Here is a 57671-nt window from a genome sequence, read left to right on the forward strand (position 1 = left end):
CAAAAATTTGCCGAGTACCAGACCCAGGACGATGCCCAGGGTCACCGAACTCCAGAGCATTTCGCCACTGATCTGGGAAAAGTCCACGCCGGCATTGGCTAAGGCGAAGATGGGCAGCACGCCAAAGGTTACCCAGGGACCAATGCTGTGCTCTAGGCGCTGCTGTGGCGAGATCATTTCGCGACTGTGATGCCGCAGTTCCTCGGCGAGATGACTGAGCTTGGGATTAACCAAGGGATCGAAAGTCTTTTCGCTGGCTAAAAGTTCAGTCAGGTTTTGTTCTTGTTCTTCCAGGGTGCTGCGCAGCTGCGCCGGGCTTACGCAACCGCGTGCCGGCAGGGTCATGGCCAACAGAATCCCGGCCACGGCAGCATGTACCCCGGAAACCAGCAAGAAATACCAGAGCAATATACCTAGCAAGATATAGGGCAGGGGGCGGCGAATGCCGCCCTGATTGAGCAGCACCAACAGGATGAAAACGGCGCCCGCCGACGCTAATGCCCACCAGTCAATGTGGGCGGTATAAAAAACGGCAATGACAAGCACCGCGCCGAGGTCATCGGCAATGGCTAGCGCAGTCAGAAAAATGATGAGATTGCGTGGCACGCGCCAGGCGAGAAGCACCAAAATGCCGATGGCAAAGGCGATATCCGTGGCCATGGGGATGCCCCAACCAGCGTGGGCTTCGCCTATGCCATTGAGCGCCGAGTAGAGCAACGCGGGCACCAGCATTCCGCCAATGGCAGCGACAATGGGCAGGATCGCATCGCTGAACTTTGCCAACTCGCCAACCAAAAGTTCCCGCTTGAGCTCCAGCCCAACGACAAAGAAAAAAATGGCCATCAGGGCGTCGTTGACCCAGTCCTGCAAATCATGATCCAAGCTCCAGCCTGCAAAGTGCAGGCTAAAGTGCTGGTGCCAGAAATGCTGATAGGCATCGTGCAAGGCAGAGTTGCTCAAGATCAAGGTCAAGACGGTGACGCCGATGAGCACCAATCCCCCAGCTGTCGCCCGGCGAAGGAATTGCTCGAACGGCGACAGTACCTTGCCGAATAGGATTTCGAGGGGGTAGAGGCGCTCCTGCGGGAAGCGTGATGGATTCTCAGGTTCCACAGACGAACTCTGCCAGCCTGTCTAGCGCAGGGCATCCAGACGCCGGCGCTGCTCGGCTAACTCTTGCAGCGCGTTAGTCAGTTCCTGCACGCGTGCTTCCTCCTTGGCGACGACCTCGGCAGGTGCGCGCTCGCGAAAGCTGGGCTGCGCCAGGCGCTTTTGTACCTTGTCCTGCTCGCCTTGGAGGCGCGCCTCTTCCTTGCTGAGGCGTTGGTACTCGGCATCAACGTCGATAAGGCCGGCCAGCGGCACCAAAATGCGCAATTCCCCCAGCAGTTGCAGGGCTGCGGGTGGGCCCTCAGCTTTCGCCGCCAACCACTCTACCTCGCCCATCCGCGCCAGGCTGCGCAGCCAGACCGAGAGGCGCTCCAGACGCTCCCGGTCGCTGTCTTTGCCCCCCTGCAAGAGCACGGGCAGCTCGCGGCTGGGGGCGATATCCATCTCGCCACGAACAGAACGTAGGGCGCCCACGAAAGCCATCAGCCAAGCGAGGTCAGCATCGGCTTCCTGATCGACGCGTTGCAGGTCGGCTACCGGATAGGCCGTCAGCGCAATGGTTTTACCCTCTTTACCGAGTCGCTCGGCCACGCGCTGCCAAAGAGTCTCGGTGAGGAAGGGCATAAACGGATGCGCCAAACGCAAAGCCGCTTCTAGGACCGCCAGCAGGGTATAGCGGCTGCCGCGGATTTCCGCCGCAGAAAAGCTAGATTCCGGGCGCAACACGGTCTTGCTGAGTTCGATGTACCAGTCGCAGTAGTCGTTCCAGAAAAACTGATAGAGGGCATGGGCGGCGTCGGCAAAGCGATATTGCTCAATGGCATCATTGACGCTCGCCTCCGCTTCTTGCAGCCGGCCAATGATCCAGCGCTCCGGCGGCAACAACTCACGCGCGCCGTGCAGATCGGCATCTTCGGGGATTTGCATCAGGGCAAAACGGGCGGCATTCCAGATCTTGTTGCAGAAGTTGCGGTTGCCTTCCACGCGCTTCAAATCAAAGCGCAAGTCGCGTCCTTGGGTGGCAATGCTGGCAAAGCTGAAGCGCAGGGCATCGGTACCGAAGGCAGGGATACCGTTGGGGAAGTCCTTGCGCGTCGCCTTGGTGATCTTCTCCGCCATCTGCGGTTGCATCAGCCCCTGGGTGCGTTTGGCGACCAGCGCCTCGCCATCGATGCCGTCGATAAGATCTATGGGATCAAGGACGTTGCCCTTGGACTTGCTCATTTTCTGCCCCTCGCCATCGAGGATCAGGCCATGCACATAGACCTCGCGGAAAGGTACTTGCCCGGTAAAGTGCTGCCCCATCATGATCATCCGGGCGACCCAGAAAAAGATGATGTCGAAGCCGGTGACCAGGACGGAGGTGGGATAAAACTCGCGCAGATCTGGCGTCTGCTCTGGCCAGCCGAGGGTGGTGAAGGGCCACAGGGCCGAACTGAACCAGGTGTCCAGCACGTCAGCATCACGCTCCAAAACCACGGGCATGCCATAGTGCGCGGCGGCGGCGTGCTGTGCTTCTTCCTCCGTCCGGGTGACGAAAATATTGCCATCCGGGCCATACCAGGCGGGGATCTGATGCCCCCACCAGAGCTGCCGGGAGATGCACCAGTCCTCAATGCGCTCCATCCAGTCGTAGTAGGTGCGCGTCCAGTTTTCCGGTACAAAGCGAATCTTGCCCGCGCGCACAACCTCGGTGGCAGCCTCGGCCAATGGTCCTACGCGCACATACCACTGGTCGGTCAGGTACGGTTCGATAACGGCTTGGGAGCGATCCCCACGCGGGATCATTAGGCGATGCTCATCCGTCTGTACCAGGCTGCCTTCGACCTCCAGCAGAGCCAGAAGACGCTTGCGCGAGGCATAGCGATCCAAGCCACGCAGCTCTTCTGGGATCTGCGTGTCGCCGATACTGCCGCTCACCACCTCGATTTCGTCACGAATGCGCGCATCAGAGGTGAAGATGTTTAGCAGCGGCAGGTGGTGCCGTTGTCCGACCTGATAGTCATTGAAATCATGGGCCGGGGTGATCTTTACACAGCCGGAGCCGAATTCCACCTCGACATAGTCGTCGGCAATGATGGGGATTTCCCGACCCGTAATGGGCAGGCGTAGAGTCTTGCCGATCAGTGCCTGGTAGCGCTCATCTTCTGGATGTACGGCTACCGCCACATCGCCGAGCAGGGTCTCGGGACGGGTAGTGGCGACAACTAGACTGCCGGAGCCGTCAGTCAGGGTGTAGCGAATGTGCCAGAGCTTGCCCCCTTCCTCGCTGCTGACCACTTCTAGGTCGGAGACGGCGGTTTGCAGCACCGGATCCCAATTGACCAAGCGCTTACCGCGGTAGATCAGGCCTTCCTCGTGCAGGCGCACGAAAACCTCAGTGACGGCATGGGAAAGCCCCTCGTCGAGGGTGAAGCGCTCCCGCGACCAGTCACAGGAGGCGCCTAAGCGGCGCATCTGGCGGCTGATATGTCCTCCGGATTCTTCCTTCCACTGCCAGACCTTTTCCAGAAAGGCGCTACGCCCAAGTTGGTGACGCTTCTCGCCTTGTGCCTCCAGCCGACGCTCCACCAGCATTTGTGTGGCGATACCCGCATGATCAGTGCCGGGCTGCCAGAGAGTCTGTTTGCCCTGCATCCGCGCCCGGCGGGTGAGGATGTCCATGAGGGTATCCTGAAAGGCATGCCCCATGTGCAAGGTACCGGTTACGTTCGGCGGTGGCAGCATGATGCAGTAGGTGCTGTTTCCCCCTTGCGGATGAAAGACCCTCTGGTCCTCCCACAACTGGTAACAAGCGCTTTCTATTTCGGCCGGCGCAAAAGGGCGGTCGAGGGAGTCAGTCATTGGGACTTCCTTACGAATTTGATGGTTGACGGGCATCATCGGCGAGGCCTGGAGTCAGTGCTTCATCCAGCCCCTCATGTAGAACTCGTTGTAGGATTTCCGGTAATACGGTCTGAATTTCTCGTGATACCGTTTCGCGCAGGCGAATGCCTTCCAGCGCAAGGCTACGCATTACCGCCAAGCTCACCTGCTCTTTCCAGGTTTTTTGCAAGTGTTGAGTGATTTTCTCTTCTAGTTCTGCGAGTACCCGGCGTTCGACCTCATGGAATAGAAGTGTTTCGAATTGACGGAGAAAGTCGCCATCAAAGATCGACGGGCTTGGACTACTGGCGTCGTCATTCGCCACGCTCTCCCCTCGTGTTTCCTGCGCCGGTTCCGCGGCTTCGCTGAGAGGGGTGCTGGCAAGCTCGCTCGGTGCGACAGCAGTAATATCGTGATTTTCTATGGATACATGTTCTTCGGAGCTCGTAGCCGCAGGTTGTAAGTCCTTTAGCGCCGAGTTTTCTTCGGCTGGGGGAGTAGAGGCGGGCACTTCCACCGCTGGCTCGGTAATGGGGCTCGATTGGACCGGCTCCTCTTCTGGTATCTGGCTTGCCGTTGCTTCTTCTGCGGGATAATGGAAGGACAGCTTGCGAATTCTTTCGAGAGCCTTGGCCAGCTCTGTTTCCTCCATACTTTCCTCAGCCTCTGTCGGGCTGATCTCGCTGGTGGGTGTGGCATGCAGCGAGTCTGGCTGGGCTGCAAGCGCAGCCGGCGTTTCTTCCGTGGCGTCTACCTCTTCTTCGTACGCAGTTTTTTCTGTTTTCTGCATCGTGCGTCGCCAGAGGGGCGGAGGTAAGCCCTCGCGAACGAGATCTTGTAACAATAATGGCTCGGTCCCTGCGGGAAACTCTTCTTCGTCCAATATCGGTTCGCGACGATCATGTACGGTCATGCATTTTCTCCCTCAAATTTCCAGTGAGAACAACTGGATACTGAACCCTGCTCGTTTGCATTGACGATAACGCTCGCGAGCTGGCTCGCGCTCCCCTTCGGCAGAAGGAATAAAGTCGATGAGACGACCTGTGCTGTCAAGTGTTGGGAGCTCATTCGGCCATTCGATGAGTATCAAGGCACGGGCGTCCGCACGTCTCTGCCGAGGATCATGGAATAGATACACGGGCTCATTGGCGACTTGCCCGTGGGGCAGGAACGTTCCCGCATGGAAGGTCCAGAGCAGGTCGTCATAGGCGCCTACTACCTCTGCATCCGCTGCCAGTACGTCTACCTTTCCCAGCACTTGCCAGGCCTTTGCGATGACCCGACAGATGGCACGTCGACTTTCTAGCACGGTCAGCGGAACGGCTGGAAGTTGGTAGAAATTGGCCGTGCCGGACATCGACAGGTTTCAATCTGCCTTGGCGCGTTGGCGCAAGAAATGCACCAACAAGGGAACCGGACGCCCGGTTGCCCCTTTGTGCTCGCCGCTTTGCCAGGCCACGCCAGCAATGTCCAGGTGTGCCCAGCGGTACTCTTCGGTAAAGCGTGACAGGAAACAGGCGGCGGTGATGGTGCCTGCTGGACGCCCACCCACGTTGCTCAAGTCAGCAAAGGGGCTCTTGAGCTGTTCCTGATATTCCTCAAAGAGGGGCAGCTCCCAGGCACGATCCTGACTGCTTCGTCCGGCATGCAGCAATTCCATTACCAAGCCCTCGTGATTGCCAAGCACCGCTGCTGTCTGGTGCCCAAGCGCTATGATGCAGGCGCCGGTAAGGGTGGCCATGTCGATGACGACGTCGGGGTTGAAACGCTTGGCGTAGCTGAGCGCATCGGCAAGGATGAGGCGACCTTCGGCATCGGTATTGATGATTTCGACGGTAAGACCAGCCATGCTGCGATGGATGTCGCCAGGTTTAGTGGCTTGGCCATCGGGCAGGTTTTCCGACGCCGGCACGATGGCGGTAACATTGAGAGGCAAAGCGAGGTCCGCCGCCGCCTGGATGGCGGCGAGGGCAGCGGCGCCACCACACATGTCATATTTCATTTCGTCCATTTTGTCGGCGGGTTTCAGGGAGATACCGCCGGCATCGAAAGTGAGACCCTTGCCCACGAGAACGATAGGAGCGGCATCCGCCGCGCCGCCGCGGTAGTGTAAGACGATCAACCGAGGTTCCTGCCGTGATCCCTGGGCAACACCCAGCAGGAGATGCATGCCGAGTTCTTCCATTTCTGTCGGCCCGAGAATCTCCGTTTCGATTCCGCGCGCCTGCGCCATCTGGGTGGCCTGTTCTGCCAGCCAGCTTGGGGTGCAGATGTTGCCGGGTTGATTGGCGAGATCCCGGGCCCAATCGCTGGCGCGCGAAATAGCGATTGCGGAGGATAAGGCCTGCTGCATTTCCGCCTCCGCTTCGGCCGCGAGCTTCTCGTGGACGAGGACGTTGATTTTCTCCAGGCTATGCCGCGGGTGTTTGGCAGGCTCTTTGTGTTGGTCAAATCGATACTGTGCATCCAGGATGCCGCGCAACCAGAGCTCCGTCGCTGCCGCAGAACTACGATGCGCAACGGCGACGTCCGCCAAGGCAAGATGCAGGTTCGTCAATTGGGCTCGGGCGACGGTTTGCCCAAGCGCGCGCGCGGCCTTCTGCAGTTTGCCCTCGGCGAGTTTTTCACCTGCCCCGACACCGACCAGCAGCAAGCGCTCGGCGGCCAGGCCGGGTACAGCATAAAGAAGCTGACATTGTCCCGGCTCCGCCGTAAAATCGCCATGGGCGAGGAATCGGCTGAGGAAGCCGTCGCTGAGTTCATCAATTTTTTTGGCGTTCGCGGGCAGCCGGCCTTTTTCGTGACAGGCAAGCACCAAGCAAGCGCATGGCTCCGATAGGGTGACGTTCTGCTGCAAAGAGATTTCCACGGTCTGCCTCCAGTTACTACACGATTCGATAATCCCTGTAGGGTACACCAGGGATATGCCTACAGGCCAACGCAACGAGGATGATCATGACATTGCTGAGGCCTTTCCTGTGGCCGCGTGAGCGGATAACTGCACACATTCTGCGCTCGGTGTTGAGCTATTTCGTTATTGCTTGTGCGGTGGTGTTGGCATTGTTGGCGATTGGTCAATTGAGCCAGATCCTGCAACAAGTGGCCTCGGGGCAGCTCCCGCTGCATGTGGTCTTGCAGTTGCTAGGTCTGAGTATCCCCACTCTTTTAGTAACTGTTTTGCCTCTGGCACTCTTTTTCGCCGTCTATCTAGTCTTTGCCAATCTCTACCGCCATAACGAGATGATGGCCATCCATGGCGCCGGTATTGGTTTGCGGAAGTTATTCCTGGGATTGCTGCCAAGTGTTTTTATCCTCGTTCTTCTGGAAGCGGGGCTTGCCCTATGGTGGGCGCCCGCGTCACAACAGCATTTGCAGGATGAGAGTGCGCGCCTCGCTGCCGCTGCCGCACAAGCGCTGATTCAGCCCGGTAGTTTTGCCCATATCCCCGACGGGCGGGTGATCTACGTGGGGCAGGGAGCCGGCGCCAAAGATCGTTATCACGAAATCTTTATCGACCTTTCGCGCACCGGCGCCCCAGATTATGCAACGGCGGCCTTTGGCGAGATCCAAATTGACAAAAAGGCCGGCGTTTCGTTGCTGCTTATTGATGGCCAGCGCTATCTCGGTCAACCTGGGCAAGCTGGATACAAAATTTGGAGCTTTGCCCGCTACCGCGTGGACTTAGCGGCTCCGCAGCAGGGAGGGATTGCGACTTCCTGGAGCGCAATGTCTTTACCGCAGTTGTTCGCGCGGCTCGGGCCGCCGAATGAACACGCGCATGCCCTGGCGGAGCTGGAGTGGCGTGCTTTCTGGCCGTTGTTCATTCCTATTGTTGTACTCTTGGCCATCCCGCTTGCCTACGCCGAGCCGCGCCGTCCGGGGCGGGCCGGAGGGGTCCTGATTGGGATCTTGCTGCTTTTGGGTGCGAACAATCTCTTGGTGGCCTTGAAAGAGAACCTGATTCAAGAAAAGATCCTGCCGGTGCCGGGGCTGTTCTGGACCTGGATCTTGTTGGCAGTTTTGGCTTTCTATTTGTTTTACCGGCGACAGGCCGATTTGCCGATTCTTCCTACCTGGATGCGCGGGGTGTTGCCATGAAGCGAGCCGATGCGTTGCTGTTTCGCGGCATGTTCTTTTACAGCGGCTTAGTGTTGATCGTGCTGCTTGCGATGGTCTTTGTTGCGCAGCTGATTGCCAAGGCCTCTGGGCCAGGCCATGGACATTGGACGACCGGGCTATTGTTCCGCTATGTCGCCTTGCAAATGCCAGAGACGGCATACACCGTGATCCCTTTGGCCTTGCTCATTGGTGCCTTGATCTGGATCGGTATGTTGAATAGCCATTCTGAGATTACGGCCTTGCGTATGGCGGGTTGGTCTCTTGGTCGTCTACAGCGGCCCCTGCTGGGAGTGGGTCTGCTGGCGGCGCTCTCCATGTTTGTTTTGGGCCAATGGATTGTGCCCTATAGTTCCCTTGCGTCGGAGTTGCTCTGGGCCAATGCGGGCACCCACAGCTTTCAGGAGCTTGGTAATGGCGGCCTGTGGTTGCGACAGGGACCGATGCTCATCCGTATCCAATTGGTAGGCAGCAACGGTACCCAGTTACGACAGATACGAATCTATTATCCGCAGGCTGGAATGGTGGGCATCGCAAAACAGGTTGACGCACAGGCTGCTACCTATCAAAACGGACACTGGATCTTGCGGGACTTGCGTGAATACCAGTTGGGCGATCACGCAGTACAGATTTCTACCGCTGCGCAACAGAATTGGTCAGTGCATTTGCAGCCCGAAACACTGCGTAGTTTTGCGCATCACACCCGCACCATGACGCTGCAATCACTATGGCGCAACGATCGCGATTTGCAAGGCGGCGTACTGGCGATGAACCGCTTTGCATTGGCATTCTGGCAAAGGATTACCTACCCTTGGGTGGGGTTGATCATGATCTGCTTGGTAGTGCCGATGGTCATCCGCAACCCCCGCGCGGGCGGGGCGTATTATTGGATCGCCGCTGGTTTAGCTCTCGGGATCTCGTTTCACTTCTTGACGCAAATGTCTGGGTTCATCAGTGTCGCTGGCGGCATTCCGCCTTCGCTTGCCACCCTGACCCCCATGGCGCTGTATGCCGCGCTGGCCTGGTTTCTCTATAAGCGGCACATCTGACTGTGAGTTGAGAGTAGAATAGCGTTGCCCTTGCCTCATTGAGCATTGTTGCAGCAAACTACAAGCTATGATTCGGACTCTTGAGGCACAACCGTGAATGAGTCAGCACTAGTTGTAGCGTTGCAGGAGTTTTCTAACTGGCGCAATGAGTTGGCGGCGCTGGTCGAGCAGATCTCTGCCTTTTCGCATCGCCTCGATTTATTACCGAGCGGTACAATGCTCCGTTTGGAAATATTGGCGCGAGAAATTCGTGAAGAGCGAGTTGTTATCTCTTTCTATGGTGAGTTTGCGCGGGGAAAGTCTGAGTTAATAAATGCCCTGTTTTTTTATAACCAGAAATACCGCTTTCTACCATCTGGCGTCGGACAAACAACCATGTGTCCAGTGGAAGTCTGTGCTGCAAGTGACGCCAGTATCGATTTTTTACCCATGCAGTCAAGTAGCATGCACCGTAATATTCAAGATCTGAAGAAAATGCCGGAACACTGGCAGCGCATGCCGATTGCTCTTGTCGATATGGAGAAAACGCAAGCCACACTGCGCCAAATTCAGGAGACTCAGTGTGTCCCTCTCGCAGAAGCGCGGCGCTTCGGCCTCTGTCCGCCATTAGATAGCACGCGCCCCCAACTAACCCATTGCCCTTCCTGTGGCGAAGGCCGAGTAAAAATTTCACGTTGGCGCTACGCATTGTTACGTTTGCCACACCCTTTGTTATCTGCGGGTTTGGTAGTCATTGATACGCCTGGACTAAACTCTTTGGGTAGCGAGGCTGATTTAGGTTTAGATGCAACCAGAGGTGCAGATGCATCCATCTTTGTTTTGGCGGCAGACACCGGAGTTACGCAAAGCGATTTGCAAATTTGGGAACAATCACTGGCAATACATAGCCGTCGGCGTCAGTTGGTAGTACTGAACAAATGTGATCTACTTTACGATGAGATCGAATCGGCGGAGTCGCGCGCGGAGAAGATGTTGGCGCAGCGGAATACCAGCGCCAGTCGATTGCAAGTGAACTTCAACCAGGTGGTGGCGATTTCTGCTCGTGAGGCATTGATTGGTCGGCTTCGGCAGCAAGAGGATCGGGTTCGTGAGAGTGGCATCGAAGACTTAGAGAATGGTATCGGAAACATTCTTATTCCGGAAAAACGTAAAGAGATTGCAAATAGTACAAAATCTATTCTGCAAAGGGTGATAATTGATCAGCGTTTTGTTTTGGAAGAGCAGCTTCAATCGGTTGGCGCGGATATGGAGAGCATGCGTAGATTAGAAGCGCAAGCAGGAGATCAAGTGCTTTCCCTGATTGATAGGCAAAGAAAAATCATTGATAATCTTGCATTAGACAGAGATCAATTTTTTCGTCTGCAAGGTGATTTAAATGCGCAGGAAAAGCGCCAACTATTGGATCCTCTCTCCCTGGAGGGGCTTGACGAGCTTGTAGAGCGTGCAAAAAATGACATGCTTGCTGTGTGGACGACGTTCGGTATTTATGAGAGCTTTGGAAAGTTTTTTGCCGATACGATCTCCGGGTTCGACGAAGCGCTCGCGCGTGCAAACAGGCTGTCAGATAAAATGATGAGTTCCTATAGAGCGTTAGAGCAGGTTTATGCGCTTCCTAAACTGGATACTTTGCCCTATATTCTGTTGCCAAGAAGAGCTGAGCTTCTCGCTTTGTCTGATTATTACGAACGTTTTGGAAAACGCCTGGAAATTGCTGCCTACCCTCAGGGTGTTGTGGTTCGTAAGGCCTTTTTCAATTTAGCGAAACAGGTCCGTAACTTCGTTCTCGAAACTCGGCGCGATCTGTTGGGTTGGGTCGAGGAAACTTTTGACCTGATGAATGCTCATCTACAGCGCTGCAGTGCTCAGGCGCAGGAAAAATTGATTGCCCTCACCGCTATCGCGGAGTCGTCGGCCAGCATTCAGCAAAGAATTGAAGACCTGCGTTTGCGAGAGGCCCGCATCAATTATGAAATGGATGAATTGGCCTCTCTGCAGAATGAGCTTGATCAGTACTTTCAATCCATTCCAGACATTCCAGGTGCTGCGTGATGATCTGTTTCTCTGCCGATCATGATTTTTTCTGTCTCAGTGTATCTTCATCAAATGCCCGATCCAGGTTTTGCGACAACTGCAATACCTGACGGAAAAGTTGCGGGTCGGCATCATCCGCTTGGCTGCGTAGCCGTAGCTGCGCCAAACCGGAAAAACTATCCGCTCGGGTTACTTCCGATGCGACGCTAGTGCATTTGTTGCTCTTGTAGGTACTCGCCAGTACTTCGCTGGCAAGCGGGTCGTGCAGAGTTCCAGCTTCTGCTGCGCGCACAGCGCTAGCCACATCCTGGCCGTGGAGCAGGGAAAAATTCACATGGCTCTCCAGAAATTCGATTAGTTCGGCATAGGTCATCGGTACACTCCTGCTAGTTGGGGCGCATGCCACTGTTGAGAGATACCCGACAGCTCTCGGCAACGCGCTGAAAATAATACTGTAGATCCAAGGGAAGGGTAACGCCGTCGAGTAGGCGGAGAAGCTGGAAATCGGCACAGAGAACCAGATCAATGAGCGACAGGCGGCCCAGGTAGAAACGCTGTTTAGCCAACAAGTTGGCCAATGTGCTGAGACGCCCGCGTTGGGCAAGCTGTTGGTAGCCGCCATAACGGTCGTTGGCCAGGGCTTCCAGGCTCTGGGCAAAACGGCGCTCAGATTCCTGGCGAAAGTATTGCAGATCTTCCGGGTCATCAGAGATTTCGGAAAACGCAGGTTGCACCGGCACCAGCAGGCGTTGTAGCAACGAATCAAGGCCTTGTCGCCACTGGCAGAATGCCTGCCAATCGTCTGTGGTGATAATGCCAGCGTATAGAGATTCTCCGCCCAGCATTGCATCCAGCTCGGGGAGGTCGCTCAACTCCCCACCCCAGTTGCGGTCAGCGGTTTGCAAAATGGGCAGTCGTGCATGTCCCAAATCAAACGCGGTCTCCAGATCTTGCAGTGGCCGAGCTTCTTGCCGGTAGTCGAGTGCCTTGGCGCCAAGGAGCAGACGTAGACGCAGTGCCTGGGGATCGGACCAGTGAAAATACAAAATCGGCTCAAACAAGCTCGACACGCTCCAATACAGCGGTCCACTGTGCCTCGGTAATAGGCAAAATAGACAGGCGGTTGCCCTTACGTATCAGTGGGCTGTCAGAAAATACCGACATCCGGCGCAATTCGTCCAGGGAGACTACCGAAGTAAGGCGTCCGCGAAAACCGACATCCACTAGATCCCAACGGGGAGTCTCCGCTTTGGAATTTGGGTCGTAATACTTGCAACTCGAATCAAACTGCGTGGGATCGGGATGCGCGGAGGTCCGCACATCGGCTACCCCCACGATTCCCGGAATCAGGACGCGAGAGTGGTAAATAAAAACACCATCTCCGGGGGTCATTGAACGCATAAAATTGCGTGCCTGATAATTGCGAATTCCATCCCAGGGCTCTTGGCCGCGCTCGGCTAGATCATCAAGAGAAAAGGCCTCTGGTTCGGTTTTCATCAACCAATAGGCCATCGATTATGCCTCCAATTCGATGGTCTGCCCCAGACGCCGCTGCAGAATTTTGCCCAAATATGCCGGCAAAGTCTGACCCGAGCGGGCATCCACCCAAGCGCCGCTGGCATCTTGATCAAAACGTGCCGGCCCGTCGCTGCAGGCTAGCCAGATCTGTTCAACCACTGCTTGCCGATTGAGGATGATTTCGCTGTCATCAGGCAAACGCAGGGAGAGTACGCTGTCGATGAGATCGGCTTCGACATCTGGAGCCTGGGCTTCGATCTGGTCGAGCAGCCCCTGTAAACACTCTTCCACTGCTGCGGCAAAACTCTGCGTCATCCGTTGTCTCCTCTATTGGCGCCATGATCGCTTTCTCGGCTCTGCGGGGCAAGTGCTTGCTGCTATCGAGCGCAACCAGATACGCTGCTCCTTGCGCAAGATAGCGCGGCTGCTGCCATGTAGCATGAGCCCGCTTCCCTCTGGCTGGGGCTGTAGGTGGCCGCGGGCAAGGAGGTGGCGGAAGACCTGCTGCCAGTCCCGAGCCGGCAAGCGCCGCCCAATGCCAAAGACCTGCAGGCGATGATGTTGTGCCTGGCGTACACGCGGCGTGTCGCGGCCGATGAGGATGTCGATAAGGTGTTGCACGCCGCAGCGCTGGCCACTGCGGTAGGCTGCGGAAAGGGCCATTTGCGCGGCTTCGCTGGCATCCCAGAGTGGCGGTGGTTGTAGGCAATTGTCGCAGTTGCCGCAAGGTTTACTGAGGGTTTCGCCAAAATAGCCGAGGAGCTTCTGCCGGCGGCAGCCGACTTCTTCCGTTAGATCGAGCATGGCCTGCAGTCGTTCTTCCTCGACGCGCTGTTGTTCGCTGCTGGCGCCGGATTGTTGAATCATCTGTCGCAACCAGAGGAGGTCTTGCAGGCCATAGTGCAACCACGCCTCCGCCGACTTACCGTCGCGTCCGGCGCGACCCGTCTCCTGATAATAGGCCTCAATACTCTTTGGTAGATTGAGATGGGCGACAAAACGTACATCGGGCTTGTCGATGCCCATTCCAAACGCAATGGTGGCGACCATGATCTGCGTTTTGCCGTTGAGGAAGTCCCTCTGGTGGACGCTGCGCTGCCCGGCAGGAAGACCCGCATGATAGGGCTGCGCGCGATACCCCAAACTCTGCAGCCAGCTAGCGGTTTCCTCGACCTTGCGGCGCGACAGACAATAGATGATTCCGGCGCCACGGCGACCGCGTAGGAACTCCTGCAAGGCTTCGCGCCCATTGCCTCCTTGTTGCATCTGGTAGCGAATGTTGGGGCGGTCGAAGGACTGCACGAAGACTTCGGCATCACCCAGCGCGAGAGATTCTTGAATTTCCGCACGACTGGACAGATCGGCGGTGGCGGTGAGGGCAATGCGCGGCACCTTGGGGAAGAGGGCGCGTAAGCGGCCAAGTTGACGATATTCTGGGCGAAAATGATGCCCCCATTGGGCTACACAGTGGGCTTCATCGATGGCAAAGAGGCTGATGCGCAGCTCCCGCAACAGGCGCAACATACGTTCTTGCAGCAGACGCTCGGGGGCACAGTAGAGGATCCGCAGTTCTCCCGCCCGCAAGGTATTTTCAAGGTCGTCTTGTTCCACTATCCCGGAATGCAGGGCGGCCGCGGCGATACCCCGCTGGCGCAGGGCCTGAATTTGATCTTCCATCAAGGCGATGAGCGGTGAGATGACGACTGCGGTGCCCGGCAGCGCCAGGGCAGGGATTTGGTAGCAGAGAGACTTGCCGCCCCCGGTGGGCATCAGCACCAGGGCGTCGCCACCGCCGAGCAGCCGCGCAATGATGGCGTCCTGTGGCGGACGGAATTCTGCGTAGCCAAAGACCTCTCGGAGAATTCGCCGCGCTTGCGCCAGCTCAGGGGATGAAGCGTGTGTCATCTGCAACGCGGACGAGATTGGCAGCGGCTAACAGGGTACAACTGCTCGCCCAAATGAGTGCAGGGAAGAGAAGTGCCAAGAAAATGAGGGTAAGTATGCCGGTAAAAGCTGGACTATGGGTGGCATTTCCAGCACTGATCAGAGCAGCGGCTGCGGCGAAAATGCTGACAAGGAGGAAAGCGATAGCAGCCAATACCAGCCCTACCAAGAGTGGGAAAAACAGCCAGCCCAGCCGATCGCCAAGCAAGCGTGTGGCACTGTGCAAAGAGTCGCGCGCGCTCATGCCGTAGGCTGCGTACAGTGCATACGCATACTGAAAAAAGGTGCCGATGAAATAGGAAATGACGATGGTGAGCCAAAAACTAGGGCTTTGTAGGATCGCCAGGGCTGCAGCGGGGTCTGTATGACCTTGCAGCGCGAGATAGCCAGAGGACTGCAGTAAAAGAACGTTGATAATGGCGGGTGGCAGGGCCAGGAGCCATGCTTCGCGCTCGCGCAGGCTCCAAAAGGGCGCTAGTGCCTCATAAGGGCGGCTAGTGCTAGCCAGGGCGATGGCGCGAAAAAAGCCAATCAGTAAGACGTTAGTCCAAAGACTTTCCAATATCGTCCAGAGCAAACGCAAAGTGGCAATCTGCTCTGTGGCAACACTGAGGAGGGCAAAACCGAATACGGCGACCAGAGCGAGGAGCAGCAAATTCAGTGCAAGACGCCAGAAATGGGTACGCAGGATCTGCCCGGCACCGGAAAATACCTGGCCGACACTTAGGCGGGCGGCACTGTAGAGAGGTTCAGGCATGGGGGAGGCGCTCCAGTTTCTTGCTTGCTGATGGGGTTGCAACCCCGGAAAAGCCGTCACAGTTGACCTGCACTATGGCGGCAGGAGTCTGATCGATGCGTGCCGCAGTGAGTTGGCGCCCCCAAACGCAGCCGCTATCCAGGGCGAGTAGGCGGTCATTGACCAGTAAACCTTGGGTGGCCCAGTGACCGCAAACAAGTGCACCCTCCTTCTGCCGGGCAAAAAAGCGCTGATGCCAGGGGAGATAACTGGCATCCGGGGCATCATTCGTCCATGCGTAGAGGCCGTCATCCCGCACCCAGCGCGCGCGCGTAAAGACTGCGACACGAAAGCGCTGGGCGTCTTCTTCGTTGCGGCAGTCGCGCCAGCGCTGGGGTGCCTCACTTTCCCACAGACGCCGCAGGAAACGCTTCCAGTTCTTACCGCGCAGGGCGCGCTGTATCTCTTCTGCATGCCCATCCGCATCGGCCAGGTTCCACTCGGCATCCAGGGCGGCGTGGACCATGCTCCAGGGCAGTTGTCCATCGCGATAAAAGAACGGCTGTTCGCGCAGCCAATGGAAGTAGTCATTGGCCTTGCTGTCAGCAAGGAGTGCAGCCAGGGTATCGCTCTTCTTGGCCTTGGCCACTGCGGCCCAGCGGCTGATGGCATACAGGTCATGGTTGCCGAGGACCAAACGAATTCTGTCCTGTTGTTCATAGGCCCAGGCGAGGGTCGCGTGGCTCTGCGGGCCGCGGTTGATCAGGTCGCCGGCAAACCATAAAGAATGATAGGGCTCTACGCGAGACAACAGCTCTCCGAGCGCAGTAAAACATCCCTGCACATCGCCAATTGCATAGGTCCCAGCCTGCTCGCTGGCAAAATCGCTACTCAAAAACTGATCACCTGATCGCTGGTTTTCATGCTGCGGACAAGAGTCGCCATATTGCCAATCTTTACGCCAGGGAGGAAGGGGTCGGTGTTGTCACTGGGGAGGGCAACGGCATGGAGTTCACCGCCAAGCTCTTTGATTTCTTCGAGCAAATCGTGATGAGCCGGGTGCGAAATACAAGCCTCTTTACGCAGAACGGCAACCGCCTCCTCCAAAAAGAAAACTTTGACTTCAATGTCATCTGCAAGCGCGGCGATGGCAGTGCGCAGGGCATGAAGCACGGGAGCGCCTTCACTACCTGCGGCAGCGCGGATTAAAACCGTCCAATGCATGGTGTCGTCTCGTTGCATCGCTGCGATTCTCCATCTCGAGGTGGACGACGAACTGATTGCGTTGCCACGCCATTTCTTTGAGTGTAGCAGAGATTCTGCAGGCGTATGGGCGGCGTGGCGATTTTCCGCCAAGATGGGTACACTTGCTGCAATTTTTATCGCAATCACAAAGGGCAATACGCATGGTAGATATGGCAGAGCAAGAACCGATTTTCATGATCGAGCGGATTTACATCAAAGATCTCTCCTTCGAATCACCCAATGCACCGCAAAGCTTTACGCTGGCCGAGGCCCCTTCCGTGGACGTCGGCTTGAACACGGAAACCCATGAAGTACCAGGGTCACCTGATTTGATTGAGGTGGTATTGACGGTGACGGTCAATGCCAAGAGTTCCGACAGTACGTATTTTGCCGTAGAAGTTCAGCAAGGCGGGCTTTTCCGCTTGCAGAATATTCCCGCGGAGCATCAGCCGGTGCTTCTGGCAGTGCATTGTCCTACCATTCTCTTCCCCTATGCGCGCGAGGCAGTGGCAGACTTGGTCGGGCGCGGCGGTTTCCAGCCCCTGCATCTGCATCCGGTGAACTTCGAGGCGCTCTATCAGCAGGCGCAACTTGAGCAAACCCAGCACACCACTCAGTAAGAAGAGATGGTAGTACGAACGGTGCTTGGGGCCGGCCATTGGGGCACGGCCCTCGCCGTTACCTTGGCGCGCCGCGGTGACAAGGTGCGCTTGTGGGGACGATCACTCCCAGATTTGGCGCGCAGTGCAGAATCTATTCTGCCATTTTTCCCCCAGGTGCTGTGGCCACCGACGCTGACCTTGACCTGCGATTGGGAAGAAGCCCTGCGCGGCAGCCAAGAGTTGGTAATTGCCATTCCCAGCCACGGGGTGCGGGACTCCCTGCGACTTCTACGGCAATCGCTCCCGCACAGCGTTCCCATTACTTTGGCGAGCAAAGGTCTGGAGCGCGACAGTCAAGCACGTCTTGATGAAGTCGTTGCCGAGGAAATTCCGCAGTGGCCTTGGGGAGTGCTATCTGGTCCTAGTTTTGCCAGCGACCTTGCCTATGGCAGGCCCCTGGCAATGACTTTGGCTAGCCACTCCGCACACTATCTGGATACACAGGTCCCGGCATGGCGTTCTGAGCAGTTGCGTATCTATCCCAGTTCTGATGTCGCTGGCGTCTGTTTGGCCGGCGCCATCAAGAACGTATTGGCTATCGCCGCCGGTATCTCTGATGGGTTGGGTCATGGCGATAGCGCCCGCGCCGCCTTGATTACCCGTGGTTTGGCGGAGCTCCTTCGGTTGGGCGTGGCCTTGGGCGGTCAGGCCGACACCTTTTTTGGGCTTGCTGGTGCTGGCGATCTGATTCTCACCGCGAGTAGTGATCTCTCACGCAATCGGCGCCTGGGTCTTGGCATCGGTGCTGGCAAGCCGCCAGCCCAGGTGCTGCAAGAACTCGGTGAAGAAGTAGAGGGATGGCGCAGCAGTTTTGCCCTGTATCATCTCGCCCAAGCACGGCACATTGAGATGCCTATCGTGCGCGAAGTATACCGTGTCTTGTATGAAGGTCGTTCTGCGGAGGAAGCGTCCCGCGCCCTGATGCAGCGCGTGCAGACGGAGGCCAACTAAGTTTGGCTATGTTGCGCCTACCCGGTGGTACCGATCTGTCGCGGCGCATCCCCTTCGCGCCCTTTCGTACCATTGGCATTCTCTTGGTGCAATTCGTCGTATTTGCTTTGTTACTGCTGGGTGTTCTGCTGGTGCATACCAATCAGGACCTGGCGAAGCTGAAAACCTATACCGCGAATATGATTCGCATCGCGCAAATCAATCACAATTGCAGCCTCGCATGGCGCCAGCACGGCGCAAGCGCAGCAATGCAGGTATTGGCCGTGAATCTGCAGCAGCTGCCCGTAACCTTTGCTGCAGAAGGGGGCGGAGAGCAGCTCCAAGAGCTGCGAGCACTTGCCGCGCAGGGCAATCCAGCAGACCTGCCGCAGGTCTTTGCCGATCTCAGTGCCTGGAACCTTGCCGCCCACCTGCATGGGCGCGGTCTGGTACTCGCTGCTGGGCATGATTCCCGCTACACCCTCATCGGCTCAGTGATTGCGCTGGTTGCCTTCATGATTTTCGTCATTGTCACTCTGATCTTTTTTCGCACCCGTATTCTGAGTCCTTTACGCCGGTTGCAAGAGGCGATGTATTCCCTCGAGTTGGGTGCCTTTCAACGGGTAGGTGAAGGGCATGCCGACCCGGGAATCGTCCCCTTGCTGCGCTATTACAATCAGATGGTAGGGCGACTGGAGGAATTGGAGCGGCAACGGCGACAATATTTGCAGGATTTGCAACAGGAAGTGCACGAGGCAGCGAGTACTCTGATGGCGCAGCAGGCAGCCATGACCCGTTCCGAGCGCATGGCTGCTGTAGGTGAGGCCGCCGCCGCCTTTGCGCATGAACTGCGCAATCCCCTCGCCGGACTGCAGGTCGGCTGTGCCAATATCCGCCGCGAAATCGACGATACCGAGCTGGATGCCCGACTGGCGTTAATGGAGGAAGAACTGCGGCGCGTAAGTCGCCTGCTCGACCAGCAGTTGCGCGGCGCGCGACAGGCGCGGGAGACCGGGCAATGGGTGCGCCCCGGCGAGGTCGCGGAGGCGTTGTTGAATCTGATCCGGTATCAACTGCCTCCAGAAATCCTCTTGCACCTCAACGTTGCCGCCGATTTGGGCTCGTGCATGCTACCTGTAGATCAATTTCGTCAGGCATTGCTCAATTTGGTGCTCAACGCGCGACAGGCGCTCGATGAACAAGCGGGAGATATCTTGGTGGAACTGTGGCGCGGCAAGGACGGTCGTATACGTCTAGTGGTGGCCGATAGTGGTCCAGGTTTTCCGGCCACCCTGTTGCGCGATGGCATTCGCCCATTTGCCAGCGCCCGCGAACAAGGCACCGGCCTAGGCTTGGCAATGGTGCGCCGCTTTGTGCGCAGCCTGGGTGGTGGCGTGCAACTTGCCAATCGACCACAGGGTGGCGCTGAGGTTACCCTGAGTATTCCGTGTCCTGCCCAAATAGAGGAGTCCTCGCGTGGCTGATCCCCTGTTGATCATCGAAGACGAGATCTTCCTCGGGCGGGAGATGCGTCGTTACTTTGAGAAGGAGGGATGGCAGGTATTCTGGGCCGAGCGTCTGGCGGATGCCGAACAGCTCCTTGCCGATGACCTCAATCCCATGGTCACCCTGGCCGACCTCAATCTGCCTGATGGCAACAGCCTCGATTTGCTCGAACGCTCGCGTGAGCGGGGTCTGCAGGGCGAGTGGATTTTTCTGACCGCCTACGGCAGTGTGCCGGATTCGGTACGCGCATTACGCCTGGGTGCCTATGATTTTCTTGAAAAACCCTGTGAGATGGAGCGCCTGGCAATGGTGGTGCGCTCTGCCGGGCGGGCGGCGCGAGCGCAACGACGGGTTGCGGACGATACCAGCCAACACGGCCGGCGCTACAGTGCTTCGGCCTTTTTGGGCACCAGTTCGGCGGCACAACGGGTGCGTGAGATTTTGCAGCGCTTGGCCCAGGTCCCTTACAGTGGCCTGATCATCTCTGGGGAAACCGGCACCGGCAAGGGCCTCGCAGCGCGCATCCTGCATTACAGCGGATTGCGACGCGAAGGGCCGATGGTGGAAATCAATTGTGCCGCCTTGCCCCGCGAACTCCTTGAGTCCGAACTCTTTGGCTATGAGGCCGGGGCATTCACCGGTGCCACGTCGCGCCATCGCGGCCTGGTGGAGCAAGCGAATGGGGGTAGTCTCTTTCTTGATGAAATTTCCGAGATGGACCTTGATCTACAGGCCAAGCTGCTCAAGGTGATCGAGGATCGTAGCCTGCGACGCTTGGGGGCGGATCGCAGTATTCAGGTTGATGTGCGTTTTCTCGCCGCCAGTAATCGAGACCTCGATGCGCTGGTCGCAGGCGGGCGTTTCCGCGCCGATCTCTACCATCGTCTCAGTGTCGTGCGCCTGGCTCTGCCCGTGCTGCGCGAGCGCAAGGAAGACCTACATGAATTGGTGCCGCATTTTGTGGCGGAGTTCAATGCCCATGCGGGTAAGCGGGTGCGTCACATCAGTCCGGCGGTGTGGTCGGCGCTGGAAGACTACGATTGGCCAGGAAACGTACGGGAGCTGCGCAACGTAGTCGAACGCGGTGTACTTTTTTCGGAAGGAGAGGATTTGCCCCTGGAGTGGCTACAATTGCCGGGCATGACCAGCATGGCTTCCTGCCCAGCATCTGGTACTTGTCCCCTGGACGATCGGCAACAGGTTATCTTGCCCATTGACGGTAGCATGGACCTGGATACGATGGAGCGAGAAATCCTGGCTCGGGTGTTGCAGTCCACCGATCACAATGTCACCCAAGCGGCACGCATCCTGGGCACTACACGGGAAACATTGCGCTATCGTATCCGCAAATATGGCCTAGCCAACGAGGAAATCTGAGCCTTGCCGCGTTTCGGAACTTGCGCACACGGCTGCTGGCGTTTACAGTCCCGCCTTAATTCCTTCGGCATGGACGTAGAATGACCGATAATATTGCCCCGGAGCAGGCCCCAGGAATCATCGATCGGGACGCCGCCCTGTGCTATCAAACGGCGAGCCTGCAGCGCGTCTCGCGTACCTTTGCCTTGACCATTCCGCGCCTGCCTACAGGCTTGCAGGAAGCGGTCGGCAATGGCTATTTGCTCTGCCGCATCGCTGATACCATCGAAGACGATCCGCTGCTCAGTTGGGAGGCCAAGGCGCATTGGCAACGGGTCTTCCTCGCGGTACTGCGCAAGGAAAGGCCCGCTGCAGAGTTTGCCAGCGGCTTTGGCGCGGTGATGGCGGCGGAAATGCCCGAGGGCGAACACGATCTTATTGCCCATAGCGCGGCGGTGGTGTCGTTGACCCATTCCTTTAATGCTGTGCAGCAAAATGCCCTGACTCGGTGTGTCGAGATCATGGGCGCGGGGATGGCGGACTTTCAGCGTCGCGCCTCACGTGCTGGACTCCGTGACCAGGCGGATATGGACCACTACTGTTATGTGGTGGCTGGCGTCGTCGGGGAAATGCTCACCACGCTGTTTGTGGAGGAGGAGCCGCGCATGCTTGCTGGCACTGTCGATCTCCCCGCCTTGGCCGTGTCGTTTGGACAAGGTCTGCAGATGACCAATATCCTGAAAGATCTGTGGACGGATTGGGAGCGCGGCGTGCTGTGGTTGCCACAGGACCGCATCCGTGCCCATGGGCTTACACCAGAACAATTGCATCCCGCTATGGACCACCCCGGTTTTGCTGCTTTGCTCGCAGAAATGTTGGCGTTGGCAGCGCAACACCTGCGTAACGCCCTGACCTTTACGCTGCAAATCCCGGCAGAGCAGACGGGGATGCGGGATTTCTGTCTCTGGGCCATTGCTATGGCCGTCCTTACGCTACGGCGTATTGCCGAGAATCCTGGATTTCGTAGTGGCGACGAGGTCAAAATCAGTCGCGACAGTGTCCGCAACATCGTCATGCTTTCTCGCCTGTTGCACCGTTTTGATCCCTTGCTCGACCTCGCATTCCGTGTCGCTATCAAACCATTGCCCAAGGAGCGGTCATGCTGATGCCGACGACACGGTATGGCGTTGCCAGCAGCGTGTACACGCCATTGCAGGAGACGATCGCGGCCGCTCTGGCCGCGTTGCGGCAGCGGCAGGCGGAAGACGGACACTGGTGCTTTGAATTTGAGGCAGATTGCACGATCCCCGCTGAGTATATTTTGCTGATGCACTATATGGACGATATTGACGTCCTGCTACAGAGCAAAATTGCCGTGTATTTACGTCGGCACCAAGCTGAGCATGGTGGTTGGGCCTTGTACCACGGCGGTCAATTCGACATGAGTGCCTCGGTAAAGGTCTACTACGCCTTGAAGCTTGCCGGCGATTCCCCCGCGGCCGGACATATGCGCCGTGCGCGGGCGGCTATCTTGGCGCATGGTGGCGCCGAGCGCGCCAATGTCTTCACGCGCATTACCCTGGCGCTTTTTCGCCAAGTACCATGGCGCGCAGTTCCGTTTATCCCGGTGGAAATGCTCCTCTTGCCGCGCTGGTTCCCTATGCATATCAACAAGGTGGCATCTTGGTCGCGTACGGTCATGGTGCCCTTGTTCATCCTCTGCAGTCTCAAGGCGCAGGCGAAAAACCCTTCTGGCATTGGCATCGCGGAGCTCTTTTGCCAGCCGCCATTCGAAATTCATGATTATTTCGCTTGTGCGCGCAAGGGTATTGTTGCCCGTGTTTTTCTCGCCATGGATCGCTTGGGGCGAGCGCTGGAACCATTCCTACCCGGCGCCTTGCGCCGCCTTGCCATCCGTCGTGCGGAGGCGTGGTTTATTGCACGTTTGAATGGGGTGCATGGAGTGAACGGGATTTTCCCCGCCATGGTCAACGCCCACGAAGCCCTGGCGCTGCTCGGCTATGCCGACGACCATCCCTATCGCCAGCAAACGCGTCAGGCATTGCAAAATTTGCTCATTGAGAGAGGCGAAGAAGCGTACTGCCAACCCTGTGTTTCACCGATTTGGGATACCTGCTGGGCGTTGCGCGCCTTGCTCGAAATCACGCCGGAACCGGAAAACGATGCCCTGGCAGCTATGCGCTGGCTGCTGGAACGGCAGATTACCGATGCCCCCGGAGACTGGCAGGAGAGCCGCCCGGATCTGCCAGGTGGTGGCTGGGCCTTTCAGTATGAAAATTCCTACTATCCAGACTTGGATGATACCGCGGCAGTGGCCTGGACCCTACATTTGGCCGGTCGCTCCGAGGATCGCCAGGCGCTGGAGCGAGCTGCGGACTGGCTGGTGGGCATGCAGTCGCGTGATGGTGGCTTTGGCGCCTACGATGTCGACAATACCCACTATTATCTCAATGAAATCCCGTTTGCCGATCACAAGGCATTGCTAGATCCGCCTACGGCAGACGTCAGTGCCCGGGTGCTGACCTTTCTGGCTGCACTGAATCGTCCGCAGGATCGCCCGGCTATCCAGCGCCTCGTGCGCTATCTGCTCAATCAGCAAGAAAAAAACGGTTCCTGGTTTGGGCGCTGGGGGAGCAATTACATCTACGGTACCTGGTCGGTGCTGATCAGTTTTGCCGAACTGTGCGACACGGCTCTGCAGCCAGCCATGGATCGTGCCACGGCATGGCTCAGTAGTGTGCAGCAGGCAGATGGCGGCTGGGGGGAAAGCAACGACTCCTACCTTGACCCCGGTCTGGCGGGGCAGGGGCAATCGTCGACTGCAGCGCATACGGCTTGGGCTTGCCTAGCGTTGATGGCCGCCGGTGACCGCGACAGTGACGCCCTGCGGCGCGGCATCCAATGGCTGCAAGAACATCAGGGCGAAGACGGCGAGTGGCATGATCCCTGGTTTAATGCTCCGGGTTTTCCGCGCGTCTTTTACATCACCTATCACGGTTACAAACTCTATTTCCCGTTATGGGCCCTCAGCCGATATCAGAACCTGCACCCCAGCGCCTAGGTCTGGTTGTTGCCTTGGCGGTCGAGGCCAAAGCGCTCGGGCTGCATGCCGCGCGTACTGGGGTAGTGCAGGATTATGGGGCTGGCCACCTCGCCGTTCTGTCTGGGATGGGATCGGAGGCCGCGATCCAGGCCGGCAGGATGTTGCTGGCAGCGGGGGCGGATGTGCTGCTGAGCGTCGGCACCGCAGGTGCCCTGCATGCCGACTTGCAGGCCGGCGATCTTTGCATCCCCGAGCAAATTTTATGGCAGGAAGGCGCTTATCCCGTCGACGTTGCTTGGGCTAGCGGATTTTCTGCCCGTTATCCGCAGGCGCGGCGAGGGAATTTGTTGTCGGTGGACCGAGTACTGGTCGATCCGCAAACAAAGGCTCTGCATGCGCAAGCAGCGCTGGCGGTAGATATGGAAAGTGGGGCGCTTGCCGCCCTGGCGGTGGCGCAGGGACGTCCATTTTTTGCCTTGCGCGTGATTGTCGACAGTGCAGATAGCGGACTGCCAGACGCTGTACGCTACGGTGTCGATGCCCTGGGTAGGCCGCGCTTGCCTGCATTTTTGTGGCAGCTCTTGGCCCGCCCGCAGGATCTGCCGCAGCTGATCAAACTGGGGCGCCAGATGCAAAAGGCAGAAGCGACTTTGCGCCATTTGCGTAGCGAATTAGAAAGGGGGGGGTCTCCATGCGAGCACTGATTACTGGCGCCTCAGGTTTTGTGGGTAGCGCCGTCCTGCGGCGCTTGGTGCTAGAGGGCGTGCCCGTGCGAGTCCTCGCGCGCCCAGGCGCGGACGACAGCGCATGGAAAGAGCTCCCCGATGTTGAGCGCATTGAGGGCGATCTTTGTGACGCAGGCAGTCTGCAGCAGGCGGTGGCTGGCTGCCGCTGGGTCTTTCATGTAGCCGCGGATTATCGGCTCTGGGTGCCCGATCCAGAGTCCATGTATCGCGCTAATGTCGACGGGACCGAGGCGTTGATGCGTGCCGCCATTGCCGCCGGGGTTGAGCGCATCGTCTATACCAGCAGTGTGGCGGTGTTAGGGTTTCGCGCCGACGGGCAGCCCAGTGATGAAGAGACACTGTCGACTCTGGAAGACGTGATCGGCCATTACAAACGCAGCAAGTTTCTCGCCGAGGCGCGGGTGCATGCCTTGTGCCACGAGGAGGGGGCGCCCATTGTTATCGTCAACCCCTCAACCCCTATCGGACCAGAGGACCGTAAGCCAACCCCGACGGGGCGCATGGTGCTTGAAGCAGCGGCAGGACGCATGCCCGCCTACGTCGATACCGGCCTCAACGTTGTGCATGTGGACGATGTAGCGATGGGGCACTGGCTTGCCCTGCAGTACGGTAAAGCCGGAGAACGCTATATTCTCGGTGGGGATAATCTATCGCTGCAGGCTATCCTCACCCGTATCAGTGGTCTGACGGGGCGGCCCTCGCCGCGCCTGCGACTGCCCCGGCGTCTGCTCTACCCCATTGCCTGGGGATCCGAGGCTTGGGTGCGTTGGCGCGGTAAGGGTATTCCGCTGGTCAGCATGGATGAGCTGCGTATGGCGGCGCATCGTATGTATTTCGATTCGCGCAAGGCGGAGCAGCAACTGGGGTACACTCATCGCCCCGCCGAGGAAGCCCTGCGCGACGCCGTCGCCTGGTTTTCTGCAAACCAGTACTATTGAGCCCGTGCTGATTGCCGCCTATTTTTTTGCCACACTGGCCGGACTTTCCTGTATCTATTGGGCCCTCGCCTGGTGGCGGGTGGAGGCATGGCGGCCGCAGTTGCCCGAGGATTCTTGTCCCGGCTTACTGGCAGACGGTCCCGGCGTCAGTATCCTGAAACCCCTGCACGGTGTTGAGGCGGAGCTGGATAAAAATCTGCAGAGTTTTTTGGCGCAGAACTATCCCCGTTACGAGATGATTTGTGGTGTGCAAGACCCCGCCGATCCCGTTCTGCCTCTGCTCGCGCAATTGCCCGCCCAGACCAATCTGCATATCCTGCAGCATGACTGTTCTCTTGGCAGTAATCCCAAGGTCAACAATCTGGCAGGTATGCTGGCACAAGCGCAATATCCGGTTTTGTTGTTAGCGGATGCGGATATTCGCGTGGGGCCCGATTATTTGGCGTGTCTGGTCGGAGAGCTCAACCAGCCGCAGGTAGGAATCGTGAGTTGTCTGTATCGCGCGCGACCCGTTTCGAGTTTTTGGTCGCAAGTTTTGGCCGTACAAATTCAAGAACATTTTTTACCATCAGTGCGCCTTGCCTCTGCGCTCGGTCCTAACATCTACTGCGGCGGTGCCAGTATCGCCCTGCGTCAGGAGCAGCTTGAGGCGCTGGGCGGATTCGCTGCCCTCCGCAATGCGCTGGCGGATGATTATGCCTTGGGCGCTGCTGTGCGTGGCTTGGGATATCGTAGCGTGCTTAGCGACTATGTCGTGGAGACTCTGGTGGCGGAAGAGAGCTTTATCAGTTTCTACGCGCACGCCTCCCGTTGGGCGCGTACCACACGGGCCGTACAGCCCTGGGGACATGCCTTTTCGTTTTTGACCTACCCTTTGCCCCTGTCCTTGCTTGCTGCGTTGTTTTGGGAGGGGTGGACTTGGCTGGGGGTGGTGCTGGTCCTGTGCTTGCGCCTCGTGTACCATTGGCGGATTGTGCGTAGGCTGCGATCACCGTTGCCTGCGAAAGCGGTGTGGATAGCAGACATCCTGGGGCTGTGGATCTGGGCGCACGCGCAAATTTCTGGCAAGGTGCGCTGGCGTGGCCGCAAATTTTCCATTGACGCCCATGGACAAATGCACGACGGAGTAGAACGATGACGATGAAAACCTTGTTCCTGCAGGCACCCTCCTTCGAAGGTTTTGATGGCGGTGCCGGCTCTCGCTATCAGGCCAAGCGTGAAATTCGCTCTTTCTGGTTCCCTACTTGGTTGGCCCAGCCCGCTGCAATGATTCCCGGCAGTCGCCTGCTTGATGCACCACCTGGCGACATCACGGTGGAAGAGACCCTGCGCGTTGCCGCCGGCTACGAACTTTGCATCATGCACACCAGCACGCCCTCCTTCCCCTCCGACATTCGCATGGCAGAGATGCTCAAGGCGCATTATCCGAAGATGGTGATTGGCTTGGTGGGTGCCAAGGTGGCGGTGGAGCCCGAGGAGTCCTTGCAGGCATCGCCGGCTATCGACTTTGTGGCGCGCGAGGAATTTGACTATACCCTGAAGGAGATCGCCGAGGGGCGCCCGTTTGCCGAGGTGGATGGCATCAATTACCGCGATGCTAATGGCCTGCTGGTGCGTACCCCCGACCGTGCGATGATTGAAGATATGGATGCCTTGCCGTTTGTTTCGGAGGTCTACAAGCGCGACCTGCATATTGAAGACTACTTCATTGGCTACTTAAAGCATCCGTATATTTCCTTCTACACCGGGCGTGGTTGTCGCTCGCAGTGTACCTTCTGTCTTTGGCCGCAGACCGTGGGCGGGCACCGTTACCGCACCCGCAGCGCTGCCAGTGTCATCGAAGAGGTGAAATATATCCAGAAGGCCTTCCCTCAGGTGCAGGAAATCTTCTTTGACGACGACACCTTCACCGACGACCGTCCCCGCGCCGAGGAGATCGCCCGTGGCTTGGGCAAGTTGGGAGTTACCTGGTCCTGCAACGCCAAGGCCAATGTCCCCTACGAAACTCTCAAGGTGCTGCACGAAAACGGCTTGCGCTTGCTGTTGGTAGGCTATGAGTCCGGTAATCAGCAGATTCTCAACAACATCAAGAAGGGACTGAAAGTCGAGGCAGCGCGGAAATTTACAGCCGATTGCCACAAGCTGGGTATCGTGATCCATGGCACTTTCATCCTCGGTTTGCCGGGCGAAACCAAAGAAACCATCCAGCAGACCATCCAGTTTGCCAAGGAGATCAATCCGCATACCATCCAGGTCTCTCTTGCGGCACCTTACCCGGGCACCTATCTCTACAATCAGGCAAAAGAGCAGGGCTGGCTCACGGAAGAGGACGAGGCGCACCTGGTCAACGATCGTGGCGTGCAGATCAGCCCCATGAGTTATCCGCACCTCAATCACACGGAAATCTTCGATTCTGTCGAGGTTATGTACAAGAAATTCTACTTCCGTGCCGGCAAGATCGCCGAAATTACCGGCGAGATGTTGCGTAGTTCGCAGATGATGAAGCGCCGCCTACGTGAGGGGGTAGAGTTCGTACGCTTCCTGCGTCAGCGCCACGGTTGAGTGTGGCGGGCGACCGTCGCGTTATTTTCAATGCAGATGACTTTGGTTTGGATGCTGCGGTCAATGCCGCAGTCGCTTCGGCGCATCGGCAGGGAGTTCTCAACAGTGCGAGTCTGATGGTTTCGGCCGCGGCGGCGGCCGAGGCAATCCGTTTGGCGCGTAGCATGCCCAATCTTGGAGTTGGTTTGCATTTGACCCTGGTGGATGGTTATCCGGTATTGCCTGCTTCACAAGTTCCTGATTTGCTCGATGAAAATGGCAGATTTTCTAGCGATCTCTGGCGGCGTGGCTTTCGTTATTTTTTTATCTCTAGAGTGCGACGCCAGCTTGCTGCAGAGATTTCTGCACAGTACGCGGCCTTCGCTGATACTGGGCTGCGCCTTGACCACGTAAACGCCCACAAACATCTACATGCGCATCCGACGGTGCTGAATTTACTTATTGAAATTGGCCAGCGCTTTGCGTTGCGCGCTGTGCGCATCCCCCGCGAGCCTGTGGGATTGGCGCGGCAGTTGGCGCCAGTATCTGGTGCCGCAGCGTTGGGAGCCCATCTGCTTTTGCCTTGGGTGGGGCGTATGCGCCGGGTGATTCGTTCTCAAGGCCTGTTCTGTAATGATCTGCTCTTGGGTCTGCAATCCACCGGACAGATGGATGCCGAACGCGTGCGGCGCGCCTTGGCCACCGCGCCTGTGGGGCAGGTTACGGAATTGTATTTTCATCCAGCACAAGAGCAGACTGCGCATCTGCGTCAACTAATGCCGGGCTATCGTCCAGTCGCAGAGTTGCAGGCGCTCTGTGATCCAGAACTCACGGCATATTTGCGCGCCCAGGGCATCCATACGGGAAATTACGATGATTTCGCCCGCAGCTGAGCGTTTTCTTGCGCGTCTTGGTACGCATTACATGCGTGCCATTTGCCGGCTCATGGCGTTTTGCGTGCGCCATGCCAAAGCCACCTTCGCTTTTTTCTTGTTGCTGTTGGTGGCGGGGTTGGCGTTTATCGTTACCCACTTCGCGATGAACACCAACACCAGCGATGTGTTGTCCCATGATTTGCCCTTTCAGCAGCGGGAAATCGCCTACAAGAAGGTATTCCCCCAAGATCGGGATAGTATTGTCGTTGTCCTGCAGGGTAAAAACGCGAGTTCGACGGGGAATGCCGTCAAACGCCTACAGGCTTGGGTAGAGGCCAACCCTAAATATTTTCGTAGTGTCTATGTTCCGGGTGGCGGAAAATTCTTTGAGCAGAATGGATTGCTCTATCTGCCAGTACAGCAGGTGCATGCGTTTGCGCAGCGAATTACCAATGCTCAGCCGCTCATTGCCAGCCTTTCTGCCAATCCCAGTTTGGCGGGAATGAGTGACCTTTTGCGCGAAGCTGCGGAACAGAGCGTTAAGGGTGGTGTCGACGTACAGGGGCTCGTACCCGTGTATGATGCCTTTACCAAGAGCATCGATGCGCAGCTCGTCGGGCACCCCGAACAGATCTCCTGGGCGAATCTGATGGGCGGGAGTCTGGCGCATCTTGGTCCTAAGCAGCGTTTTGTAATCATTGAACCTACCCTAAATTACGGCAGCCTGCAGCCAGCGGAGGCCTCCATCCAGTTCTTGCGCAAGGGCTTGGATACCTTGGGTATCAACGCTGCGCACGGTGTCAGCGTGGGTATTACCGGCCAGGCAGTGCTGGATGCGGAGCAACTTAAGACCGTGAGCGAGGGGGCATTTACTTCTCTCGCGATCACTTTTGGTTTAGAAATTCTGCTGCTAATCATTGCGTTGCGTAGTACTCGGCTGGTCATCGGCGTACTCGCCAATCTTATCTTCGGCATTATTCTGACCACGGCTTGGGCATTGTTGGTGATTGGGCCGTTTAATCTGATTTCGGTTTCCTTTGCCATCTTGTTCATTGGCTTGGGTGTCGATTTCGGTATTCAGTTTAGCCTGCGTTTTCGCGAGGAACTCTTCAATGGCGCGAGTCACGAAGAGGCCATGCGCCAAGTGTCGCGGGGCTTGGGGGCGGCGTTGTCGCTTGCGGCAGTGGCGGCGGCGATCAGCTTTTTTGCCTTTGTACCCACCAGCTATGCGGGGATCGTCGACCTGGGCCTGATCTCTGGCGCCAGCATGTTGATTGGGCTGCTGCTCACCATTACCTTGCTGCCGGCCTTCCTGACCCTTTGGCCATTGTCTGCCAAGGCGCGCCGCCACGTCGATTTTCCACATTTTCAGCAAGTGCCTACGCTGGCGCGATACCCCATTCATCGCTATGCCTGGATTGTGCTCATAGTTGTCGCTGGACTTGCAGTTGCAGCGGTACCCGCAGCGTTGCAGGTACGTTTTGACTTTAATCCGTTGCACATGATCGATCAACACGCGGAGGGGGTGAAGGTCTTTGAGTCCTTACTCGCCAATCCAGACACCGCGCCCTACCGTATTGAGGTCCTGGCAAAAAATCTGGGGGATGCGCAAGCGATCGCGAAGCGCGTCGAGAAAGTGCCAACCGTGGCACGTGCCTTGACCGTTGCGGACTACATCCCACAAGATCAGGATCCAAAACTCGCCATTCTCAATAACCTACAGATCCTCGTGCCACCGTTTTCCCTGCTCATGCCGGCAGGTCTCACGCCACCGGCGCCGGATACCGTGGAAAAAATGGCGAAGCTGCAGGAGAAATTGCATGTTCTCGCCAATCAGAATAAGGGCGCGCAAGGGGTCGCAGCCGGACGCCTAGCGGATGCACTGGGGCGTTTTTTGTCCACAGACGCGCACAATCCCAAGGCCTTGGCGTCTCTGCAGGATTCCTTGCTCGGTACTTTGCCCGGAGAGTTACAACAACTCGGCGAGGCGTTGCTAGCCTCGCGCGTGACCCTCGACAATTTACCCAAGGATCTGCGCAGTCGTTATCTTGCCAGCGATGGTCAGGCGCGCGTTGAAGTCTTTCCCAAGGCCGACCTGACCAACAATCAGAAGATGTTGCACTTCGTGTCCACGGTGCTGCAGGCGGAACCCCGTGCGGTTGGGGCGCCGGTGATGTTGGTGCAGGGAGGAGAGGCAGTATTGGGCGCTTTCCAGGAAGCAACCTACATTGCCATCGCTGGTATCGCTCTACTGCTATTGCTATCTCTGCGTCGCTATCGAGATATGTTATTGATTGTATTGCCATTACTGCTCGCAGCTTTGTTTACCGTGGCCGCGATGTCGCTACTGGGAGTGAGTTTCAACCTTGGTAACATCATCGTTCTGCCGCTGCTGATTGGTCTGGGTGTGGCATTCGGCATCTACATTGTTTTACGCTGGCGCAGTGGTGTCGATGCCGCGCATCTGCTACAGACCTCGACGCCGATGGCGGTTTTCTTCAGCGGCCTGACTACCCTAAGCGCCTTCGGTAGTATGGCGTTGTCCGTAGATCCCGGCATGGCCAGTCTCGGCGATGCCCTGAGCATTGCATTGGCGATCGTTTTGCTCTGTATTCTTATTGTCTTACCGGCTCTTTTGTTACTGTTTACTGCTTCTCCACGCGAGGAAGGAATTGTCCAGGATGAAGGTAGTTGAGCCTGGATGTGATGATTCGGCCTTAATTTTACCCCGGCTACCGTCCCGCCGCGTGCTGGCAGGGCAAGATCTACGCCGGGTTTTATCCAGAAAACGATGGTCTCAGGAGGATGCTGTATGAGCGTGGTATTGGAAGAGATGGGCGCGCAAGGTCATCGTGAACTGTTCTGCCAGTTTTTTCATGACACGCACGTTCAGTTCGATCCAAAGCACATTGACTGGCCGGACTTGGACCCAGCCGCAGAGCAGCGGTTGAAATCTCTGCCATTCTGGGGCGAAGCGGTGGCGACGGAGAGTGTGACAGCGCGCATGGTGCAGCACATGGCGGATACCGAAACGGATCCTCTGGTCAAAGCGGCAGTGGCTCTGGATGGCTTTGAGGAGCGACGTCACGCGGAGTTACTGCAAGCCCTGGTAGACCACTATGGAATTGCCATTCCGCCGCTGCCGGCTCCGCCGCCCATTCGTGACCCCCATTGGGAATTTCTCTTCACCGGCTATGGTGAATGTCTCGATTCCTATTTCGCCTTTGGCCTCTTCGCGGCGGCCAAAGATTCGGGCTTTTTTCCGCCAGCCTTGGTGGATATCTTTGACCCCATCATGCAAGAAGAAGCGCGCCACATCATTTTCTTCATCAATTGGTTGGCCTGGTACCGGCGCCAGCTTCCTTGGTGGAAACGCCCTTGGTTGGAGTTTCAGCGTATGCAGGTGATTGCCCTGCAAGCCTGGGCGCGCATCCAGACGGCGCGGGGCATGGGCGGCGCTCAGGAAGAGAACTTCACCATGACTGGCCATGAGCAGGTGAGCCAAGATATGAGCTTGACCAAGCTCCTGGCGCTATGCCGCAGCGAAAATGAACGCCGCTTCGCGCCCTACGACGTGCGCCTGCTGCGCCCGAAACTGGCCCCCCGCATCGCCAATTTTCTGTTTTTCTTCCTCTCCCGCAGGAAGACGGCGTAAACGCCTTAGATTTTCTTCAGGTTTGGGTAACATACGCTATGGTATGTTATACTAATGCTATCGAACACAATTGCCTGGGCCAATAATTCCAGGGAAAGGAGAACACCGACAATGGCAGTGCCACTAATTCAGAGCTATCGGGTAGGTCGCTACATCATCGGCCAAAAATTGCGCGGCAACCGTCGCTACCCCTTGGTGCTTATGCTTGAGCCACTATTCCGTTGTAACTTGGCCTGTGCTGGCTGTGGTAAGATCGATTATCCCGACGAAGTGCTGGATAAGCGTCTGTCTACGGAAGAGTGTATCGGGGCGGCTGAGGAATGCGGCGCGCCGATTGTCTCCATTGCGGGCGGCGAGCCACTGATCCACAAGGACATGCCAGAGATCGTTGCGGGTCTCATCGAGCGCAAGCGCTTTGTGTATCTCTGCACTAACGCATTGCTGTTGAAAAAGCGTATGGATGATTATCAGCCTTCGCCATATCTGACCTTTTCCGTGCATCTGGATGGTAACGAACACCGTCATGATGACTCGGTTTGTCAGCCTGGCACTTATAAGCGTGCGGCTCTGGCCATTCGCGAGGCGGTGGAAAAGGGCTTCCGTGTTACCGTCAACTGTACCTTGTTCCAGGGCGAGGGTGCAGAAGAGGTCGCGAGTTTCCTGGATGACTGTAAGGCCTTGGGCGTGGAAGGAGTAACGATCTCTCCCGGCTTCAATTATGAGCGTGCCCCACAACAAGAGGTTTTTATCAAGCGCCAAGCCTCGCGCCAACTGTTTCGCGATATCTTCCGCATTGGCAAGGAGCGCAAGGCCAAGTGGAAATTCAATCAGTCGAGCCTGTTTCTCGACTTCTTGGCGGGTAATCAGACCTATCAATGTACGCCTTGGGGCAATCCGACACGCAACATCTTTGGCTGGCAGAAACCCTGTTATCTGTTGGTGAGCGAGGGTTATGCGCCGAGTTTTCGCGCACTGATGGATGAGACCCCTTGGGAACGTTATGGGGTGGGCAACAATAGTAAGTGCGACCAGTGCCAAGTGCACTCGGGTTTTGAGCCGACTGCGGTGAACGATACCTTTGCGCATCCACTCAAAGCCCTGAAGGTGTCACTATTTGGCCCGAAAACACGGGGTCCTATGGCGCCCGACATGCCGGCTAGTTCTTCGGGGCCAGGCGCGGAACGGCCAGTGTTCCCATTGCGGGTAGAGCGCTGATTATCACCTGTTGTATCGAGGAGCTGTTCATGTTTCGTAACTTGCGACTTGTCTTGCCTGTCTTGCCTGTGTTGTCGCTAGGATTGCTTGCCGCGAGCGCTCCTGCTGCTTGGGCAGATACCACTGCGGCAATCCAGACAGCAGCGGTTACTAGCCCCAAGGCGACTATCGAGAGCTTGGATCAAACCCTCTTGGCTACCATGAAAGCCGGTAAAGCAGCTGGGTATCCGGGGCGGTACAAGATCATTGCCCCAGTGATCGACAAAACTTTTTACTTTCAGCGCATTGCCGAGATTTCCTTGGGTTCCGAGTGGGGTAAATTAAACGCCGCGCAGCAACAGCAATTCGTCAAGGTGTTGGGCGAGTACACTACAGCAACCTACGCCGGCCGTTTTGACGACTACAACAGTGAGCAATTTGCCGTTACTGGGGTCCAGCAGTTGCGTCCGGGCACCATGGGCGTGTTCACCACCTTCACCATGAAGAATGGCCGGGTGCATCGCTTTGATTACCTGCTCGAACAGGCAGACGGAAAGGATTGGAAAATCATTAACGTGGTTGCCGATGGCGTGAGTGATCTTTCTCTGAAGCGCTCGGAGTATACGGAAACCATCAAGAGCAAGGGGTTCCCGGCATTGATCGCTCATCTGCAGCACGAAATTCAGGGTTACGCTTCCGGCGGAAAATCGTGAAATTGCGCCGCCCCTCTATCGTTCTGGGCCTAGTCGGCCTATTTTGTTTGAGCGGCTGCGCAACCATGCAGGGTCCTGCGAGCGGATCTTCCGGGCAGGGCGATCCCTTTGAGCCAGTGAATAAGCCGATCTTCCATGCTAATTTGTGGTTGTTTCGTAATGTGTTGAGCCCGGTCAACCAGGGCTACGAAGCCGTCACGCCAAAATTTTTCCGTACGGGCGTGAGCAACGTTTTTGCCAATGCGGATATGCCCTATATCTTCCTTAATGATTTTCTTCAGGGTCGAGTACAGCCGGGTATGGAAGGGTTGAGCCGCTTCCTCGTCAATTCCATCTTTGGTTTGGGTGGCATTTTTGATGTTGCTAACAAACTCGATCTACCCAAGCAAGACAATAGCTTTGGTGTGACGCTGGGGGTTTGGGGAGTGCCGCAGGGACCGTATTTGGTGCTGCCTTTTTATGGTCCAAGCTCTCTGCGCAATCTGCCAGGGATGGCCCTGGCGATTTTTGTCTCGCCCCCGTATTATTTCCCCGCGAGCAACGCGCAGTGGGCGTGGACGGGGATGAGCGTTATCAATACCGGCCATGTGGATGCGCCGCAGGCAAGAATGGTCGAGGATGCCGTGAATCCCTATGTGTTTGCGCGCAACGCCTGGGAGCAACATGAGCAATTTCTGATTGATGGCGGTAAGGTCAACAAGGAGCAGTTGTTACAGGGCTTGGATTTGCCGCCGCCAACGGCTGCGACCGGGTCTGCTGCTGCTGCACCGTGAAGGGAGAAAGTTTGGACACAGAAATCGTCAAACGTATCGCGCATCTGAGTCGTATTGCCTTGCCAGAAGCAGAACTGCCACAGGTGGCGGATCAGTTGGAGCGAATCTTTGCGCTGGTAGCAGAGATGCAGGCGGTGCCGACCGAGGGGATTGAGCCGATGGCGCACCCTCTGGACCTGCAGCAGCCGTTGCGCCCGGATCTGTTGCGGCAAGAGTGCTTGTCCAGAGAGGAATTGATGGCCTCGGCGCCACATGCGCAGGATGGGCTGTTTTTGGTTCCCAAAGTCATCGAATAAGGTATGGTTATGGAACTCCACCAGATGGGCGTAACGGAGCTCGCTGCCGGGCTACGCAAGAAAGATTTTTCCGCGGTAGAGCTTAGCGATGCACTGTTACAACGCATCCGCAAGTCGCAGGACGCTATCAATGCATTTATCAGCGTCAGCGAAGAGCTGGCATTGGCGCAGGCAAACGCCGCAGATCAACGACGTGCCCAGGGAGACGCCAATCCCTTGCTGGGGATTCCTCTGGCGCACAAAGATATCTTTTGTACCCGTGGTCAGCGTACAACTTGTGGTTCGAAGATGCTGGCGGATTTCATCTCTCCCTACGACGCAACTGTAGTACAGCGTCTGCAGGGAGCCGGCATGGTTAGCTTGGGCAAACTCAACATGGATGAGTTCGCCATGGGCTCATCCAATGAAACCAGCTTTTTTGGCCCGGTGCGTAATCCGTGGGATCGTGCGCGTGTCCCGGGCGGGTCTTCGGGTGGCTCGGCGGCGGCGTTGGCAGCGCGTTTGCTGCCCGCCGCCACGGGTACCGATACCGGCGGCTCTATTCGCCAGCCGGCGGCCTTCTGCGGAGTCACCGGTCTCAAGCCCACCTACGGTCGGGTATCGCGGTACGGTATGATTGCCTTCGCTTCTAGTCTCGATCAAGGCGGTCCGATGGCGCGCTCGGCTGCCGATTGTGCGCTGCTTATGGATGCCATGGCCGGCCACGACGCCCTCGATTCTACCAGTCATCCGCAGGGGGCAGGGCGCTTCTCGGCGGCACTTGGGCGTAATCTGCAGGGCTTGCGTATTGGCGTGCCCGAGGAGTTTTTTGGTGATGGACTCGACCCGGAAGTGGCGCAAGCGGTGCAAGATGCCATCCAGTGGTATGCTAGCCAGGGTGCCGAGATTCGTCCCGTGCGTTTGCCCAACAATGCCCATGCCGTCAGCACCTATTATGTTTTGGCACCGGCAGAGGCCTCCAGCAACCTGTCCCGCTTTGACGGGGTGCGCTACAGCCATCGCAGTGCTGTGAGTGCAGATTTGCAGGATCTCTATCTGCAGTCACGCTACGAAGGCTTCGGCCCTGAAGTACGGCGCCGTATTCTGATCGGTAGTTATGTCCTTTCGGCCGGCTACTACGATGCCTACTACCGCAAGGCACAGCAGGTCCGCGCCCTGATCCGTGAGGACTTTCGCCGCGCCTTTGCCGAGGTAGATGTGATTATGGGACCAGCCACCCCTTCCACAGCCTTCGCTTTGGGTGCCAAAAGTGCAGACCCGGTAGCGATGTATCTGGCCGATATCTACACCATTGCTGTCAATCTGGCGGGTATCCCCGCGCTGAGTCTGCCTTGTGGTTTCAGCAAAGACGGCCTACCCATCGGCTTGCAGATCATGGGGGATTACTTTGCTGATGAGCTGATTCTGGGCCTCGGTGATGCCTATCAGCGGGATAGCGATTGGCATCGACGTTCGCCAAGCGGGGAGGGGCAATGAGCATGGCCTGGGAAGTCGTCATTGGTCTTGAGGTACATGTTCAGCTCAACACCAGCAGCAAGATTTTTTGTGCCTGCTCTACTGCCTTTGGCGCGGAGCCCAATGCGCACACCTGTCCAGTCTGCCTGGCCATGCCGGGTGCGCTACCGGTTTTAAACGAAGCGGCGGTGAATAAAGCCATTGCCTTTGGTTTGGCCATTGGCGCCGAGCTGAACCGGCGCAGTGTCTTTGCTCGGAAAAACTATTTCTATCCGGATCTACCCAAAGGGTATCAGATCAGCCAGTACGAAATTCCGATCGTTGGCACTGGTCATTTGGATATTTTGCTGGCCGATGGAGAAGAAAAGCGCATCAACATTACGCGTGCGCATCTGGAAGAAGACGCGGGTAAATCTTTGCATGAGGCCTATGCGGGAGAGTCCGGTATCGACCTCAACCGCGCAGGTACACCACTTTTGGAAATCGTATCCGAGCCAGATCTGCGCTCCGCTACGGAGGCCGTTGCCTACCTGAAAAAATTGCATGCGTTAGTGCGCTATCTCGATATTTCCGACGGCAATATGCAGGAAGGCTCTTTTCGCTGTGATGCCAATGTCTCCCTGCGGCGTCCCGGTGCGCCCTTCGGAACGCGTGCCGAAATCAAGAATCTCAATTCCTTCCGCTTTCTGGAAAAGGCCATCGGCTATGAAGTCTTGCGCCAGCAGGACATCCTCGAATCTGGTGGCAAAGTAGTGCAGGAGACTCGTCTCTACGATGCCAACCAGGGCGAGACGCGCTCCATGCGCAGCAAGGAAGAGGCAAACGATTACCGCTACTTCCCCGACCCGGATCTCCTGCCCCTGCAACTCGATTCCGAGCGCATTGAGGCCGTGCGCAAAGGGCTACCAGAATTGCCGGATGCGCGTAAGTTGCGTTTTATGGAGCAGTATGGTCTGCCGGCCTATGATGCCGCCGTTCTCACCGCAGCGCGTGAACTGGCGGATTACTACGAAGTGGTGGCGGCAGGACAGGATGCGAAACTCGCGGCCAACTGGGTGATGGGTGACTTGCTGGGTGCGCTGAACAAGACTGGCCTGGAGATCGAGGCTTGCCCGGTAGCGGCAACAGAGCTGCGACTACTATTGGCCCGTATAGCTGATCAGACCATTTCCGGAAAAATCGCTAAAGAAATCTTTGAGATCCTCTTCTATGAGGGAGGCTCTGTCGATGCCATTATTGATGCGCGTGGGCTGCGGCAGATTACCGATACGACGGCCATCGTTGCCATGATCGATGAGATCATCCAAAAAAATCCGCAGCAGGCAGCAGATTATCGTGCCGGGAAGGAAAAGCTATTTGGCTTTTTCGTGGGACAGGTGATGAAGGCTAGTCAAGGCAAGGCCAACCCCGATCAGGTCAATGCCTTGCTACGGGAACGTCTACAGGCTGGCTAAAACCAAAAGCGCCCGACATCAAGTGTCGGGCGCTTTCTTTATGTGCCTCTTTTTAAGAAGCTGGGACCGTGGCCGGCACTTCCTTTACCAGCTTCAGGAATTCAGAGAAAGGCCCCATGTTTTCCATGGCTTCCATCTTCGGTCCCTTGAAGTTAAGGCGACCAAACATCATTGCCATCATCGGCGAGCCCATGTGATGCCAGTCATGGGTGGTAGCCCACATTTTGTAATCGTAGCTGTAATTCAGGTCGGTAACTTTGATGGGGCCGCCATAGGTGCATTCTGCCTTGCCATCTTTCGCGGAAATTTCGAGTTGCACGGGTGGCGTGGATTTCATGCTCGAATCAGAAATCTCCATAACTTTGTAACCTTTGCCGCCGTTGTTTTTGATCCAAGAACCTGCCAATTTGGTGGTCAGTGTATCGTTCTGATTCCAGGCGCTGCAGAGCTCCTTGGCCCACGCTGGTGACATGAAATCGGGGGCTGCGGCAAAGGCCAGGGCAGGTGCAGCAATAACCGAGCCAAGCACGGCAGACAACAACAGTTTTTTGATCATCATCCTTCTCCTCTTCCCGCTTGTTGATAAAAACTTTACGAGTGTATAGCGAAACCGCGATGCGGGACAGCAATAGATTTTTATTTTGGAATAAGACAGAAAGATAAAGAATATCAGGGTATTCTAAAACCTTGGTTACGCTCCAGCGCGGGGACTAAATAATCTCTCATATTCGCCAATCGCGAAGCGATCGGTCATGCCGGCAATGTAATCTGCCACCACCCGTGCGCGGCGGCGCTGGTCGCTAGTATAGTCACGCAGATATAACTGCTGCTTAAGCGGCAAGAGCTGCGGATCAGCAAAGAGGATCTCGAAAATTTGGCGGACCGTGCGCTTTGCCTTTTCTGCCTGGCGATGCACTTGCGGATGACGGTAGAGATTGGCCATCAAAAAGGCTTTTAACGTACGAATGGCGCGCACCATATCGGGACTATGGGCCGCTAACGGCTCAGAGTGCTGACGCACGTCTGCCAAGCTGCGAATGTCAGCAGCGGCGATGCGTGCGGTGCTATGTTCGACAAGGTCGGTGATCAACAGGTTGATCAGGCGGCGACCCGCCTCGTGACGGAGTACACTGCGCGGTGCCGCGGGATAGAGCCGCTGGACCTCAAAATAGATGGGTCCAAACATGGTTTCTTGGCACAGGGCGTCAAGGTGGAGGAGCCCCGCCCGCAGACCATCGTCAATGTCATGATTATTGTAAGCAATTTCATCTGCCAGATTGGTGATCTGCGCCTCTAGGCTGGCCTGTTCACCCTTTAGAAAGCGCTCGCCAACGTCTCCTAATTTCTCTGCGCGATTGCGACTACAGTGTTTGAGGATTCCCTCGCGGGTCTCGAAGGTGAGATTCAGGCCCGGAAAGTCGCCATAGCGCATCTCCAGCACATCCACCACGCGTAACGACTGAATGTTGTGTTCAAAGCCACCATATTCTGCCATGCAGCTATTCAGCGCATCCTGGCCAGCATGACCAAAGGGGGTATGGCCAAGATCATGGGCCAGAGAGATGGCCTCGACCAAGTCTTCATCAAGGCACAGTTGGCGAGCGATCGAGCGCGCCACCTGGCCGACTTCCAGGCTATGGGTGAGGCGGGTACGGTAGAGATCGCCCTCATGATTGACGAAGACTTGGGTTTTATATTCGAGACGGCGGAAGGCAGTGGAGTGAATAACCCGATCACGATCGCGCTGGTACTCGCTGCGCCCACCTGTCGGCTCGCTCTCCGCGTGACGCCGACCGAGACTGTGCTGGCGGTGCGCAGCGTAGCTGGCAAGACTCTGCTCCATTTAGGAATGGCTCTCGGCGAGGATTTGTTCCATGGTACTGGCAAGAAGGGGTAAACGGCGGGCGAAGAGCAGGTAGGCAGCGTCGGCATATTGGCGAATTTCGTACTGCGCATCGGGCTTGCGCCGCAGGCGAAAGAAGTTCATCAGGCTGCGGAAATTGACGGTCCAATAGACGTCTGAATAGGCGGCTACCGGCATCACGTTGCGCAATAGCTCTCGCGCCCGACCGCGGTAGGGATCCCGCCCACCGCTTTTGGCCGGCAGTGTACCGTCTGCGCGTGCGGCATCGATGCGCGAACAGGCATCGCCGTACTGCTTTTCGTACCAAGTGAACAATTGCGCCATTAGCGCTTCATATTCCGCTATCGATTCTTCGTCGAGCACCGCGTAGCCATCGACGGTACGTGCCGCAAGGTCGGGCACATAGGCTTCAGAGATGGGCTTGCGGTAACGCATGGAAAACTCGTTCCAGCTGGAAATTCGGTGCTTGACCCACTGCCGCAAAACAAAAATCGGTGCGACAAAACGAAAGCGGAAATATACCGTTTCAAAGGGAGTGCCGTGCTGGTCGCGCAACAATTGATAGAGCAGGTGGCGATCGCGTTCGCTAAAGGATTCAGCATTAGCGAGGCGGTTGTTAGTAGTGCTGATGCGTGCCGTATTGACGATGGTGGCCTCATCCCCCCAGCTATCTTCGAGCTCAATAAAACCAAAGTTGCCGATACGCAGGCAGGCGTCTGGGTGCACACGCAAGCGCTCGGCAATCTCTTCCTCGAGCTCATTAGTGGCCTTGTTGTGTTCTGCCATGTTTACTCCATATAAGCGTTGAGAGTTTGCCGAATGGCAGCCTCAGGTACGTCGCCGGTAATGATCGATTCGCCGATGCTGCGCAGTAAGATGAAGTGAATCTGCCCGCCAGCGACTTTTTTGTCGATGCGCATAAAGCGCAGATATTCTTCTACCGGTAGGCGTGGGGCATGGGTTGGTAGGCCCGCGGCTTGCACGAGACGGAAGATGCGTGCCTGCTCGCTTTCGCGCAGCAGGTCGAGGCGGCGGGAGAGGTCGGCCGCCATGACCATGCCGATAGCCACCGCTTCGCCATGTAGGTACGTGCCGTAGCCGGTTGCGGCCTCGATTGCGTGACCAAAGGTGTGGCCATAATTGAGGATGGCACGTAATCCGCCCTCGAGCTCGTCCCGCGCTACGACTTCAGCCTTGTCGGTGCAGGATTCATGAATGACTCGCGCCAGGGCATCACCATCTTCGGCGAGGATGGCATCCAAGTGATCTTCCAGCCAGGCGAAAAACCCGGGATCGTTGATCAGCCCGTATTTGATCACCTCGGCCAGACCGGAACGAAATTCCCGCTGTGGCAGGCTATCCAGGGTATCAACATCGGCAATCACCGCACGCGGCTGATAGAAGGCACCGATCATGTTCTTGCCCAGGGGATGGTTGACGCCGGTCTTGCCGCCAACCGAGGAATCGACCATCGCCAGTAAGGTCGTTGGCACCTGCACAAAGGGAATGCCGCGTTGATAGATGGCGGCAACGAAGCCACCCAAATCACCGATGACTCCACCACCCAGCGCACACAAGCTAGCGTCACGCCCCAGTCCGGCCGCCAACATCTGCGCACAGACTAGTTCTACTGTGGCGAGAGATTTGCTCGCTTCCCCATGCGGCACGATGATCTCCACCAGGGGACGCTGGGCGCGCGCCAGGGTTTCCCGCAAGGCAGGTAGGTAGAGGGGTGCCACCAAGTCATCGGAGAGGATTGCGACGCCTCCCGGACTGAGGTGGGGAAGGAAGCGTTGCGCATCGTGTAGTATCCCGGACCCGATGTGTATGGGGTAGGAACGTGCGCCGAGTTGGACCTGGAGGCTTGGCATTGGGGGAATCTCTTCCTGCGTACTTGCCTCCATTGTAGGGGGCTACCGGCTCTCTGCAAAGTTTTTTGCGGCACTAGCCATTACAGAGGTTACGCAGGTGGCGCAAAATCTGGCGCAGTACTTGGTCTGAGCGCAGGGCGTCGCCGCGTACTCGCCAGTGCGCTGTTTGGCGGTAGAGTGGCGTACGTTGGGTCGCGAGCTCCTCTAGTCGCTGCCGGAGGTTGTCTACCTGCAATAGGGGGCGTTGACGATCGTGACGCAGCCGCTTGAGCTGTTCGGTGACGCTGACTTCGAGATAAATCACCTCGCCCATGTGGCGCAGCAGTCCACGATTGCGAGGGTCGAGAATGGCGCCCCCCCCGGTAGCCAACACAATGTCCTCATCCTCGTTGGTAATATCCTGGAGCACGCGATGTTCGCGTTCGCGAAATCCTGCCTCGCCTTCAATGGCAAAGATGGTGGGAATATCCACGCCAGTTGCAGCGACGATGCGCGCGTCGGAGTCAACGAATTGCCAACGCAAACGGGCCGCCAAAAGGCGGCCGATGGTGCTCTTGCCCGACCCCATGGGGCCGATGAGGATGATTCTAGCCAGCGTCGTCTCCCGGTTCACCGCCGCCCACCACCTTGGGCGTAATGAAGACCAAGAGTTCCGTTTGCGCCGTATTAAATTCCTTCGCCTTGAATAGCCAGCCGAGGAGGGGAATGTCCTTCAGCAATGGGACCCCAGACTGGCTGGTACTCTTGGTTTCCGTATAGATACCGCCGATGACTACCGTCTGTCCATTATTCACCAGTAGTTTGGTCTTGACCTCTTGGGTATTGATGGGCACGCCACCAGCGGTAACCTGGGCATAGTTTGGCTGGTTGTTGGTCGCCTCCACATCCATGGTGACCTTGCCGTTTGGCGCAATGTGTGGCGTAACTTTGAGGGCAAGTTCAGCCTTTTTGAAGGAAACCGCCGTCGCGCCGCTGCTGGATGCCTGCTGGTAGGGGATCTCTGTACCCTGAGCAATGGTGGCGGTTTCGTTATCTTCCGTCAGCACCTTCGGGCTGGAGATGATCTTCACCTTGTTGGCTGCCTGCAAGGCCTGTAGCTGAAGATTGAGAATACGGCTGCCCGCGGAGTTGCCAAGGGCAAAGCCGAGAGAGGCAGGGTTGAGGCCGGTGAGTGGACTGCCGCTGGGGGCGTAGGCGGGCAGGTTGACCAAGGCAGGGACTCCGCCACTGGTGCTGCCGGTGCTGGTACCACCGCTTCCACTACCGCCAAATCCGCTGATGGGATAACTACCACCTTGGGTGCTGGTGGAACCAGATGCGCCCGTTCCGGAAAGGTTAATGATTCCACCACCGCCAGCGCCGGTGTAGCTGCCACCCCATTGAATACCCAAAGACTGCGCGGCATTGGTGGTGATCTGCACGATGCGCGCCTCGATCAAGACCTGAGGTACAGGCTTGTCAATCTTGGCAATGAGCTTCTTGATGTTGTCGATGTCTTGCGGGGTATCGCGTACTAACAGGCTGTTGGTGCGGGTGACCACTGCGACGGAGCCGCGCGACCCCAGCAACGAGTTGCCGATGAGATTCTCCGACGGAATCCCCAGAGCCGACGCGAGCGCGTGACTTTGCTGTACGTTCAGACCATTACCGGAATCACTATTGTTGGCTTGCTGAGAAAAGCCACGGAGTAGATCGGCTATTTGGGTGGCTCGGGCATATTTGAGCGGAATCAGTTCAGTTACCAGTGGCTCCAACTTGCGTTTGCTGGCGTCTGCTTTCAGTTCCGCCTCTTCTTGGCTGGAGATTTGGTTGGCTGGAGCCACCCAAAGAATATTGCCAATGTGCTTCACCGCAAGGCCTTGGGACTCCAAAATCACCTTGAAGGCCTCTTCCCAGGGCTCATTTTTTAGGCGTATGGAGACTGTCCCGGCAACGCTGTTAGAGACCACAATGTTCTGATGGGTGAAGTCAGCGATTACCTGTAATGCGTCACGCACGCTGATGTTTTGGAAATCCATGCTCAAGCGCTTGCTTTGCATTGGGTTCTCTGCGGCAGCATTGGCCTCTTCATGACGCACGGAAATCATCGTCTGCTGGCCGAGCTGATAGGCTGAGTACTGAAATGGTCCATCAATATGGAAGATGAGGCGGGTGCTCGTGCCCAGGGGATACACATCAACATACTGTACTGGCGTACCAAATTGATCTGTCCCGAAGCGATGGGTAAGGCTGGTGGAGACCTGGGTGTTGTGCAAGGTAACGATGAGACGCCCGGGCTCCCGACTCACATCCATCTGCGGTTGCATCCCTTGTATGTTGAGAGACAACATGCCGGCGCCATCTTTTTCTCGGTGGAACTGGAGATTTTCTATGCTGGTACCAAGAGTGGCAGGCGTTGCTGAGACAGATGGTGACGCGGCAACCGGTTCGGCGGATGGCACGCTGGGCGACGGAGTCGGCGCCCCTGCAGATTTCTCGTGCAAGGCGACGAAACGCAAGCGATATCCGCCCGGAGCGGGTTCCACCATGACAGCCTGCGGTGTGCGGAGCAATAAGTCCATCCGTGCATTATGACCATCATTTTCGGTGAGAATGTTTTCTATAACACCCCCGCTCGCCACGTTGTTGGTATTGGTAAGAAAATGCGTATCCTGAAAATCAATGCGAACGCGGTAACCGTGGTTGAAGGTGTTCACATCGTACGACGGGCGCGAATTGCTCTGTATATTGAGAACGGTTCCTTTGGCACTGCTCTGGACCTGTATTCCCTGGATCAAACCCTCCGCCCAACTGGCTCCGCTGATGGCCATGCAGCCGAGTGCTGTCAACAGGGCCCAACGTAGTGTAGCAGGGCGCTTTCGGCGGTTACTTTGCGGCGCGACAACTGCGAAAGAATCATTCTGGTTCATGTGCTTCATCCTTGCTCAGATCCTTGACTTAGCCATTACTCTGAAAGTGCAGAGTCGTGCTTTGTTGTTCATACCCGCCGAAAGCATTCGGTAAATATTGGGTAATTACTACCATATGGCGCTGCGAATCGATGGCCTCGATGTGGCCATTTTTGTCGCCAATGCCAGCACCCACCCCAGCACGATAGACTTTGTTGTCTGGAGTAAGGAACACTGCCCATTGTTGTCCATCTGCCTGCATGATTCCGGTCAGCGTGAGACTTCCAAGCGCATATTTTTCCAGAGGTTGGAGAGGACCTTTACGCTGCGGAGCCGATTTTGCGCCCTCGGCGGCGGCTTCCTCGCGCAATGCCAGCTCTGAAAAACTGGTGAATGGATCACGATGTTGCGCGTTGGTATATGCGGTTGCGGTGTAATGCGGTATCGGCGGTAGTGCTTCAATTTTGGGATGCAGTTGCGGTCCTTGCTCTACAAATGCCTGTAAATTTGCCAAATTGTTGTTATGCGAGCAGGCGCTAAGCATAAGCGTTACAGCCAGAAGAATGGGGATGCGACTTGTTGTCTTCATTTCCTTACCTCTGTTTGCTCAACTTTTGCCTCAATGTAGCGATATGTGGTGGCGACACAGGACATCTCCAACTTTTGCGCAGCCAAGGCCTTGTCAAGAGGGGCAGTACCACTGGCGCTGGCGCTGGGAGTGATGCTGATATCATTTATGGTGACGATACGCGGCATCGCGGCTACTGCGGCGGCAAAACGTCCTATATCTCCATAAGTTCCCGTAACGTTGATCTTTACCGGAATCTCTGCGTAAAAGTTTTTATTTACCTCAGGAAGTGGTTGAAACAGAGTAAATTCCAAGCCACGACTCCTACCGGCGAGAGTCACGTCGTCAAGCAGCGATGGGATCTGTGCGCGATCCGGTAGCTGTTCCAGAAAGCGCTGAAAGCGATGTTTCATCTCCAAAATCTGCGCCTGATAAGCAGGTAAGTCTGCAGCCAATAGCTGTTTTTGGCGCACTTGACCTTTCAGCGTCTCAACCTGCGCCTGAAGATCATTGTACTTATCATTCTCTGGTGAGATGAACCAAAACCAGGCAACGGCGCCTAATAAAACAATGATGATAGCAGCGATAATCGCCTTGGTCTTTAGCGGTAGGCGCATGAGATCATCAAGCTGTAGATTGTTGATTTCATCCCAGGTCATGAGTTTGCTCCGGCTTTTCCGTGGGCAGATGGGTTTGCATCTGTAGAGTGAACTGATTCACTTCGTTGCCCCCTAACTTGGCCTTGCTGATGATATCCAGGGTGGGTTTGCTGAAAACCCCACTGTGTTCGATGTGCCGCATGAAAGCCGCCACTTGATCGTTGCCCTCAGCGTAGCCAGAGAGGGTGATGGTTTCCCCTTGTTGCTGCAGTTTGGTCAGGAAGACCCCTTGCGGCGTAATGGCAGCTAGCGAGTTGAAAATTCTGACGCTGAGATCACGCCGATCCTGGAGCGTTCCGATAATTTTTTCCCGCGCCAGCAAGGCGTCACGTTTCTTGCGTAGATCCGCGATGGAGGCGATTTTTTGATCCAGTTGTTGGGTTACGCCCTGCAAATACACGATCTTTTGCTGCTCTGCATGCACTCGCGCAACAAAAACTTCATAAACGCCATAGTAAATTACCGCTGCGACTATCAAAACAAGAAGTAATCCAACAAGGAAAACCTGCTGCTGCTGTGTTCTTCTGCTTTCTCGGTGCGGAAGTAAGTTGACGAAAATCATTCAGCAAACCTCCGTAGAGCGAGGCCACAAGCGACTGCCATGGCAGAACCCTCACTGCGCAAAAAGCGCTCGTTCACCGATGGCCCCATGCGCATTCCCTGAAACGGGTCAGGGGTCTCGACAGTAACGCCTTGAAGATGTTTGGTAATTCCCGGTAAATTGGCCCCGGGACCGAAAAGCGCAATTTTTCGTAAGGTGACATCGGGTAGGCTCGCTTGAAAGAAGTCTAACGCGCGCAGTATCTCTCGTCCGAGATCAGAAACAAATGGCGTAAGTACGTCTTTTTCATATTCTTGTGGAAGGCCACCAAACCTTTGCATGCGTAGTGCATCGTCTGGGCTTAGGCCAAAATGTTGCGAAATTCTTTCGATCAATCTGGAGGTTCCAAAATTGTGGTCACGAGAATAAATGGGTTGGGAATTCTCGAAAACGTGTACGCCCGTGGTGCTGCTGCCAATCTCAATCAGGACGATCCCGCCCTTTTCAGTATGTAGTTGTGGTTGCAAATGGTTTATGAGAGTCCAAAGGGAAAATTGGCGCACATCAAGAATTTTCGGTTTGAGGCCGGCGCTTTCCAAGATTGCTGAATTATCTTCAACGTGATCTTTCTTGCTCGCAACAAGTAGAATTTGCTGATATCCCTTACGCTCTGGATCAGGACCCAGGGCTGCAAAATCAAAATTGACTTGCTCCATGGGGAATGGGATGTATTGTTGGCCCTCGTAGCGTATCTGATCTTCGATGACGTCGTCACGCATGCCAGATGGCAATGAAATAATCTTCACAATCGCGTTATTGGACGGCAATGCCGTTGCCGTCTTTTTGGTTCGGATGCGCGACCGCTGCAGAATGGTGCGTATGGCGTTGGTGGTTGGCTCGAGCTCTCGCTCATCATGTTCTGTACCGGGGTTGTTCGGGATCGCCTCGCTATCGGCGTGTGCAACAGTAAGCTGCCCCCGTGCGGAAGACAGTTCTACTAGTTTTACTGCTTCCAGTCCAATATCGAGACCGAGCAGTGGGGGACTGGGCATGCGTAGCATGTTTTCCTCACCTTAGAGCGTAATGAATCGCTATGCTGTTCCCAAGCAAGCGTGCGTCTGCTTTTTGCAACTTGATCGGAAAATTAGCAGCATTCCGCATCCTGTCAAGGCGCGCATGGAAAAATCTGTGATGATAGACTGCAAACTCCAGCTACCCAGGACGAGCTTTTAGGAACCCGTGCAGTCGACTGACCAAGTATGGATGCAAGCCGCTCTGGCCGCGGCACGCGCAGCGGCAACGCTGGGCGAGGTGCCGGTGGGTGCGGTATTGATAGATGCTGCGGGTGAGCTCCTCGCTAGCGCGCACAATGCCCCCATCGCGAATTCCGATCCAACGGCGCACGCGGAGATTCAAGTATTACGTCTGGCTGCACAACTTTTGGGCAACTACCGTCTTGGCGGTTGCACGCTGTACGTTACCCTGGAGCCCTGCGTCATGTGCTTTGGTGCCATTGTTCACGCGCGCTTGGCACGGGTGGTGTATGCAGCGAGTGACCCCAAGGGTGGGGTGATCGAGAGCCACTTGCAGCTGCCAAATTTGGCGCCGAGTAATCATCGACTGGAGTGGGAGGGCGGGGTACTCGCAGACGAGGCATCCAGCTTGCTCAAGGAGTTTTTTCGCGCACGGCGGGCTACACTATGACAATGAAGCAATGGGATGAAGAGTGGACCCTGCCGACCCAGGGACGGCGTTTTTATGAGATTACCGATCCGTTACGCACTTGGTTGCAGGGTATCGGTGCGCGCCATGGCTGGCTGCTTATGTTTTTGCCGCACACCTCCGCGAGTTTGGCCCTGCAAGAAAATGCCGATAGCGACGTGCAGGCAGACATCCTCGATTTTCTCGCCCGCTTGGTGGCGGATGACGATCCGACCTACCGCCATCGCAATGAGGGTCCAGACGATATGTCGGCGCACATCCGTACCCTGCTCGGCACACAAAGTCTACAGATCCCCGTGCGTTCTGGTCACTTACTCCTCGGAACTTGGCAGGGCGTCTATCTGTTGGAGCATCGCGAGCGTCAGCAACAGCGGCGGATGCTGATCAGTTTTTTGGGCGAGGGTGAAGGATGAGTGATTTTGCGAGTGTCTACGGTGGCATGCTGTGGGCGATACGGGAATGGGCACAATGGGATGCCATGGTCGCCAAGTTGCAAGCAGAGGCAGATGACGGATGGTATGTGTACTTCGTTGGTCAGGATCTGCCGCAGGCGACGTTATCATCCACTGCCTTCCGCCGCGTGTTGGCGGAGATCGACATACTCTTGCATCACGATCATCGCGAGCGGTATTTGGGTATTGTGTATGTGGACGATCGCGAACGCCCCAGTCTGATCAAAATTTACGACCCCAATAATCTCGGTGCTTCTTGCGGCAGTAGTGGTTCGCAGGTGCCGCCAGGGTGGATTCTGTCGCGCATGCGGCCCGAACTGCTGCCCGGTCCGAAGATTATCCCCGAGGGGCGGCTGCGTTGGTGGCGCGAATTATTTCATGGACAGCGAGGTGTGTAATGGAGGGTGACTGGAAGTTATTGGATTTCGAGGGGATTCGTCGGCTGCTCGAAAAACTTTCGGCGACACCCATGGGTGCCGATGCAGCGCGTAATCTGGCGCCTGCGCCCTCAGTCGCAGCCGCTAGGCAATTACAGGAAGCGATCACGGCGGCGCGCTTTGGCCTGGAGTCGGGTTCCGGCCCCGTTTTACCCGAACTTCCCGATCCGCGCCCGGCGTTGCGCCAGGCAGCTGCTACCGGCGCGGCCCTTTCCGGTCAAGCCTTGCGTAATCTGCATCGCATTTTGCGTGTCGGGCAGGAGCTGCGCCCATTTGTGGAAGCGCGGCCAGCGCTTTTACCGCTGGGACCAGAAGTCCTCGATGCGCCAAGTCGCCTGATTGATGCCATCGATGCCGTACTCCTACCCAACGGCTCGGTGCGCGAAGATGGCAATGGCACCTTGCGCGAATTGCATGCGGAACTCAAGCAAGAGAGGGAAGCGGTGCAACGGCAGATACAGCCGCATTTGCGTGGTGGCGGCAAGGCGCATTGGGCGGGGCAGCGCTTGTCGGTGCACCTGCCCGATGGCTCACGTGAGGAGATTCGCGGCGTGCGTCGAGGTGCGGGTCCGGGAGGGCACGGTACGGTAGTTGAGCCGATGGAGTTGGTTGCCCCCAACAACCGTTTGGAAAAAATCTCCGGCAATATCGAACAAGAAAATCAAACGGTGCTGCGCGCCCTCACCGACCAAGTCCGCGAGCTTTTACCAGCGCTGCAGAAGCTGGTGGATGCCCTGACCTGGCTCGATCTGGCGATTGCTGGTGCACAGCTTTCGTTGCATCTGCAGGCACAGGCAGCTGAGTTGGTGGACGAGCCCGTTTTGCAGTTTGAGGGGGCGGTGCATCCGCAACTCTGGTTGGCGCACGTCGACCATCGTGGTCCCAAGCCCAAGCCCTTGTCGGTGCGCATTGATGCGGAAAATCCAATTTTGGTGGTGACTGGCCCGAATACCGGCGGCAAAAGCGTATCCCTGAAAACTGTGGGTTTGCTGGCAGTGATGGCGCAATCTGGGCTGCATGTGCCGGTTTCCGGGCGCGCGTTGGTGGGGCGCTTCAGCAAGATTTTTGTCGACATGGGTGACCCGCAAAGCATGGCCTTTGCCCTGTCCACCTTCTCTGGCCACATTGCCATGTTGAAAAAGCTGCTGGCCGAGGCCGACAACTCGACCCTGATTCTGCTCGACGAATTGGGTACTGGCACCGATCCGGAAGAGGGTGCGGCGATGGCGATGGCCGTGTTGGATGAGCTGGCGCGGCGCGGCGTGCGCGGTATGGTGACGACTCACCTCACGCCGATCAAAACCTTTGCTGCGGAGCATCCGTCTCTGCAAAATGCCTCTATGCGCTTTGATCATGAGCGCTTGGAGCCGACTTATGAGTTACAAATTGGCGTTCCGGGGAAATCTCTGGGGCTGTTGATTGCGGAAAAATCAGGCCTGCCCGAGGGTTTGGTGCGGGACGCTCGTGGTTATCTTGAGCGTCTCCATCAGGGTGCATAGAGGAAGGCGCGGTTTCGCCAAGGCATTTTTATTTGACGCTGTCGGCAAAACTGCATAGCGTTGGTCGCAGTATGCTAATCCTGTGAGGAGTCTTATCATGTCCGCCCCCAACCAGACCCGTGACCGGGCAGGCCAGAGCGTGCTTGCCGAAGAGCTGACGGGCGCTGAGATCGTTGTGCGCGCCCTTCGCGACGAGGGTGTGGAAACGATATTTGGCTATCCCGGTGGTGCCGTCCTCTACATCTACGATGCGCTCGACAAACAAGATGCTGTACAGCATGTGCTGGTGCGCCATGAACAGGCGGCTGTGCATGCGGCGGACGCCTATTCGCGCAGCACCGGCAAGGTCGGTGTGGCCCTGGTCACCAGCGGTCCTGGTGCGACCAATGCCGTTACCGGGATTGCCACCGCGTATATGGACTCCATCCCCATGGTGGTGATTTCCGGTCAAGTGCCGGTGGCGTTGATTGGCAATGATGCCTTTCAGGAAGTCGATACGGTGGGCATCACGCGGCCCTGCACCAAACACAATTTCCTGGTGCGCGACGTGAATGACCTCGCCCAGACGATCAAGACGGCGTTTTATTTGGCGGCGTCGGGGCGGCCCGGCCCTGTGCTCATCGATATCCCCAAGGATGTCACTGCCAAGCGCTGCGTCTACGATTATCCGGAAAAAGTGCAGTTGCGCTCCTATAAACCGACGGTGAAAGGGCACTCCGGGCAGTTGCGTAAGGCCCTACAGCTCATTGCCAGCGCCGAGCGCCCGCTGTTCTACACCGGCGGCGGCATTATCCTTTCTGATAGTGCGCCAGATCTCACCCAGTTGGTACGCCATTGCGATGCGCCCATCACCAATACCCTGATGGGGTTGGGCGGCTATCCGGCGTCGGACCGACATTTTCTCGGTATGCTGGGTATGCACGGCACCTACGAAGCGAACATGGCGGTGCAGCACTGCGATGTCCTGGTTGCCCTGGGCGCACGCTTCGATGATCGGGTGACCGGTAACCTCAGCCACTTCGCGCCGCATGCCAAGATTATCCATGTGGACGTCGATCCAGCGTCCATCTCCAAGAATGTGAAGGTAGACGTTCCTGTGGTGGGTGATTTGCGTTCGGTATTGCGCGAGATGAATGATCTGACGGAAGAAATAGGCATTCGGTCTGAGCCGGAGAGCCGCGCGCGCTGGTGGGCGCAGATTGAAGAATGGCGCCAGAGAGACTGCCTGCATTATGCGCAGGGAGACAGCATCATCAAGCCACAGTTTGTCATCCAGAAGCTTTTTGAACTAACGGGTGGTGACGCCATCGTGACCTCCGACGTTGGTCAGCATCAGATGTGGGCCGCACAATTTTACGGCTTTGATCGCCCGCGGCGTTGGATCAACAGTGGCGGCTTGGGCACCATGGGCTTTGGCCTGCCGGCCGCTATGGGGGCGCAAATGGCGGAGCCAGAGAGCACTGTCGTTTGTGTGACGGGCGAGGGCAGTATCCAGATGAACATCCAGGAGTTATCCACCTGTCAGCAATACAAGTTCCCGATCAAGGTGGCCTGTTTGAACAACGGCTACCTGGGCATGGTGCGGCAGTGGCAGGAGTTTTTCTATGAAGAACGCTATGCCTCCAGCTACATGGATGCCTTGCCAGATTTTGTGAAATTGGCCGAGGCCTATGGCCACGTTGGTTTGCGTGCCGAGAAACCCGCAGATGTCGAGCCGGTGATCCGCGAGGCCCTGCGCCTCAAGGACCGCATGGTCTTTATGGATTTTCTCGTCGATCGCACGGAAAACGTCTATCCTATGGTGCCGGCCGGGGCCGCCCTTTCTGACATGATTCTGGTATAACGCATGCGCCGACACATTATTTCTGTCTTGCTGGAAAACGAAGCGGGTGCCTTGTCGCGGGTGGCAGGTCTGTTCTCGGCACGCGGCTATAACATTGAGGCAATGACCGTGGCCCCGACCCATGAGGCGACAGTGTCGCGCATGACGATCCTCACCCAGGGTTCCGAGGAAATCATGGAGCAGGTGCTCAAGCAGCTGAACAAGCTGGTGGAGGTCATCCGCGTACATGATCTGAGCGAAGGTCCGCACATCGAGCGCGAGCTGATGCTGATCAAAGTGCATGCGGTAGGGCCAGATCGTGAAGAGGTGATGCGTCTTGCCGACATCTTTCGCGGGCGCATCATCGACGTTACCGATCGCAGCTACACCATCGAGCTGACCGGGACCGGCGAAAAGCTTGATGCCTTCCTTCATGCCCTTGATCCGGGTATGGTCATTGAAGTAGTCCGTAGTGGCGCGAGTGCCATCAGTCGCGGCGCCAAGAGCATTTGATTTTTCACGTTTTGTAGAGGATTTCATGAAAGTTTATTACGACAACGACGCCGATCTCTCCCTTATCCAGAAGAAGAAGGTCGCTATTATCGGTTACGGCTCGCAGGGCCACGCCCACGCCCTCAACCTCAAGGATTCCGGCGTACAGGTAGTGGTAGGACTTCGCGAAGGCTCCCCTTCCTGGGAGAAGGCGAAGAACGCTGGGCTGGAGGTGAAGTCCGTCGTCAAGGCCGTTGCGGAAGCGGATCTAATCATGATCCTTACCCCAGATGAGGGTCAGGCGGCCCTGTATCGTGAGGAAATCGCCCCACATATCAAAGAAGGTGCAGCGCTACTCTTTGCCCACGGCTTTAATGTTCACTTTGGGCAGATCCATCCGCGTGCCGATCTCGACTGTTTCTTGATCGCCCCCAAGGGGCCGGGTCACTTGGTCCGTTCTACCTATACCCAGGGCGGTGGTGTTCCGTGCCTCATCGCCATCCACCAGGATGCCTCCGGCAATGCCCAGAACCTCGCCTTGTCCTATGCCAAGGCCATTGGTGGCGCGCGTGCCGGCGTGATCGCGACCACCTTCCGCGAAGAAACAGAGACGGATCTTTTTGGCGAACAGGCGGTGCTCTGCGGTGGTGTCAGTGCCCTGGTGCAGGCCGGCTTTGAGACCCTGACCGAGGCCGGTTATGCCCCGGAAATGGCCTATTTTGAATGTCTGCACGAGCTCAAGCTGATCGTCGACCTAATGTATGAGGGGGGTATCGCCAATATGCGTTATTCCATCTCGAACACCGCGGAATATGGCGATCTGACCCGCGGTCCGCGCGTGGTCGATGCACGCACCAAGGAAGAGATGGGCCGCATCCTCAAAGAAATCCAGAATGGCGAGTTTGCCCGCGAGTTCATCCTCGAGAATCAGGCCGGTAAGGCGACCATGCAGGCCAAGCGTCGTTTGGCCGCGGAGCACCCGCTGGAAGTAGTGGGGCAAAAACTGCGCTCGATGATGACCTGGATAGGTCAGAATCGCATCGTTGACCGGTCACGTAACTGATCACTATCCATCTCGGTAACGACTGCCTCGGCAACGGGGCAGTTAGCAGGGCAGGGCGGCTTCCCTCAGACCGGTCGACTTGCTAGGCTTGCGCCATGTCGAATCCTGCCTATCCCTATTCTTTGCTGGCGCGTGAAGGCTGGCCCTTCATTGCGCTGTTTTTGTTAGTCACTGTGCTCGTTGCGATTTTTGCGCCGTGGTGGCTGGCAATCCCATTTTTTCTCCTTTTTCTCTTCAGCGTGCAATTTTTCCGCGACCCTGCACGTGCCTTGCCGGCACCCCTTGCTGGTGGGATCCTGTGCCCGGCTGATGGTCGCGTCATTGCCATCGAAACCGTCGAGGACCTCTATCTGCAGCGCCAGGCGCTGAAGATCAGCATCTTCATGAATGTCTTTGACGTGCACGTCAATCGTCTGCCCATTGGCGGAACCGTCCAGCAACGCTGGTATCTGCCAGGGAAATTTTTCAACGCCGCGCTGGATAAGGCCTCCGCGGAAAATGAACGCAATGCCTTGTGGGTGCGCAGCGAAGATCAACAGGAGGTGACCGTGGTCCAGGTGGCTGGGCTCGTGGCGCGGCGCATCCTCTGTTATGTGCAGCCCAACGAGCAGGTCAGTACCGGCCAGCGTTTTGGCTTTATTCGCTTTGGCTCGCGGGTTGATACCTACCTGCCGCTCACGGCAGTGCCGCTGGTACACCTGGGACAGCGAGTGCGTTCCGGTGCCGAGTGGATCGCGCAACTGGAGCACAACGGGTGAATCAACGCTATCCGCGTCGTGGGGTATATCTGCTCCCCAATCTCTTTACTACTGCCAGTCTCTTTGCCGGATTTTATTCCATCGTGGCATCCATCCACGGCCATTTTCGGGTGGCGGCAATTGTCATTTTCATTGCCATGATCCTCGACGGACTGGATGGTCGGGTGGCGCGTATGACCGGTACGCAGAGCGCCTTTGGCGCCGAATATGATTCTCTTGCCGATGTGATTGCCTTTGGCATCGCGCCCTCCTTACTGGTCCTGCTCTGGGGTTTACAGGATTTTGGTAAATTTGGCTGGCTGGGCGCGTTTGTGTTCACTGCCTGCGGCGCGCTGCGGCTCGCGCGTTTCAATAGCCAGGCCCACAGCAGTTCCAAGCGCTATTTTCAGGGTTTACCGATCCCGACGGCGGCCACGGTTCTAGCAAGTCTGGTTTGGGTAGCCGTGGGCGAGGGTTATCCGTGGCTTACGGAGATTGCCCAGTATTTGGCCTTGGCGCTGGTGTATTTCCTTGGCTTGTTGATGGTCAGCAATATCCGCTATCGCAGCTTCAAGGACATCGATTTGCATGGGCGCATGCCCTTTGCGTTGGCGATTAGCCTAGTCCTCGTCCTTGCCGCCATTGCCGTGCATCCACCCTTGGTGCTGTTCACCATTTCACTGATTTATGTGTTGATCGGCGTGCTCACGACCCTGTGGCAGCTGAGCCAACGGCGTCGACGTCGGCGTGATTCGCATTAAGGAGAAACGCGTACAATCATGTAGGCAAGAACAGCAGTTACGGTGAACAGAATAAGGCCATAGAGCCCATACAGCCATTTGTGTATGTGATACTGCCCTTGATCTACCTTCTTTACCGTACGAACAAAATTGATGCCGCCAATCACCAGGTTGCTCACGCCGAGCACGATAAAAATGATTCCCATGCCCGAGAATCCCTCGCCGGCGCTCAATTTTGTATGCAACATGGCCGATAGTTGTTCGAGAAAGAAATCGAATTTCTCGATAACGAAGCCAAAAGCAATCAAACCAATGCCAGTGCGCACCCAAGCAAGAAAAGTGCGTTCAGCAGCCATATAGATACGCGGATCAATGATTTCTTTTTCAGACACGGTAATTCCTTTGCCAATATGATGAAGGTCGGCAAAAAACCAAAAGCCGACAACAAAAATGAGCCCGATGGGTGGCCAGATAAGCAGGCGATGCAGATTGTGAAACAAATGCGCAAAATGCTCGTCTCCCAAGGCCTGGAAGAGAATTTGCAAGCGGTAGGCAATTAAGCCCGTACCAATGGTGAAGAAAATCAGCTTGAAATATCCCAGATAGGTCCGTTCCAACGCCATATATAGGCGCGGTTCCTGGGCGGTGGGTAAATGCCGTAGCAGGATCACGAGGCTGAGATTCCTTACTTAACTGCCGGACAAGGTATGTGCTAGGCGCCGGTATTGCAAAGCCTCTGCCAAATGCTCCTGACGGATAGAAGCTTCCGCCGCTAGATCAGCGATGCTGCGTGCCACGCGTAAGATGCGATGATAGGCGCGGGCAGAAAAATGCAAGCGCTCTGCCGCCAGGCGCAAGAAATCACGAGAATTTTTCTCTAATGCGCAATGTTGGTCGAGGGCCTCACCCTGCAATTGCGCATTGCTACAGCCCTGCCGTTGCCATTGACGTTCGATAGCCTCGGCAATGCGCGCCCGCCATACGGCGCTACTCTCTCCCCGTGGCGCGTTCTCCAGATATTCCGGGGCAAGCACGGGCACCTCGACCTGCAGGTCGATACGGTCCAGCAAAGGCCCGGAAAGGCGGCTGCGATACTGCTGAATCTGTGCGGGGCTACAGCGACAGGCTTGCAGGGGGTTGCCGAGATGACCACAGGGGCAGGGGTTCATCGCCGCAATCAACTGAAAACGCGCAGGGAATCTGGCCCGCTGGCGAGCGCGGGCAATATGAATTTCGCCGGTTTCCAGGGGTTCACGCAAGACCTCAAGGACGGAACGAGGGAACTCTGGTAGTTCGTCCAAAAACAGAATGCCTCGATGGGCGAGGCTGATCTCGCCGGGTCGTGGTTGCGAACCCCCACCGACCAGGGCTGCCGCCGAGACCGTATGGTGCGGGCTGCGATAGGGGCGCTGGCGCCAGTTGGCGGGATCAAACAAACCATGGAGGCTATGAATAGAGGCGACTTCCAGGGCCTCTTCATCGCGCAAGGGGGGCAAGAGGCTCGGCAGGCGTGCCGCCAACATGCTTTTGCCAGTACCGGGAGG

56 protein-coding genes (2 of these 56 only partly in view) are annotated in these 57671 nt (G+C 56.8%); 31 read left to right on the plus strand and 25 right to left on the minus strand.

Annotation, left to right across the window (positions count from 1 at the left end; translation table 11 throughout):
- The 5 genes in view from nhaA to AB4090_RS04395 are tightly spaced (at most 21 nt apart) and all read right to left on the minus strand, a layout consistent with a single transcriptional unit that may run on beyond the window.
- Window positions 1-1113: the 5' portion of a Na+/H+ antiporter NhaA gene (gene nhaA, locus AB4090_RS04375; protein WP_369572643.1), read on the minus strand. It extends 267 nt beyond the left edge of the window; 1113 of the gene's 1380 nt are visible here — the first part of the coding sequence; the start codon lies at window positions 1111-1113; the stop codon falls past the left edge of the window.
- 21 nt (window positions 1114-1134) lie between these two features.
- Window positions 1135-3954 (minus strand): valine--tRNA ligase, encoded by a 2820-nt coding sequence (locus tag AB4090_RS04380; protein ID WP_369572644.1) that lies wholly within the window; start codon window positions 3952-3954, stop codon window positions 1135-1137.
- Window positions 3955-3964: 10 nt separating this feature from the next.
- Window positions 3965-4888 carry a hypothetical protein gene (locus AB4090_RS04385; RefSeq protein WP_369572645.1) on the minus strand — a complete coding sequence of 308 codons (924 nt, stop codon included), beginning with the start codon at window positions 4886-4888 and terminating at the stop codon, window positions 3965-3967.
- Between the two features lie 12 nt (window positions 4889-4900).
- On the minus strand, window positions 4901-5332 hold the full coding sequence (locus AB4090_RS04390) for a DNA polymerase III subunit chi (RefSeq protein WP_369572646.1): 432 nt from the start codon (window positions 5330-5332) through the stop codon (window positions 4901-4903).
- 9 nt (window positions 5333-5341) lie between these two features.
- A complete protein-coding gene (locus tag AB4090_RS04395; RefSeq protein ID WP_369572647.1) occupies window positions 5342-6844 on the minus strand; it encodes a leucyl aminopeptidase in 1503 nt (500 codons plus the stop codon).
- A gap of 86 nt (window positions 6845-6930) precedes the next feature.
- Here AB4090_RS04395 and lptF point away from each other — a divergent pair, with 86 nt between their 5' ends.
- The 3 genes from lptF to AB4090_RS04410 all read left to right on the plus strand — a co-directional run bounded on the left by lptF (window position 6931) and on the right by AB4090_RS04410 (window position 11189).
- Window positions 6931-8073 (plus strand): LPS export ABC transporter permease LptF, encoded by a 1143-nt coding sequence (gene lptF, locus AB4090_RS04400; protein WP_369572648.1) that lies wholly within the window; start codon window positions 6931-6933, stop codon window positions 8071-8073.
- Window positions 8070-9140: an LPS export ABC transporter permease LptG gene (gene lptG / locus AB4090_RS04405; RefSeq protein ID WP_369572649.1), complete on the plus strand. Its 1071-nt coding sequence runs from the start codon at window positions 8070-8072 to the stop codon at window positions 9138-9140. Before lptF ends, lptG begins: the two co-directional genes overlap by 4 nt.
- A gap of 93 nt (window positions 9141-9233) precedes the next feature.
- Window positions 9234-11189: a dynamin family protein gene (locus AB4090_RS04410; RefSeq protein ID WP_369572650.1), complete on the plus strand. Its 1956-nt coding sequence runs from the start codon at window positions 9234-9236 to the stop codon at window positions 11187-11189.
- Between the two features lie 19 nt (window positions 11190-11208).
- On the opposite strand, the gene AB4090_RS04415 is transcribed toward AB4090_RS04410, so the two are convergent.
- From AB4090_RS04415 to AB4090_RS04450, 8 genes are read right to left on the minus strand one after another with little or no spacing between them, the layout of a single operon-like run.
- On the minus strand, window positions 11209-11544 hold the full coding sequence (locus AB4090_RS04415) for a hypothetical protein (RefSeq protein ID WP_369572651.1): 336 nt from the start codon (window positions 11542-11544) through the stop codon (window positions 11209-11211).
- A gap of 13 nt (window positions 11545-11557) precedes the next feature.
- Window positions 11558-12232 (minus strand): glutathione S-transferase, encoded by a 675-nt coding sequence (locus AB4090_RS04420; RefSeq protein WP_369572652.1) that lies wholly within the window; start codon window positions 12230-12232, stop codon window positions 11558-11560.
- Entirely contained in the window at window positions 12225-12668 is a 444-nt protein-coding gene (locus tag AB4090_RS04425) for an EVE domain-containing protein (RefSeq protein ID WP_369572653.1), read from the minus strand. Before AB4090_RS04425 ends, AB4090_RS04420 begins: the two co-directional genes overlap by 8 nt.
- An 18-nt stretch (window positions 12669-12686) precedes the next feature.
- Complete coding sequence (cyaY, locus tag AB4090_RS04430) at window positions 12687-13004, minus strand: iron donor protein CyaY (RefSeq protein WP_369572654.1); 318 nt, start codon at window positions 13002-13004, stop codon at window positions 12687-12689.
- A 12-nt stretch (window positions 13005-13016) separates the two neighbouring features.
- Window positions 13017-14594 carry a DNA helicase RecQ gene (recQ, locus tag AB4090_RS04435; protein WP_369572655.1) on the minus strand — a complete coding sequence of 526 codons (1578 nt, stop codon included), beginning with the start codon at window positions 14592-14594 and terminating at the stop codon, window positions 13017-13019.
- Entirely contained in the window at window positions 14572-15390 is an 819-nt protein-coding gene (locus tag AB4090_RS04440) for a hypothetical protein (RefSeq protein ID WP_369572656.1), read from the minus strand. The genes recQ and AB4090_RS04440 overlap by 23 nt, the downstream gene beginning before the upstream one ends.
- Entirely contained in the window at window positions 15383-16264 is an 882-nt protein-coding gene (locus AB4090_RS04445; protein WP_369572657.1) for a symmetrical bis(5'-nucleosyl)-tetraphosphatase, read from the minus strand. The genes AB4090_RS04440 and AB4090_RS04445 overlap by 8 nt, the downstream gene beginning before the upstream one ends.
- Complete coding sequence (locus AB4090_RS04450) at window positions 16261-16725, minus strand: DsrE family protein (RefSeq protein WP_369572658.1); 465 nt, start codon at window positions 16723-16725, stop codon at window positions 16261-16263. The genes AB4090_RS04445 and AB4090_RS04450 overlap by 4 nt, the downstream gene beginning before the upstream one ends.
- Window positions 16726-16784: 59 nt before the next feature.
- Here AB4090_RS04450 and secB point away from each other — a divergent pair, with 59 nt between their 5' ends.
- The 19 genes from secB to gatB all read left to right on the plus strand — a co-directional run bounded on the left by secB (window position 16785) and on the right by gatB (window position 38772).
- Window positions 16785-17234: a protein-export chaperone SecB gene (gene secB, locus AB4090_RS04455; protein WP_369572659.1), complete on the plus strand. Its 450-nt coding sequence runs from the start codon at window positions 16785-16787 to the stop codon at window positions 17232-17234.
- 6 nt (window positions 17235-17240) lie between these two features.
- Window positions 17241-18227, plus strand: coding sequence for an NAD(P)H-dependent glycerol-3-phosphate dehydrogenase (locus AB4090_RS04460; protein WP_369572660.1), 987 nt, complete (start codon window positions 17241-17243; stop codon window positions 18225-18227).
- Window positions 18228-18235: 8 nt separating this feature from the next.
- Window positions 18236-19690, plus strand: coding sequence for a sensor histidine kinase (locus tag AB4090_RS04465; RefSeq protein ID WP_369572661.1), 1455 nt, complete (start codon window positions 18236-18238; stop codon window positions 19688-19690).
- Window positions 19683-21089: a sigma-54-dependent transcriptional regulator gene (locus AB4090_RS04470; RefSeq protein WP_369572662.1), complete on the plus strand. Its 1407-nt coding sequence runs from the start codon at window positions 19683-19685 to the stop codon at window positions 21087-21089. The genes AB4090_RS04465 and AB4090_RS04470 overlap by 8 nt, the downstream gene beginning before the upstream one ends.
- Window positions 21090-21169: 80 nt before the next feature.
- Window positions 21170-22234 (plus strand): squalene/phytoene synthase family protein, encoded by a 1065-nt coding sequence (locus AB4090_RS04475; protein ID WP_369572663.1) that lies wholly within the window; start codon window positions 21170-21172, stop codon window positions 22232-22234.
- Window positions 22228-24150, plus strand: coding sequence for a squalene--hopene cyclase (gene shc, locus AB4090_RS04480; RefSeq protein ID WP_369572664.1), 1923 nt, complete (start codon window positions 22228-22230; stop codon window positions 24148-24150). Before AB4090_RS04475 ends, shc begins: the two co-directional genes overlap by 7 nt.
- On the plus strand, window positions 24108-24836 hold the full coding sequence (locus AB4090_RS04485) for a 5'-methylthioadenosine nucleosidase (RefSeq protein ID WP_369572665.1): 729 nt from the start codon (window positions 24108-24110) through the stop codon (window positions 24834-24836). Before shc ends, AB4090_RS04485 begins: the two co-directional genes overlap by 43 nt.
- Window positions 24824-25816, plus strand: a complete 993-nt coding sequence (gene hpnA, locus AB4090_RS04490) for a hopanoid-associated sugar epimerase (protein WP_369572666.1) — start codon at window positions 24824-24826, stop codon at window positions 25814-25816. The genes AB4090_RS04485 and hpnA overlap by 13 nt, the downstream gene beginning before the upstream one ends.
- Window positions 25817-25820: 4 nt before the next feature.
- Window positions 25821-26954 (plus strand): bacteriohopanetetrol glucosamine biosynthesis glycosyltransferase HpnI, encoded by a 1134-nt coding sequence (gene hpnI / locus AB4090_RS04495; protein ID WP_369572667.1) that lies wholly within the window; start codon window positions 25821-25823, stop codon window positions 26952-26954.
- Window positions 26951-28378, plus strand: a complete 1428-nt coding sequence (hpnJ, locus tag AB4090_RS04500; protein ID WP_369572668.1) for a hopanoid biosynthesis associated radical SAM protein HpnJ — start codon at window positions 26951-26953, stop codon at window positions 28376-28378. The genes hpnI and hpnJ overlap by 4 nt, the downstream gene beginning before the upstream one ends.
- Before the next feature lie 2 nt (window positions 28379-28380).
- Window positions 28381-29250 carry a hopanoid biosynthesis-associated protein HpnK gene (gene hpnK / locus AB4090_RS04505; RefSeq protein WP_369572669.1) on the plus strand — a complete coding sequence of 290 codons (870 nt, stop codon included), beginning with the start codon at window positions 28381-28383 and terminating at the stop codon, window positions 29248-29250.
- The gene (locus AB4090_RS04510) at window positions 29231-31927 is read left to right on the plus strand and encodes an MMPL family transporter (protein WP_369572670.1); all 2697 of its coding nucleotides are present in this window, start codon (window positions 29231-29233) and stop codon (window positions 31925-31927) included. The genes hpnK and AB4090_RS04510 overlap by 20 nt, the downstream gene beginning before the upstream one ends.
- Before the next feature lie 117 nt (window positions 31928-32044).
- On the plus strand, window positions 32045-32887 hold the full coding sequence (locus AB4090_RS04515; protein ID WP_369572671.1) for a ferritin-like domain-containing protein: 843 nt from the start codon (window positions 32045-32047) through the stop codon (window positions 32885-32887).
- 111 nt (window positions 32888-32998) lie between these two features.
- The gene (gene hpnH, locus AB4090_RS04520) at window positions 32999-34102 is read left to right on the plus strand and encodes an adenosyl-hopene transferase HpnH (RefSeq protein WP_369572672.1); all 1104 of its coding nucleotides are present in this window, start codon (window positions 32999-33001) and stop codon (window positions 34100-34102) included.
- A 29-nt stretch (window positions 34103-34131) separates the two neighbouring features.
- The gene (locus AB4090_RS04525; RefSeq protein WP_369572673.1) at window positions 34132-34794 is read left to right on the plus strand and encodes an ABC transporter substrate-binding protein; all 663 of its coding nucleotides are present in this window, start codon (window positions 34132-34134) and stop codon (window positions 34792-34794) included.
- Window positions 34791-35567, plus strand: a complete 777-nt coding sequence (locus tag AB4090_RS04530; RefSeq protein ID WP_369572674.1) for a VacJ family lipoprotein — start codon at window positions 34791-34793, stop codon at window positions 35565-35567. The genes AB4090_RS04525 and AB4090_RS04530 overlap by 4 nt, the downstream gene beginning before the upstream one ends.
- 11 nt (window positions 35568-35578) lie before the next feature.
- On the plus strand, window positions 35579-35863 hold the full coding sequence (gene gatC, locus AB4090_RS04535; RefSeq protein WP_369572675.1) for an Asp-tRNA(Asn)/Glu-tRNA(Gln) amidotransferase subunit GatC: 285 nt from the start codon (window positions 35579-35581) through the stop codon (window positions 35861-35863).
- 9 nt (window positions 35864-35872) lie between these two features.
- Window positions 35873-37339, plus strand: a complete 1467-nt coding sequence (gene gatA, locus AB4090_RS04540) for an Asp-tRNA(Asn)/Glu-tRNA(Gln) amidotransferase subunit GatA (protein ID WP_369572676.1) — start codon at window positions 35873-35875, stop codon at window positions 37337-37339.
- Between the two features lie 2 nt (window positions 37340-37341).
- Entirely contained in the window at window positions 37342-38772 is a 1431-nt protein-coding gene (gene gatB / locus AB4090_RS04545; protein ID WP_369572706.1) for an Asp-tRNA(Asn)/Glu-tRNA(Gln) amidotransferase subunit GatB, read from the plus strand.
- Between the two features lie 52 nt (window positions 38773-38824).
- Here gatB and AB4090_RS04550 read toward each other — a convergent pair whose 3' ends face one another.
- The 10 genes from AB4090_RS04550 to pilM form a co-directional block, all read right to left on the minus strand.
- The gene (locus AB4090_RS04550) at window positions 38825-39328 is read right to left on the minus strand and encodes a hypothetical protein (protein WP_369572677.1); all 504 of its coding nucleotides are present in this window, start codon (window positions 39326-39328) and stop codon (window positions 38825-38827) included.
- Between the two features lie 135 nt (window positions 39329-39463).
- Window positions 39464-40615, minus strand: coding sequence for a deoxyguanosinetriphosphate triphosphohydrolase (locus AB4090_RS04555; RefSeq protein WP_369572678.1), 1152 nt, complete (start codon window positions 40613-40615; stop codon window positions 39464-39466).
- The gene (gene thyX, locus AB4090_RS04560; RefSeq protein WP_369572679.1) at window positions 40616-41422 is read right to left on the minus strand and encodes an FAD-dependent thymidylate synthase; all 807 of its coding nucleotides are present in this window, start codon (window positions 41420-41422) and stop codon (window positions 40616-40618) included.
- 2 nt (window positions 41423-41424) lie between these two features.
- On the minus strand, window positions 41425-42507 hold the full coding sequence (aroB, locus tag AB4090_RS04565) for a 3-dehydroquinate synthase (protein WP_369572707.1): 1083 nt from the start codon (window positions 42505-42507) through the stop codon (window positions 41425-41427).
- Between the two features lie 73 nt (window positions 42508-42580).
- Window positions 42581-43120: a shikimate kinase gene (locus AB4090_RS04570; RefSeq protein ID WP_369572680.1), complete on the minus strand. Its 540-nt coding sequence runs from the start codon at window positions 43118-43120 to the stop codon at window positions 42581-42583.
- A complete protein-coding gene (locus tag AB4090_RS04575; RefSeq protein WP_369572681.1) occupies window positions 43095-45416 on the minus strand; it encodes a type IV pilus secretin PilQ in 2322 nt (773 codons plus the stop codon). The genes AB4090_RS04570 and AB4090_RS04575 overlap by 26 nt, the downstream gene beginning before the upstream one ends.
- Window positions 45417-45444: 28 nt before the next feature.
- Window positions 45445-45984, minus strand: a complete 540-nt coding sequence (locus tag AB4090_RS04580) for a pilus assembly protein PilP (RefSeq protein ID WP_369572682.1) — start codon at window positions 45982-45984, stop codon at window positions 45445-45447.
- Window positions 45981-46622, minus strand: coding sequence for a type 4a pilus biogenesis protein PilO (locus AB4090_RS04585; protein ID WP_369572683.1), 642 nt, complete (start codon window positions 46620-46622; stop codon window positions 45981-45983). Before AB4090_RS04585 ends, AB4090_RS04580 begins: the two co-directional genes overlap by 4 nt.
- On the minus strand, window positions 46609-47184 hold the full coding sequence (locus tag AB4090_RS04590) for a PilN domain-containing protein (protein ID WP_369572684.1): 576 nt from the start codon (window positions 47182-47184) through the stop codon (window positions 46609-46611). The genes AB4090_RS04585 and AB4090_RS04590 overlap by 14 nt, the downstream gene beginning before the upstream one ends.
- Complete coding sequence (gene pilM, locus AB4090_RS04595; RefSeq protein WP_369572685.1) at window positions 47181-48224, minus strand: type IV pilus assembly protein PilM; 1044 nt, start codon at window positions 48222-48224, stop codon at window positions 47181-47183. The genes AB4090_RS04590 and pilM overlap by 4 nt, the downstream gene beginning before the upstream one ends.
- 178 nt (window positions 48225-48402) lie before the next feature.
- On the opposite strand from pilM, the gene tadA reads away from it, so the two are divergent.
- From tadA to pssA, 9 genes are all read left to right on the plus strand, one after another.
- Entirely contained in the window at window positions 48403-48867 is a 465-nt protein-coding gene (tadA, locus tag AB4090_RS04600; protein ID WP_369572686.1) for a tRNA adenosine(34) deaminase TadA, read from the plus strand.
- Window positions 48868-48869: 2 nt separating this feature from the next.
- Window positions 48870-49298, plus strand: coding sequence for a secondary thiamine-phosphate synthase enzyme YjbQ (locus AB4090_RS04605; protein ID WP_369572687.1), 429 nt, complete (start codon window positions 48870-48872; stop codon window positions 49296-49298).
- On the plus strand, window positions 49295-49735 hold the full coding sequence (locus AB4090_RS04610; RefSeq protein ID WP_369572688.1) for a hypothetical protein: 441 nt from the start codon (window positions 49295-49297) through the stop codon (window positions 49733-49735). The genes AB4090_RS04605 and AB4090_RS04610 overlap by 4 nt, the downstream gene beginning before the upstream one ends.
- Window positions 49735-51273, plus strand: coding sequence for a DNA mismatch repair protein MutS (locus AB4090_RS04615; RefSeq protein ID WP_369572689.1), 1539 nt, complete (start codon window positions 49735-49737; stop codon window positions 51271-51273). Before AB4090_RS04610 ends, AB4090_RS04615 begins: the two co-directional genes overlap by 1 nt.
- 97 nt (window positions 51274-51370) lie before the next feature.
- Window positions 51371-53116, plus strand: a complete 1746-nt coding sequence (gene ilvB, locus AB4090_RS04620; RefSeq protein ID WP_369572690.1) for a biosynthetic-type acetolactate synthase large subunit — start codon at window positions 51371-51373, stop codon at window positions 53114-53116.
- A 3-nt stretch (window positions 53117-53119) separates the two neighbouring features.
- Window positions 53120-53608 carry an acetolactate synthase small subunit gene (gene ilvN, locus AB4090_RS04625; RefSeq protein ID WP_369572691.1) on the plus strand — a complete coding sequence of 163 codons (489 nt, stop codon included), beginning with the start codon at window positions 53120-53122 and terminating at the stop codon, window positions 53606-53608.
- Between the two features lie 25 nt (window positions 53609-53633).
- Complete coding sequence (gene ilvC, locus AB4090_RS04630) at window positions 53634-54650, plus strand: ketol-acid reductoisomerase (protein WP_369572692.1); 1017 nt, start codon at window positions 53634-53636, stop codon at window positions 54648-54650.
- Window positions 54651-54745: 95 nt separating this feature from the next.
- A complete protein-coding gene (locus AB4090_RS04635; protein ID WP_369572693.1) occupies window positions 54746-55408 on the plus strand; it encodes a phosphatidylserine decarboxylase in 663 nt (220 codons plus the stop codon).
- Complete coding sequence (pssA, locus tag AB4090_RS04640; RefSeq protein WP_369572694.1) at window positions 55405-56148, plus strand: CDP-diacylglycerol--serine O-phosphatidyltransferase; 744 nt, start codon at window positions 55405-55407, stop codon at window positions 56146-56148. The genes AB4090_RS04635 and pssA overlap by 4 nt, the downstream gene beginning before the upstream one ends.
- Here the strand turns inward: pssA and AB4090_RS04645 are convergent.
- Together AB4090_RS04645 and AB4090_RS04650 are read right to left on the minus strand one after the other, a co-directional pair.
- Window positions 56145-56798: a YidH family protein gene (locus AB4090_RS04645; RefSeq protein ID WP_369572695.1), complete on the minus strand. Its 654-nt coding sequence runs from the start codon at window positions 56796-56798 to the stop codon at window positions 56145-56147. The genes pssA and AB4090_RS04645 overlap by 4 nt on opposite strands.
- Window positions 56799-56816: 18 nt before the next feature.
- On the minus strand, window positions 56817-57671 hold the 3' portion of the coding sequence (locus AB4090_RS04650) for a YifB family Mg chelatase-like AAA ATPase (protein WP_369572696.1). The gene runs 168 nt beyond the window's last position; the window shows 855 of its 1023 coding nt (coding positions 169-1023); the start codon falls outside the window, past its right edge; the stop codon is at window positions 56817-56819.

Source organism: Acidithiobacillus sp. IBUN Pt1247-S3 (genome assembly GCF_041146875.1).
GTDB lineage: Bacteria > Pseudomonadota > Gammaproteobacteria > Acidithiobacillales > Acidithiobacillaceae > Igneacidithiobacillus.

Coding starts and splice junctions, on each gene's coding strand:
- AB4090_RS04380 (WP_369572644.1), bottom strand. CDS start 3,954: ATGACTGACTCCCTCGACCGCCCTTTTGCGCCGGCCGAAATAGAAAGC.
- AB4090_RS04385 (WP_369572645.1), bottom strand. CDS start 4,888: ATGACCGTACATGATCGTCGCGAACCGATATTGGACGAAGAAGAGTTT.
- AB4090_RS04390 (WP_369572646.1), bottom strand. CDS start 5,332: ATGTCCGGCACGGCCAATTTCTACCAACTTCCAGCCGTTCCGCTGACC.
- lptF (WP_369572648.1), top strand. CDS start 6,931: ATGACATTGCTGAGGCCTTTCCTGTGGCCGCGTGAGCGGATAACTGCA.
- lptG (WP_369572649.1), top strand. CDS start 8,070: ATGAAGCGAGCCGATGCGTTGCTGTTTCGCGGCATGTTCTTTTACAGC.
- AB4090_RS04415 (WP_369572651.1), bottom strand. CDS start 11,544: ATGACCTATGCCGAACTAATCGAATTTCTGGAGAGCCATGTGAATTTT.
- AB4090_RS04425 (WP_369572653.1), bottom strand. CDS start 12,668: ATGAAAACCGAACCAGAGGCCTTTTCTCTTGATGATCTAGCCGAGCGC.
- cyaY (WP_369572654.1), bottom strand. CDS start 13,004: ATGACGCAGAGTTTTGCCGCAGCAGTGGAAGAGTGTTTACAGGGGCTG.
- recQ (WP_369572655.1), bottom strand. CDS start 14,594: ATGACACACGCTTCATCCCCTGAGCTGGCGCAAGCGCGGCGAATTCTC.
- AB4090_RS04440 (WP_369572656.1), bottom strand. CDS start 15,390: ATGCCTGAACCTCTCTACAGTGCCGCCCGCCTAAGTGTCGGCCAGGTA.
- secB (WP_369572659.1), top strand. CDS start 16,785: ATGGCAGAGCAAGAACCGATTTTCATGATCGAGCGGATTTACATCAAA.
- AB4090_RS04460 (WP_369572660.1), top strand. CDS start 17,241: ATGGTAGTACGAACGGTGCTTGGGGCCGGCCATTGGGGCACGGCCCTC.
- AB4090_RS04465 (WP_369572661.1), top strand. CDS start 18,236: ATGTTGCGCCTACCCGGTGGTACCGATCTGTCGCGGCGCATCCCCTTC.
- AB4090_RS04475 (WP_369572663.1), top strand. CDS start 21,170: ATGACCGATAATATTGCCCCGGAGCAGGCCCCAGGAATCATCGATCGG.
- shc (WP_369572664.1), top strand. CDS start 22,228: ATGCTGATGCCGACGACACGGTATGGCGTTGCCAGCAGCGTGTACACG.
- AB4090_RS04485 (WP_369572665.1), top strand. CDS start 24,108: ATGGGCCCTCAGCCGATATCAGAACCTGCACCCCAGCGCCTAGGTCTG.
- hpnA (WP_369572666.1), top strand. CDS start 24,824: ATGCGAGCACTGATTACTGGCGCCTCAGGTTTTGTGGGTAGCGCCGTC.
- hpnJ (WP_369572668.1), top strand. CDS start 26,951: ATGACGATGAAAACCTTGTTCCTGCAGGCACCCTCCTTCGAAGGTTTT.
- AB4090_RS04510 (WP_369572670.1), top strand. CDS start 29,231: ATGATTTCGCCCGCAGCTGAGCGTTTTCTTGCGCGTCTTGGTACGCAT.
- AB4090_RS04515 (WP_369572671.1), top strand. CDS start 32,045: ATGAGCGTGGTATTGGAAGAGATGGGCGCGCAAGGTCATCGTGAACTG.
- hpnH (WP_369572672.1), top strand. CDS start 32,999: ATGGCAGTGCCACTAATTCAGAGCTATCGGGTAGGTCGCTACATCATC.
- AB4090_RS04525 (WP_369572673.1), top strand. CDS start 34,132: ATGTTTCGTAACTTGCGACTTGTCTTGCCTGTCTTGCCTGTGTTGTCG.
- gatA (WP_369572676.1), top strand. CDS start 35,873: ATGGAACTCCACCAGATGGGCGTAACGGAGCTCGCTGCCGGGCTACGC.
- gatB (WP_369572706.1), top strand. CDS start 37,342: ATGGCCTGGGAAGTCGTCATTGGTCTTGAGGTACATGTTCAGCTCAAC.
- AB4090_RS04550 (WP_369572677.1), bottom strand. CDS start 39,328: ATGATCAAAAAACTGTTGTTGTCTGCCGTGCTTGGCTCGGTTATTGCT.
- AB4090_RS04555 (WP_369572678.1), bottom strand. CDS start 40,615: ATGGAGCAGAGTCTTGCCAGCTACGCTGCGCACCGCCAGCACAGTCTC.
- thyX (WP_369572679.1), bottom strand. CDS start 41,422: ATGGCAGAACACAACAAGGCCACTAATGAGCTCGAGGAAGAGATTGCC.
- aroB (WP_369572707.1), bottom strand. CDS start 42,507: ATGCCAAGCCTCCAGGTCCAACTCGGCGCACGTTCCTACCCCATACAC.
- AB4090_RS04575 (WP_369572681.1), bottom strand. CDS start 45,416: ATGAACCAGAATGATTCTTTCGCAGTTGTCGCGCCGCAAAGTAACCGC.
- AB4090_RS04580 (WP_369572682.1), bottom strand. CDS start 45,984: ATGAAGACAACAAGTCGCATCCCCATTCTTCTGGCTGTAACGCTTATG.
- AB4090_RS04585 (WP_369572683.1), bottom strand. CDS start 46,622: ATGACCTGGGATGAAATCAACAATCTACAGCTTGATGATCTCATGCGC.
- AB4090_RS04590 (WP_369572684.1), bottom strand. CDS start 47,184: ATGATTTTCGTCAACTTACTTCCGCACCGAGAAAGCAGAAGAACACAG.
- pilM (WP_369572685.1), bottom strand. CDS start 48,224: ATGCTACGCATGCCCAGTCCCCCACTGCTCGGTCTCGATATTGGACTG.
- AB4090_RS04605 (WP_369572687.1), top strand. CDS start 48,870: ATGAAGCAATGGGATGAAGAGTGGACCCTGCCGACCCAGGGACGGCGT.
- AB4090_RS04610 (WP_369572688.1), top strand. CDS start 49,295: ATGAGTGATTTTGCGAGTGTCTACGGTGGCATGCTGTGGGCGATACGG.
- AB4090_RS04615 (WP_369572689.1), top strand. CDS start 49,735: ATGGAGGGTGACTGGAAGTTATTGGATTTCGAGGGGATTCGTCGGCTG.
- ilvB (WP_369572690.1), top strand. CDS start 51,371: ATGTCCGCCCCCAACCAGACCCGTGACCGGGCAGGCCAGAGCGTGCTT.
- ilvN (WP_369572691.1), top strand. CDS start 53,120: ATGCGCCGACACATTATTTCTGTCTTGCTGGAAAACGAAGCGGGTGCC.
- ilvC (WP_369572692.1), top strand. CDS start 53,634: ATGAAAGTTTATTACGACAACGACGCCGATCTCTCCCTTATCCAGAAG.
- AB4090_RS04635 (WP_369572693.1), top strand. CDS start 54,746: ATGTCGAATCCTGCCTATCCCTATTCTTTGCTGGCGCGTGAAGGCTGG.